Origin of the sequence: Clostridium sp. USBA 49, assembly GCF_900167505.1 — a bacterium.
GTDB lineage: Bacteria > Bacillota > Clostridia > Clostridiales > Clostridiaceae > Clostridium_AT > Clostridium_AT prolinivorans.
Genome location: NZ_FUYD01000005.1, coordinates 57,672 through 115,342, shown reverse-complemented (window position 1 = coordinate 115,342; position 57,671 = coordinate 57,672). Strand labels below are relative to the sequence as shown.

Below are 57,671 nucleotides of genomic sequence, written 5' to 3'. Positions count from 1 at the left end.
TCATATCTATATCTTTACTAAATACGCCGTTTGGAATGTCTTCAGGTTCTAAAACTTTCCCTTTTCCAAGAGTAAATTTATACCTCATTGTATAAATACATTGCTCATATAAATTTTTAATTTCTTTAAGTTTTTCACATATACTGCTTTTAGAAACAGTAACACTTATATCAGATAAATTAAATTCTTCTATAATTTTTGCTGAGAGCATTTCTAAAATTTTACATAAATCATCCTTTTTTTCTTCACTTATTAGATATAAAAAATGAGAGTCATCAAGTCTTATAACAGGAAATTCTCCAAAATCTTTAGAAATTTCTTTGAGTTTTTCATAAACTTTTATTGTGAAAATTTGTTTTTGTTCTATAGTTTTGTTTCCTATAATATTTTCATAATCATCTATTTCTACAAAATTAACACAATAAAAACCTTTTTTTATATTTAATCCTAAGTACTGTACTTTATCCCACAAGTCTTTATAGTCTAATATACTTCCACTAATAATTTCTCTTATTAAGTTATCAGCAAGCTGAGGTTTACTGCTTTCAATTATTTTCTTTAATTCTTCATATTCTTTTTTAAAGTCAGTTTCGTTAGTTATATCATTAATTGCATTTTTTAAAGCTTTTTCAATTTCACTTTTATCAAGAGGTTTTAATATATATCCATAGGTATTTAAAAACAAAGCTTTCCTTGCATACTCAAATTCATCATATAATGAGCAAAATATAATTTTTATATTAGGATATTTTATATTAATATTTTTAGCAAGTTCAAGTCCGTTCATAAAAGGCATTTCAATATCACTTAATATAATATCAACTTTATTTTCTTTTAAAAATTCTAAGGCATTTACTCCATTATCACATTCACCAACAATATTTATATTAAGTCCTTCAATGCTCTGAAGCATTTCTTTAATATTTAATCTATCTATTTCAAAATCATCTACTATTAATAAATTAAACATATATATATTCACCTCTTATTCTTTTGAAACCACTTTTTCATATCTTCTTTTGCCTCATTATATTTGCCTTCTTTAATAAATAAATCATATTGTTCTTTCCAATTTTTCTCAAATTCTAATTCGTTTTTGGAACTCAATATTTTAGCTATACCATTATTTTGAAAATTCCCCCAAAAATATATGGAATTATTAGAAACGTTTATCCCTCCATCACCATAAGCTGCTATACCTTTTGTATCATATCCTCCAATTGCAACTTGTCTATTTGCCATATATTTATCTAATTTAATAGGATAATTTTTTCTGCTGTCAAGAGGATTAAAATCTGAAAACACAGGTGCACATACTGCAGCTTTTGATGTAAAAAAAGTTAATTCTGAAGAATTTCCAGAGGGAGCCCAAAGGCCATAATATTCAGGTCCTTTCTCTCCATCTTTTGTACCATTTATAAGAGAATTTGCAATTTCTTTATTTTTAAATGTTTTTTTACCATCTTTATTTTCCCAAAGTCCTGAACTTTCAGGGCCCCAAGTTAAAATATCTAAACCTTCATCAGAATAAAACCAATCGAAATACTGTGTAAGCCTTTTAATATCTTTAAAATCTTTACTTATAAGAAATCTATAAAATCCAGGCTGTATTATATCATAAAACCCCAAATCAGTATGTTTTTTAGGAAGAGGTATAAATCGTATTTTATACTCAGGATTTATCTTTTCTAATAAATTAGCCGCACTATTTATGTCAGGAATAGTTATACCTGCACAAACTTTACCTGAGGAAATCTTTTGCTGCATTTGCTCTTCACTTTGCAATAAAAAAGATTTATCTAAAAGTCCTTCTCTGTACATATTCCAAAGCATTTTCATATATTCTTTTGCTTCTTTAGTCCCAAGAAAACCAGATACATCACCTTTTGAATCTACTCTCCAATGCCCATAATCAAACATTGCACCCAAATGAAAACTACTCCATCCCATACTTGAAAATGGAATTACATCTTCTTTACCTTCTTTAATATTAAGCTCTTTTACTTTTCTTAAAAAATTCATAAATTTTTCAGGAGTATCTATGGGAGGTTCAATATTATAAGCACTAAGCGGTGGTTTTTTACCTTTATCCATATATTCCTTTGCAATTTCATCAAGAGGAGTAAATTTATAACCTAGCTTTTTGAGTATATCCTCTCTTACCCAAAGAGAATGCATATATGGTAAATTTAAAGGATCATCTTTAAAATTTTTATCAAAAGGAGTAATTTTTATCATAGGTATTTGATACTTTCTATCATTATTCATATATCTATACCACATATCTTGCGGGAAATATTTATTATAATTTTTCATATCTTTTATATATTCTGTAAGATCTTTATATCTTCCGGTTGACACAGCATAATCAGCTGTATCTTGAGCTGCTACAAGAACATCTGGCATATCGTTAGCAGCAATAAACATATTAAGCTTTTCTTTTGCAGATATTTGATTACTAGGCTGAAGCACTTCTTTTACTCTGATTTTAAACTTTTCTTCAATATATTTTGTAACAACATCATTAGGGTTATCTATAGCATTAGTTACTTGCATTGATATACCAAAAAATATTGAATATTCCAAAAATTCTTCTTCTGAATTTGATTTTTTTAAATTTGAAGTATTATTTTTACATGCTGTAAGAGTTATGCATAAAATAGAAAATATTAAAATCATATTTTTATAACTTTTTTTCAACATTTTAAAGCCTCTCTTTTCATATATAATCAAATATTGCTTTTAAATTTATATAAATATTAAAGTATCTTATAATATTTTATCATATCTTTTATATTGTTCTAATATAAACCTTAAAAGCTGTGTTTTAGAAAGTAATTTTATCTAAAGCACAGCTAAGTATTGTTTTATTAATTTTTTGATCCAGTTGTTGCAATACCTTCAATAAATTGTTTCTGAAATATTATAAATATTAAAAGCATAGGCCATATAGCTATCATAGAACCTGCCATAAGCTGAGGGAAATTAGTTGAATATTGACCTTGAAGTGATGCAAGTCCAGAAGATAATGGCATTTTATCTATTGACATATTTACTATTAAAGGCCACATTAAATCTTTCCACGCAAATAATGAAGTAAATATTCCAAGAGCTACTAATCCAGACTTTGTAAGAGGAAGCATTATTTTATAAAATATCTGCCATCTATTACAACCATCTAATATTGCAGCTTCTTCTAATTCATTTGGTATGCCAAGGAAAAATTGTCTAAGCAAAAATGTACCAAATGCACTTACTACTCCAGGGACTATTAATGCTTTAACTGTATTTAACCATCCTAATTTTGAAACTAAAAGATACTGAGGAATTATAAATATTTGTCCGGGAACCATCATTTGAATAAGTACTATCATAAAAAATAAATTTTTACCTGGGAAGTTAATTCTAGCAAAAGCATAGGCAGCCATAGCGCTAAAAAATAATGAACCTGCTATTCTTCCTATAAGCATTAATATAGTATTTATATAAAATTTATGGAAAGGTAATAAATTCCATACATCTTTATAATTACTCCACTTCATACTTTTAGGAAAAATAGTTGGTGGTATTGTAGTTGATTCTGTAAGAGTTTTTAAAGAAGTTAAAATCATCCACAAAAAAGGAAGAAGCATTGCTACAGAACCAATTATAAGTATTATGTGTATAATAAAATTGTTTTTCTTAGACTTTACACTCATTAATTACACCTCCAATTTTTATTGATAATGAACCCATTTCTTTTGGAAATAAAGCTGAATTACTGTAATAACCATAATTATTGCAAGTAAAAATATTACTATAGTTGATCCATATCCTTTATCATTCATAACAAATGAATATTTGTAAAATAGATATACTAAAGATTGAGTTTTTTCTAAAGCTATATTCCCTTTATCAATCATCATAAATATATGATCAAAAACCTGTAGTGAACTTATAACAGTAGTAATCACAACAAAAAACATAGTTGGTGATACTAAAGGAAGTGTAATTGAAAAAAACTGGCGAATTGGGCTTGCACCATCAATTTCTGCTGCTTCATAAAAAGTTCCTGGTATTTCTTGAAGGCCTGCAAGAAGTATAACCATGTTGTAGCCTAAATTACTCCAAATACCAACAATTATAATTGAAATAAGCGCTAATTTAGGATCTGTAAGCCAATTAGGCCCTTTTATTTTAAATATAGAAAGTATATAATTAAAAAGTCCAAATTCACTATTATACATCCATCTCCAAACCATAGCTATGGCTGCTGGAGCTGATACCATAGGTAAAAAATAAATTGTACGGTATATTGATTTCCCTTTAATATGAGAATTTAAAAGTACGGCTATTATTAAAGATAAAATTATTCCTACAGGAACTGCTATTATTGCATATTTAAAAGTATTCATAGTTGCTTGTATCACAACTTTATCATGAAATAATTGTTTATAATTATCTAATCCAACAAATTGATTACTCCCAAAATCTCCAGTTTTATTTAAGCTTAACCAAAAGGTTTGAATTATGGGCCATATATTTAATATTATAAGTCCTATTATTGTAGGGGCAATCATAAGATAAGCCCATCCATAATCTTTTAAATTTTTTTTGCTTAATTTAGGTGTTTTATATATAGGTACTGAAGTATTATTATTAACCTGTGCTTTCATCTTCCCATCCCCTTACATTTTTAGTAAAAAAACTTACTAATATCTTATTTTTTATAATACGATAGCAACCAGCAGATAACTCTACTAATTGCTATCAATTAATCAAACTATTTTTCAGTTGCTAAAAGTTCATCAATCTGCTTTGCAAGTTGATTACATCCATCTTCAACTGTAAGTTCTTTCATCCATACTTTCTTTAATATATCTGTTTCATATTCTTGCCATTTATTTCTTGTTTTTGAATTAGCCATAATTACAGCATAATCTAACATTTCTGGATAAACCTTTAAATTAAATTCTTTTGAAAAATCTATCCAAGGTTGTTCTGTTCCTTTAAATGCTGGTATTGCTGCACCCTTTTCAGCCTGAATTGTATTAGCTTCTTTAGTTCCTAAAAATTCTAAGAACTTCCATACTTGTTCTGGATATTTAGTTTTAGCATAAGCAGCATTTCCAAGTCCATTGTATATAGTAGCCTTTTGTTTTCCATGTGGGATTACAGCTACATCACAATTTTGTCTAACATAATCATTTGCTTTAAATTCACTTACCATCCATGAACCAAATAATCCCATAGCAGCTTTTCCTGACTCAAAGTATTGAGTAAAACTAGTATCTGCAAACTTATCTTGAGTTGGAGATACTTTATACTTTTGGCTTAAATCAACAAGCCATTGTATTGCTTCTTTAGATTCTGGTAAAGAATATCCTGATTTTTTCTTATCTTCTGAAATTATATATCCGCCATTTTGATGAATAAAGTTATAGTATCCTTGTTGTGCATCTGCTGGAGCTAAAAATCCATAAACTCCTTTAGATGAGTCAGTTAATTTTTGAGCTGCTTCTAAAAGCTTATTCCAATCCCAAGTTTCATCTGGATAAGGAATTTTCTTTTCATCAAACATAGTTTTGTTATACCAAAGAGCTATTGTATCGTAGTCCTTTGGAATAGCATAATTTTTTCCATCTAATGTATATAAATCTACAAGTCCTTTGGGGAAATTATCCATATTAATATCTTTACTATTTTTGATTTTGTCGCTTAAATCTAATAATTGATTTCCTGAGGCATATTTTACAAAATTATTTGAATGCATCCAAAATACATCTGGCATAGCTCCGCCTGATGCAGCAGCATCTAGTTTTGTCCAATACTGATCCCAAGGTGTTACTTCTACTTTAACTTTTATATTTGGATTTTTAGCTTCAAAAGCATCAGCTATAGCTCTCATTCCTGGTTCCTGATTCTTGTCCCAAATTGCATAAGTAATAGTTACAGTGCCTGATGAAGAACTATTATTGGATTTATTGCTGTCTGCATTTTTAGAACTGCATCCTGTGAATGTAGTAATTCCTGCTGTTAAAGTTAATGCAATAGCAACTAATTTCTTCAAATTTTTTTTCATCCTTAAATCCCCCTTGTTTATTATATTTTGTTTACGATTACATTTTATCAACAAATTATGTATAGGTATACAATGAAATCCTATGAAAAATTATAATATTCTATAAAGATTATAATTTTTTATGGTATAATTTTCTAATGAGATGTTTATAATTTAATAAAGTTAGGAGTGATAAAAATGGAACATAAAATAAGAACAACAAAATCTCAAGAATTCGTAGATATCACAAATATTGTAAAAAACGAAGTAATAAAAAGCAATGTAAAAGATGGAATTGCTGTAATATTCATTCCTCATACAACAGCTGCCGTAACAATAAATGAAAATACAGATCCTAATGTAGTATTTGATATATTATCAGATTTAAGTGAAGTATTCCCTAAAAAAAGTAGTCATAAACATTTTGAAGGGAATTCTCATGCACATATAAAAGCTTCTTTATTAGGAGCTTCAGAAAGCATAATAATTGAAAACGGAAGTTTAAAACTTGGAACTTGGCAGGGAATTTACTTCTGTGAATTTGATGGTCCCCGCAATAGAAAAATTTATATAAAAATTATAGAAAATAATAAAAATTAATATAATATAAATTTACAAATTAATATTTTGGATATTTTATGGAAATTAAAGAATGATTAAGGATATTAAAGAAAATTAAAGATTATCTGATAAGTATTTAATATTACTATTCTTTTGATATTTTAAATTATATTAAAAATAGTATATAATTAAATAAAAGAATAAAAATTAAGGTTGAGATTTTGAGAACCTTAGGTACGCTGTGAAGTGGTCCTAGGGTTCTTTTTGTCTTTTTACACTAATTAAGTTGGGGTGAATAATATGTATGATGTTGTCATTATAGGTGCAGGTGTAATAGGCTGCTCAATAGCAAGAGAACTTTCAAAGTTTAATCTAAAAACATTAGTTATTGAAAAAGAAGAAGATGTGTGTTCTGGCACAAGTAAAGCAAATAGTGCTATCATTCATGCTGGATTTGATGCAATTCCAGAAACACTTAAAGGTAAGCTTAATGCCAAAGCCAATCTTATGTTTGATAAACTAGCTGAAGAATTAGATTTTCCTTTTAAAAGAAACGGATCCCTTGTACTTTGTTTTGATGAAAAAGATATGTATAAACTTTATGAACTTAAAGAACGAGGAGAAAAAAACGGTGTACCAAATCTAAAAATCATTACTGGAAACGAAGCTAGAAAAATGGAGCCTAATATAACAGATAAAGTTGTTGCAGCACTTTATGCCCCTACAGGAGGAATAGTTTGTCCTTTTAATTTAACTATTGCTATGGCAGAAAATGCTAATATGAATGGAGTAGAATTTAAATTTAATTCAGAGGTATTAACTATAAATAAGATAAATGATGAATTTGAAATTAAAACTAAACATGAAGTTATAAAAAGCAAAATTATTATAAATGCTGCAGGAGTTTATGCTGATAAAATAAATAATATGATAAGCAAAAATAAATTTACTATAATTCCAAGAAAAGGAGAATATAATTTATTTGATAAATATGTTGGAAATTTAACCAATAGAACATTATTTCAGCTTCCAACAAATCTTGGGAAAGGAGTTTTAGTAACCCCTACCGTTGATGGTAATCTGCTTATAGGCCCTAATGCTGTAGATATAGATGATAAAGAAGATTTAAGCACTACTAAAGAAGGCTTAGATGAAATAGTAAAAAAGGCTTCTTTAAGTATAAAACAAATTCCTTTAGGAAGTATAATAACTTCCTTTAGCGGATTAAGAGCAAGAAGCGATAATGATGATTTTATAATTGGCGAATCTTTAGATGTACCAAATTTTATAAATGCTGCAGGTATTGAATCTCCTGGGTTAACATGTTCTCCGTTAATTGGACAAATAGTAGCTCAATTAGCAGCTGATAAACTTAAAGCAACTGTAAATAAAAATTTTAATCCAAAACGAAAAGGAATAATTAGATTTAATGAATTATCTCTTGAAGATAAAAAGAAAATTATAAAGGAAAGGCCTGAATATGGAAGAATAGTTTGCAGATGTGAATATGTTACTGAAGGTGAAATACTAGACTCCATAAAAAGACCTTTAGGAGCTAAAAGCCTTGATGGAGTTAAAAGAAGAACTAGAGCTGGTGCTGGAAGATGTCAATCAGGTTTTTGTATATCAAGAATTGTAGAACTTTTGCAAACAGAGCTTAATATTCCTATCACTGATATTACTAAATTTGGCAGAAATTCTAATATATTAATAGGAATAAATAAAGAAAATATTTAGCTGACTATAAAAGATATTATACGAGGAGGAACGGCTATGAATTATGACTTAGTAATTGTAGGTGGAGGGCCTGCAGGCCTTGGAGCAGCAATAGCTGCAAAAGAAAACGGTATTGAAAGTATTCTTATTATAGATAGAGAAGCCGAACTTGGAGGAATACTTAATCAATGTATTCATAATGGTTTTGGACTTCATACATTTAAAGAAGAGCTTACAGGTCCTGAGTATGCTCAAAGGTTTATTGATAAAGTTAAAAATTTATCTATAGATTATAAATTAGATACAATGGTGTTTGATATATCACAAGATAAAACAGTATATGCAATTAATCCCTTTGAAGGTCTATTAGAAATAAAAGCAAAATCAATAATTCTTGCTATGGGATGTAGAGAAAGACCTCGTGGGGCTTTGACTATACCTGGTACAAGATGTTCTGGAATTATGACAGCAGGTTCAGCGCAAAAATTTGTAAATATAAAAGGTTATATGCCAGGAAAAGAAGTAGTAATATTAGGTTCTGGAGATATAGGACTTATTATGGCAAGAAGAATGAGTCTTGAAGGAGCCCATGTTAAAGCTGTACTTGAACTTCTGCCATATTCTAGCGGACTAAAGAGAAATATAGTTCAATGTCTTGACGATTATAATATACCTTTAAAACTTAGCCATACAATAGTTAAAATACATGGAAAAGATAGACTTTCTGGAGTAACAATAGCAAAGGTAGATGATAAAAGAAAACCTATAAAAGAAACTGAAGAATATATTCCTTGTGATACTTTACTTCTTTCTGTTGGACTTCTTCCAGAAAATGAGCTTTCAAGAAAAGTTAAAGTAGATTTATCTCCAGTTACAGGTGGAGCTATAGTAGATAATTTTCTTCAAACAAATATTGAAGGTATATTTGCCTGTGGAAATGTATTACATGTACATGATTTGGTTGATAATGTTACTTTAGAAAGTTATAATGCAGGAACAAATGCCAGTTTGTATATAAAAGGATTGCTTAAAAATGATAAAAAAATACCTTTAAATGCAATAGATGGAGTTAGATATACTGTTCCTCAATTTATATCTCCAAATGCAATAGAAAATAATATTACTGTAAGATTTAGAGTCAGTGATGTATTTAAGAACTCTTCTGTAGCTGTTTATTTTGATGAAATTAAAGTAATTAATAAAAAGAAAAAAATATTTACTCCTGGAGAAATGGAAGAAATAAAACTTACAAAAGATATGTTCTTAAAATATCCTAATGTTAAAACTATCACTTTTAAAATAGAAAATACTATTAAAAACTGATTTTATATGCACTTTATTTAGAACTGAAAGGAGTAGTTTGTATGGAAAAAAGAGATTTAATATGCATTGGGTGTCCTATGGGCTGCAATTTACTTGTTGAAATTTACGACAATAATAATATAAAAGTAACAGGAAATTCATGTAAAATAGGAGAAAATTATGCTATAAAGGAATGTACAAATCCAAGAAGAATTGTTACTACTACAGTCAAAGTAAATGGAGGAGTTTATCCTACAGTTTCTGTAAAAACAGAAACTGATATTCCAAAAGATAAAATTTTTGAATGTATAAAATTGCTTAAAGATATTACTGTAAATGCCCCTATCCGTATTGGAGATATTATATTTAAAAATATTTTAAATACAAACGTTAATGTTATAGCCACAAAGAATGTTGATAAATTAAATTGTTAAAATTTATTTTTAATAAAAATAGTTGTAAGTAAAAATTTGTTATCATAAAATATATAAAGAGGATTAAGGAGGTGATGCTAATTTTGCAAAATTTTAGAGAAATGCTAGAAGATAATCCTGTAATAGGTGCTATAAGATGCGATAAAGATTTAAATTTAATATGCAAAAGTAATGCAAAAATAGTTTTTGTACTTTACGGAAACATTTTAGATATAAAAAATATATGCAATACTTTAAATGAAAATAATAAAATTATATTTATTCATCTTGATATGCTTGAAGGACTTAAATCTGATCAAAAAGCTGTAGAGTTTATAAAAGAAAGTATTAATCCTTATGGAATTATATCTACTAAAGGTATAATATTAAAACACGCTTCACAGTTAGGAATGGCAACTATTCAAAGGATATTTATGCTCGACTCACTTTCCTTTGAAACAAGCATCAAAAATATTCATATGTTTTCCCCAGATGCTGTAGAAGTACTTCCTGGTGTAGCTAACAAGGCTATATCTTCTTTACAAAAGAAAATTACTCAGCCTATAATAGCAGGAGGTCTTATAAAAAATAAAAAAGATGCTATAGAAGCACTTAGTTCAGGTGCCGTAGCTGTATCAACATCTTCTTTAGAACTTTGGGAAATTAAATAGCATGGAGGTTTTTTAATTATGTGCAAATATGTAATGGCATTAGATCAAGGAACAACTAGTTCAAGATGTATTATTTTTAATGAAAAAGGATTAATTGAAAGTGTAGCTCAAAAAGAATTTACCCAAATTTATCCAAAAGCTGGATGGGTTGAACATGATCCAATGGAAATTTGGTCAACCCAAGTCAGCGTTGCCGTTGAAGCTATGCAAAAGCTTAAAGTTTCATCTTCTGATATAGCTGCCATAGGTATAACAAATCAAAGAGAAACCACAGTTGTTTGGAATAAACATACTGGAATACCTATTTATAATGCCATAGTTTGGCAGTGCAGAAGAACTTCTGACTTTTGTGATGAACTTAAATCTGAAGGATTTGATAAAATTATTAAAGAAAAAACCGGCCTTATAGTTGATGCATATTTTTCTGCAACAAAAATTAAATGGATACTTGATAACGTACCTGGAGCAAGAGAAGAAGCAGAAAAGGGCAACTTATTATTTGGGAATATAGATACATGGCTTATATGGAACTTCACTAAAGGCAAAGTTCATGTAACCGATTACTCAAATGCATCTAGAACTATGATGTTTAATATTCATACATTGCAATGGGATAAAGAAATACTTGACAGATTAAATATACCTTATTCAATGCTTCCAGAAGCTAAACCATCAAGCTGTATATATGGATATACAGATCAATCTCTTTTAGGTGGAAAAATCCCTATAGCTGGAGCTGCAGGAGATCAGCAAGCTGCTTTATTTGGACAAACATGCTATAAAGCAGGAACAGCTAAAAATACTTATGGGACAGGATGTTTCTTACTTATGAATACTGGAGAGAAAGCCGTTAATTCAAAAAACGGACTTTTAACTACTATAGCTTGGGGTGCTGATGGAAAAGTCGAATACGCTCTTGAAGGAAGTATATTTATAGCTGGTGCTGCTGTTCAATGGTTAAGAGACGAACTAAAAATGATAGATAAGGCTTCTGATTCAGAAGAATTTGCATCTTCTGTTGAAGATACTAATGGAGTCTATGTTGTTCCCGCTTTTGTAGGACTTGGTGCCCCATATTGGGATCAATATGCTCGAGGTACTATAGTAGGCCTTACAAGAGGTGCTAAAAAAGAACATTTAATAAGAGCAACTCTTGAATCATTAGCTTATCAAACATATGATGTATTAAAAGCTATGGAAGAAGATTCTGGAATTAAACTTGAAGCTTTAAAAGTTGATGGCGGAGCCTGTGCTAATAATTTCTTAATGCAGTTTCAATCAGATATATTAGGTGTTCAAGTTGATAGACCTGAAGTTATAGAAACCACTGCATTAGGTGCAGCATACTTAGCAGGGCTTGCTGTAGGGTATTGGAAAGATAAAAATGAAATATCTAAAAATTGGGCAATTTCAAGAAGCTTTAATCCTAATATTGATATTGATAAAAAGAATGAATTGTTAAAAGGCTGGCATGAAGCTGTTAATAGATCATTGGGCTGGGCTAAATAAATTTTTAGTAAAATTTTAAAAATTAATCTGGGGGTAATTTTAAATGTCTCATTTTATTGCTGAATTATTAGGTACTATGATTCTTATAATCCTTGGTAACGGTGTTGTTGCTGCAGTATGTTTAAACAAAACTAAAGCACAAGGAGGAGGATGGCTTTTAATTACTATTGCCTGGGGCATTGCAGTAGCCATTCCAGCCTGGATATTTGGAGGAATAAGCGGAGCTCACTTTAATCCTGCCCTTACTATAGCACTTGCATCTATAGGAAAATTTCCTTGGGAAGAAGTCCCATTATATATAATTGCACAACTTTTAGGGGCATTTTTAGGAGCAGTAATTGTTTGGATTCAATATTTGCCCCACTGGGCTGAAACAGAAGATAAATCTATAAAACTTGGAGTATTCTGTACAGCACCAGCTATAAAAAATACAGGTGCAAATTTTATATCAGAATTTATAGCTACTTTTATACTTGTATTTGGAATATTAGGTCTTGGAACAGTTAATATGGCTCCTGGACTTGGAACTTTAGGAGTTGGACTTTTAATATTGGTTATTGGTACATCTCTTGGAGCAACTACAGGTTATGCTATTAATCCTGCAAGAGATTTAGGTCCACGTATAGCTCATGCAATACTTCCTATAGCTGGTAAAGGAGACTCTGATTGGGGTTATTCATGGATTCCGGTTGTAGCTCCAATATTAGGGGGAATAAGTGCTGCTTTACTATTTAATGTAGTATTTTAATTAGTATTTTATTTGAAATGTTAATTAAATAATAATTAAATATACCCTTTGCCAAATACATTAATAAAAATATTATATTAAATTTAAAAGATGATTTCTGTATTAAACAGAGCTCATCTTTTTTTAATTTAATCGCTGTTCTTCTATATTAATTTATATGATTATCCCATAAAATCATTTTTTCTCAAAATTGATCACTGTATGTGGAAGTAAATCAATAATAAACATACTGCTCATTATATAGTGGAATTTATTTTCAGATTATTAAATTTTAATAATTTATATAATTTAAACAAGTAAAAAAATATATTTAATATTTTAATCAGCTAATTAGTAATTTATATTTTTTATAAATTTAAAAATTATTTGATTTTATGTTTTTATTTTACTGAATAATATAATTTAATTGTTCAAAGAATATAATCATAAAATAAAAAAACAGGAGTTGATAATATGAGTACTGGAAAAAGCTCAAAAGGAATTGTAGGTAAAATTCCTATGGCACATAAACGTAAAGGACCTGTTGGTGAAGGAATAGATTTTACTAAATATAATTTAACTAATGGCCATGACATAGATAAAACTATAAAAAACAGGAAGGAAGATTAGTTAATGCACGCTGTTGTTATAGATATATATACTTCAGAAGCTTATATAGCTTTAGAAGATGGTACTAATGCCTGTATAGGTTTATCTCATGTGCCTTATAATATTAAACCTGGAAGTAAAATAAATGTATCAATAAATACTATTAATATGTCAAATCATAAAATGCCAAATATATTATTTTAATTTTAGGTTGTAATTTTTTTTAAATTTTAATATAATAATTATAAATTAAATATTTGTGCTAGGGGTGCCTATTGGCTGAGAAATGAATTATTTCATTAACCCTTATACCTGATCTGGATAATACCAGCGTAGGAAAGCGATTTTGAGAAGATTAAAACCGTATTCCAATGCTAGGAATGCGGTTTTTTTACCTCTTAGCACAATTAAGATGGAGGGATTTTATGTTAAACAATATTTTATTATCAGTTTTTTTTAAAGGCTTTACCTTAAATTTTAAAGGTATAGATCTAAAAAGTATTAAAGAAGGCTTTGCAGATGCTCCAAAACATCCATTAGCTATTTTTTCTTTGATTGCTATTGTACTTTTAGGTTTCCTTTTTATTAAATTAAGAAAAGTTAAACTTAATACAAAAATTATTACTCATATAGGTGTGGCCCTTGCTTTAGGTACAGTTTTAAAAATGATTAAATTTTATCAAATGCCAAATGGAGGAAGCGTTTCTCTAGGAAGTATGGTGCCTATTTTTTTAATTGCATTATTTTATGGTCCTGAAATTGGTATTTTAACAGGTTTACTTTTTGGCATATTAGACTTTTTACTTGGTCCATATATAATGCACCCTATTCAGGTACTTTTTGATTATCCTTTAGCTTTTTCTGCTCTTGGAATTGCAGGATATTTTAAAGATAAAAATAAAATTCAAACTATTTTAGGGGTTATTTTAGCATTATTTATTAGATTTTTGTTTCACTTTATATCTGGTATTATCTTTTATGGAAGCTATGCTGAACCTGGACAATCTGCTGCAGCTTACTCTTTTTGGTACAACCTAAGTTATATAGGTCCTGAAGGTATTCTATGTATAATAGTATTAGCATTTTTACCTATTAAGCAAATATATAAAATATTAGAAAAAACAAGTTTATCTAATTAAACATATTAAATTAAACATATTTATTGAAGCAAACTGGCCGCAATAGCATGAGGCTTTCTTATCAATAACATAATAAAATTTATAAAAAAACTAGTCATTATGCTTTAAAATTAAGTTAATGGCTAGTTTTTTATTTTATTAAGTTATATAACTTTTTAAATAAATAATAATTAAGAAATTGAAATTGCATTTACAGGACAGGATTGTTCAGCTTCTTGTGCAGCCTCAACTGCATCTTCTGGTATTTCACCTGTAATAGCTCCAGCTTTACCATCATCCTCCATTTTAAATACATCTGGGCATAATGATGGACAAAGTTCACAAGATATACAACTTTCTTTATCTACATAAGCTCTCATAGTAAACCTCCTTAAACTTCCTTTGCATTATGAGTTATATATTTCAGTTTTATTTTTCCCTAAACAAAACTAATTATTACAAAACTTTATGACGCTAATTTAGCATATTTTCATTTTAATTTTTAAATAATACTGAAAATTTGTTTTTAACTAAGTTTCATAAAATTTGTAAGTATATCATCATATTCTAAAGTTCTATTTATAAAATCCTCTACTTCTCCAGACTCCATTTTTTCTGCTAAATCTAAATTTATAGGAAGTTCTGCAATTAAAGGTATACCAAGTTCTTTAGCTTGTTCTGAAGCAGATTTTTTACTAAATACTTGAAGTTTTTCACCACAATTATTACATTTTATATAAGACATATTTTCAACTACCCCATAAACTTTAATATTAAGTTTTTCTGCCATAATTACTACTTTCTTAACTATCATAGTTACCATGTCCTGAGGAGTAGCTGTTATAATTACGCCATTTAAAGGAATATTTTGCATTACAGTTAAAGCTAAATCTCCTGTGCCTGGAGGCATATCTATTAAAAGATAATCAAGATCTCCCCACTGTGTATCTCTATACATTTGAGTTAATGCTCCAGTTAAAACAGGTCCTCTCCAAATAACAGGCTGTTCTTCATCTTCTGTAAGTAAGTTTAATGATATTACTTTAATACCTGTATTAGTTTCTACTGGTACAAATATAGGTTCTTCTTCAGTTCTGCCTGAAAGAATTCTTGCTCTTTTTTTGTTTATTCCAAAAAATCTTGGCATAGAAGGACCTGTAATATCTCCATCTAAAACTCCAACCTTATATCCAAGATTTCTAAGTTTTGCAGCTAATATACCAGTTACAGTAGATTTTCCTACTCCACCTTTACCGCTCATAACTCCTATTATATTTTTTATATTTCCATAATTAGGTACAATCATTGAACAAGATTTTTCATTATTTTCGCACTTTCCTTTGCTTGCACAGCTATCACATTTGCTCATAACTTTCCTCCTTGTTTTTTAATCAAATTAATATTTTATTAATTATCATATTTTATTTTCCTAAAGTATTATAACACAACATATTAAATAATTTTGTGATTTAAAACAAATTTTATTCATATCTTAGTGCATCTATAGGATCTAAATTAGCAGCTTTTCTTGCCGGATATATTCCAAAGAAAATACCAACTGCTGAAGAAAATACAATTGCTCCTATTATAACACCTATGGAAAGTGATGGAGTTATATTAGCAAATTTACCAATTATATAGGCTCCTGTTATGCCAGATATCATCCCAATTATTCCACCTATTACTGATATTATTACTGATTCAGTTAAAAACTGTAAAAGTATTGCATTCGTTGTAGCTCCTATAGCCTTTCTTATTCCTATTTCTCTTGTTCTTTCTGTTACAGATACAAGCATTATATTCATAACTCCTATACCTCCTACTAAAAGAGATATAGCTGCAACAGCTCCTATAAAAGCTGTAAAAATTCCTAAAACTTTATTTACCTGGTCTAATTGTTTAAGAGCATTTTCAACTTTATATTTATCCTGTCCTCTATTATTATGTCTGCTTTCTAATACATTTTTTACTCCATTTCCTGCTGCATCACCGCTATCTTTGTTTATTGCCATAAATGTAAGTTTATCAATTAAAAATTCATCAGGATATATATTTCCTACAAAAGTTATTGGAGCATATATAAGAGAAGGCATTTGACTTGTATCAAAAGAAAATCCTCCCATATCCAGTTTATATACACCTATAATAGTAGCTTTTGAAGGAGATATTTTATTACCTATTTTTATGCTTTTTCCAACAACATCAGTATAACCAAAAAGTTCTCTTGCTGAATATTCATCTATAACTATAACTGCTCTTCCTTCTTCATATTCTCTTTCATTAAAAGGTCTGCCATATATTATTTCAACATTTTGTATTGGAAAAAAATCTGTATTTGCCCCTGTTATATTCGCCCTTTTAGTCTTTTTTTCTGATATTGATACACCCATTTTTGATACTACTGGACTTATATATTTAATTGTGTCTACTTTTTCTTTAATCTGTTCTACATCTTTATATGTAATATAGTCGCTTCTTTCAGCTTTAGTAGTATCAACAGAAACATTTATTGTAGAAGATCCTATTTTTTCAAATTCTCCTGTTATTGTATTTTGACCGCCCTGTCCTAAAGATACTATAGTTATAACAGAACTTATTCCTATTATTATACCAAGCATAGTAAGGAAGGAGCGCATTTTATTAGATATTATACTTTCTATTGCCATTTTAAAATTTTCTAATAAGTTTGATAAAGTATTCAAATGCAAAACCTCCTTACAAAATTATCCTATCTTTAACTTCATAATCATCAACAATTTCACCATCTCTAAATCTTACAATTCTCTTTGTATGTTGAGCTATATCTGGTTCATGTGTAACCATTATAATAGTTGCTCCTTCATTGTTTAAATCTTGAAATATCTTCATTATTTCAACTGAAGATTTTGTATCTAAATTACCAGTAGGTTCATCTGCCATTATTACAGCAGGGCTATTTACAATAGCTCTTGCAATAGCTACCCTTTGCTTTTGTCCTCCAGATATTTCATTAGGTTTATGTTTTATTCTATCGCTAAGTCCAACTTTATCAAGAGCTAAAAGAGCTTTTTCTCTTCTTTCTTTTTTGGGTACTCCTGCATAAACCATAGGAAGTTCTACATTTTCAAGTATAGTCATTCTAGGTAGTAAATTAAATGCTTGAAACACAAATCCTATTTCTTTATTTCTTATATAAGCTAATTCTTTATCTGTTAAATTAGATACATTTTGCCCATTTAAAATATAAGTACCGCTATCCATTCTATCAAGGCATCCTAAAATATTCATCATTGTAGATTTACCTGAGCCTGAAGGCCCCATTATAGATGTAAATTCTCCTTTTTCAATTTTAAGATTAATACCTTTTAAGGCAGTAAAATTTATTTCACCTGTTACATATCGTTTAACTACATCTTTTATTTCTAACATTATTTATCATCTCCTGAAGATTCCTTAACAAGAGTTCCATTTTTTATTGTTTCAGAAGGATTTAATATTACCTTTTCGCCTTTATTTAGTCCTTCTAAAACTTGAACTTCCATATCAGATTGAAGTCCTAATTTAACTTCCTTTTCTACAGCTTTATCTCCTTCTATAACATATACAAAAGTTTTATCTTCTTTAGTTGTTTTAATGCTTTCTGCAGGAATTTTAAGAGCATTATCTACTTGACCTAAGAGTATATCTACATCTACATCAAAATCTATTTTTAATTCCTGAGCTTTATCTAAAATATCTATATCTACCCCAAGAGAAGTATCTGTACCTGTTGCAGAAACTGTTTTCTTAGCAGTTGGATCTATAAAAGAAACTTTGCCTTTATATTCTTTATCTCCACTTTTTATTATAGCTTCCTGTCCCTCTTTAATTTTTCCAGCATCATATTTACCAACATACATTACGGCTTTTAAATTTTCTACATCTTGGATAGTTATTGCAGGCTGAGCACTTGCAATAGAAGAAGTTCCTTCTGTAATATTTAAAGAAGTTACTACTCCATCTATATCTGATATTATCTTATCTTGAACTTTTGAAAGATTTTGCTTTGCACTATCTAATGCAACTTTAGCAAGTTCTATAGAATTATCTGCCTGTTTAAATTGTTCATCTGATATAGGTTTTAATGAATCTTTAGTTGCTTTTAACTGTGCCTTTGAAGATTCAACATTTTGTTTTATAACAATAGGATTTTGTGGATTTTTACTATCCAAAAGCAATGCCTTATCTTGAGGACTTCCACTTTCTTGTATGTTTTTTATCTGCTTATCTAATTCAGCTATCTTATTATCTAAATCAGCTATTTGTTTATTTAAATCAGCTATCTTATTTTTAATATCATTATTATTATTTGTTAATATTTTTTTAGACAATACAGCATTGTCGTATTGAATTTGTGCTTGTTTAACAGCAGAATTTAAGTCTTGAGTTTCATATTCTACGAGGACTTGTCCTTTAGTAACTTTATCCCCTAATTTAACGTTTACTTTTTTTACTTTTCCTTGAAGTGGGTAATAATCTTTACTATTTTTTGATTTTATAGTAGCAGTAGTTGAAAGATAGGATTTTATTTCTCCCTGTTCTACAACACTCGTTTTAACACTTACAAAATTTTGTTCGTTCTTTTTAGATAAATTTAAATATAATATCCCTCCTACAATAAATATTATCACAATCGAAATTGTAATCTTTTTCTTCATAAAAATATTCCTCCATATTGTTTATTTAAAAAGTTAATTTGTTTTAATTATTTTATTTTACAAATTAAATATTTATTTTTCTATAAAAATTTTTAAATTTAATATTTATTTAATAAATTATACATAATTAAAAAAGGCGTTTTCAGTAAATTTAACTTGAAATACGCCTTTTTAATATTAGAAAGTATTGGGCTTATTTTCAGAAGTATATACTTTTGTATTCCATCTTCCATCATTATGTTCATCTGCTACTTGGATATAATATTTTTCTTCCTTCTGCTCTTTTTTATCCCAAAATGTAATTTCACACTTATATAGATTTGTTTTATATCCTACTGTTTTTACACTCATTATAATATCGTATTCTTTAGAAGTTTCTCCCGATTTAGGAGAGCTCATAAGTTCAACATTATCTGTTTTAGCTTCTAAATCATTTTTAAATTTTTCTAAATCCATTGAAAGTATAAATTTTGCAGCTTCTACATCACTATATATATTTATACCAATTGACTTACCTTGTGCTTTTTCATTAGAAAATTTAATAACCTGATCTAGAATAGTTCCATAATAAATTTTATTAAATTCTCTAGGCTTTCTAATATTCCAAAAATTTTTAATTATATCATTATCAATTCTTTTAGATACACTATAAATTTTATCCTCACTATAAAGATTCCCTGTATCTTTTTTATCTATACCTGCTATATAATTAAATTTATATACTTTATTTCTTCCTTCTTCCATTTGAAATACATAATCAGGCTCTAAAGCAGATTTGTTTTCTACTGGTTTAGCTTGTGATAGTATATCATAAAGCTCTAAAATAGCCTTTGGGTCTGTAACAACAAACCTAAATCCAGGATCTCTTGTATTTTGAATTATTATTTTTTTAATTTTACCTTGTTTTATATATTCAAAATCATTATTTTTCATACCTAATTTAACTTTAATATTATCAACCTTATCACATCCATAAAACATTGTAGTTAAAAAAATTACTAAAATTAAACTAAGTATTTTTTTTATCTTAATCAAGTTTATTTCTCTCCTTGTTTTTATATATCGTTTTTATTAAAAAACTTTATTTTTATGCTGTCAAAATTATAAATTAAGATACCTAATAAAATTATAAATAAACTAATAAATTGAGAGGTTGAAAATATCCATATACTTCCTCTTGGATCATCTCTTATAAATTCTATAAGAAATCTTCCTATACCATATATTATTAAATATAAAGAAAATACTCTTCCATCTTTTCTTTGTTTTTTACTATACCAAAGTAAAAAAAATGCAAGTAAAAAATCAAAAACAGATGAAAAAATTTGTGTAGGAAGTACATATACATCAGTAGGACCTAATGATCCTTCTTTAAATTTAACTCCTAAAAAACAAGTAGTCTGCTTTCCATAACAACATCCAGCCAAAAAACATCCTATTCTCCCAAAGCCTTGAGCTAGTGAAACACTTGGAATTGCAAGATCAAATATCTTTATAAAGTCCCAGTTCTTTCTTTTACAATAAATGTATACACCAATAGCTCCTCCAATTATAGATCCATATACCACAAATCCGTTACCAAAATCCTTTAATAATGAAGGATTATTTATAATATTTTTTAAATCTGTAATTATATATAAAAGTTTCCCTCCAATTATTCCTAAAATAACCGCTAATATCGCCATATTAAGTATACTGTCTTCATCATAACCTATTTTTTTAGCTCTTTTGTTAAGCAGCAGTACAGCTGATATTATACCTATTGCTATCATAGTTCCATATCCATATATAGGTATACCTAAAATTTCAAATAAGATTGGTCTCAATATTTACTCCCCCTTTAATGTTTTTTATAAAAATAACGAAAAAAGAGAAGCATCAGCTTCTCCTATATGCCTTAAATAAATTATAATACTTTACAAATACTAAATCAATGTATTTAATAATTTTCAAAAGTTTCAACTATGACTTCAAACATTTTTGCCATGTTTTCTTTAAAATTTTTATCTCTTACATAAAAAGCAAATCTAACAAACTTATCTTTATCTTTTAAAAAATATTCATATGCTTTAAAGTTTGCATTCTCAGAAGTTTTCATAGTATATATAACTAAATATCCTTCATGTCCTTTAATATTTATAGGTTCTATACTATATTCAGTATATTGTGCAAATCCAGCACTGGAGTTTTTGCTTTTATCTAAAAAGTTTTTTAAATCTCCCTTCATATTCCATACTTGTACAAATCCATGAATTACTGCATCCTCAGAATTAAAATCATTATGATACAATATTTCGTTCCCATAAAAACTTTGTTTCTGTGTTTTCCATTCTGAAGGAAGTTTATAATTAAATTTTAATTCAGGAACTTCATATTTTAAAAGAGAATTAACACTATTTTGTATTAATACTACATTTTTGAGCCTATTATCAAAATTTTTTTCAAATCCAAATAATATAAGCATAAGACCAATTATTATTATTGTAACCCCAATTCTTTTTCTATTTAATATAATAAATTTCATTATCTTCCTCCAAATAGTTTTACATTTTATAATTTAAAACTTAATTTTATTACTATAAAATAATATTTCTATAATTAAATAGTTTTAAAATTTATAATCTAAAAAATTATTAATATAAAAATTTGATATAAATTTTTTATTTTTGATATGTACCAATTTAAGTAATAATAAAGAATGAAGAATGAAAATTTTAGAAAATTTATATTAATTACTTTACATTCACCCTTCATTCTTATATAGAATAAAGTAAATTCATTAAAAAACTGCCATATAATTTTTGTTTTTTTAACATTTTATTTAAAGGTGATGCAAATGTTATTACTTAATAGGTACTACTATCGTTGAATTTCTAAAATCATAGAACATAAGCCAATAACCATAACTATCTTCTGATTCCTCACCTTCTTTTAAAGGAACCCAAGTTACAAAACCTGATCTTCCTCTAAAAGGTTGATCTTTTCTAGATTTAGTGCCTAAAATTCCATATACTATATATTTCATATTATTATTTTTATCAAGCTTATAACCAAGTATAAAATGTTTAAATTTTTTAATATATTCAAAATAATTTATCATTGGATAATAAGCTATAGTATATTTATTATAATCTTTACAATTTATCATATCTTCCAAAGAATTTACAGGTACTTTATACCATATACATCTTTTTATTTCACTGCATACACCTTCTAATTCTTCAAATCCTTTTGCTGCTTCTATAAAGAAAATACCAGCTTTATCCTTTGGATAATCTTTTTTACTTCCAGCTTTTTCTTTACATTCATTCTTTTTTATTTTTTCTTTTTTCTTGTGTCTGCTTTGCTCAATTTCTTCCTCTTTTTCTTCTTCTATTTCATTAGAAGTTGTTTCAGTTGTTGAAATATTTTTTAAATTTTCTATAGAAATATCTCTTTCTTCTTTTATTTCTTTTTCTCTCTGTCCTTTTGTTTCATCATCTTCTACTGGTTTTTCTTTTATTATTTCTTCATTTATTACATATTCTTCTCTTAATTTTTCTTTATTCTTTTCTTCTTCTATCCTTTCTTCTACTTCCTCTTTTACTGGTTCCTCTTTTATTATATCTTCTTTTCTTAATTCTTCTTTTGCAGCTTTTTCTTCCTTATTCTTTTCTTCCTCTATTTCTTTTTCATATTCTTCAAAAATATTATTTTGCTCTTTATTAATATTTTCTTCTGTTTCTAATTCTAAAGTCTTATTTAAATTAATAACTTCTTTATTTTCTTCATTTTTCCTAAGTTTTTCTTCAATGACTTGGAAATTCTTCCATTCTGGAATTTCAGTACTTGCAAAGCCACTCATAATGGATACTATGTTAGTATTCATAAATTTAACTATGCCTGCTCCAACAATTTTATCTACATTTATGCCGCAATTAGCTACATTATCTGCTTGATATTCGTAAGCTATTTCTGCCCTGCCGTAGTCATCTATGTTCAATTCTCCAAGTTTTATTATTTTCTTTACTTCTTTCTTATCGCATATAAGTATCATGTAGTAAGGGGTACTTTCTTTTTTTAAATTTTGAACATAGTAAGATATCTTGCATTTATCATTCTTAATTTCTAATTTAGCATAACCAGAAGGTGATTTATCAGAGGCCAAGGCATAACCTTTTTCATCTTCTTGTAGTATTATAAAATATCTACTATAACTTCTTTTTTGTGCCAAATTCCGTCCCTCCAAAAAATTTATTCATTACATTATATGAAACCTTTATCAAAAAGTGACCTATTATAAATAAAAATAACCTATACAAAAGTTTTTTACTTTTGTATAGGTTATTAATTTTAAAATTTAATATTATGTTCAGTATAAAAACTAAATATAATGTACTAAAATAATAATCCTATAATTAAATATATTTTATTTAACTAAATAATATTAATATTTTACTAAAATTTTTAATTAAATTTTAAAAGTTTTGTATATATAGTTATCTCACAAAAAATCTTTTTATTAAATATTAAATACTATATACAGGTGTAATAAAAATTTAGAAACGTTATAAAGATTTATGGTACTGGCAATATACATTTAAATATACAGATATAATAAAAATTTAGAAACACTATAAATATATACTGAAAATTAATTTACAGCTTATTGTGAGGTAATCATATCCATACATTAAAAATTTATTAATTCATATATGCTGTTTGATAAATTAGCAAACTCCTGCAAATTTAAAGTTTCACCTCTTCTTTTAGAATCAATGCCTGAATGTTCAAAAGCTTTTTCTAAAATTTTATTATCTAATTTTAAACTTTTCATAGCATTCCAAAGAGTTTTTCTTCTCATATTAAAAGCTTCTCTAACAATTTTAAAAAATAACTTTTCATCTTTAACACAAACTCTATTTTGGGGAAGCTTATCTAATTTAATAACTATAGATTCTACTTTAGGTTGAGGAAAAAAAGAACTAGGCGAAACTTTTCTTATAGTCTTTATATCACAATAATATTGAACCAATATTGAAAGAGCACCATATTCTTTTGTAGAAGGTTTGGCAGCAATCCTTTCTCCTACTTCTTTTTGAATCATAATTGTAATAGATTTAAAATTATAATTTCCATTTAAAAGCTTAGCTATTATAGGTGTAGTAACATAATAAGGAAGATTAGCTACAACTTTAACAGATTTTTCTTCACCTATTATTTCGTTAAAGTCCACTTTTAATGCATCTTTATGAATAATATTAAAATTATCAAACTGCTCTAATTCTTTATTTAAAATTGGTATAAGAGCATCATCTAATTCAATAGCATAAACTTTTTTTGCTCTTTTTAAAAGCTCTTTTGTTAAAGTACCTACTCCAGGTCCAATTTCAATTATAAAATCCTCTTTGTTAACTTCTGCACCTTCAATAATATCGTAAAGTACAGTTTCATCTATTAAAAAATTTTGGCCTAAACTTTTTGTAAATCTAAAACCATATTTTTTTACAATATCTTTAGTATCTAAATTACTCATTATCTCTCTCCTTGTATTCCTATATCTTTACAAGCTTTAATAAATTCTTCACGGGTTATTCCATAGTTATTAAGCCTTGTTATAAATTGATTTGAATTACAATAACCTATGCCTAACCTTTTCCCAAGTGATTCCCTTTTTTCTTTTGATTTATTATCTCCTGTAAGTCCAAAAAATATTAAATCTTCAATACTAAATTCACATCTTTTCCCCTTTATTTCACATTTAGCATCTTCTAGTGCTTTTAAAATAACTTCTGGTGAGGCATTTTCAACTCCTATATCTCCATTTTTAGTACCATCCTTTTGAGTTATATAAGCATGTTTTATGCCTTTAACTCTTTTAGATATTATTCTTCTTATTTTTTCTCCCGCAAAGTCTGGATCAGTAAGGACTATAACTCCTTGTCTTTTTTGTGCCTCTTTAATTCTTTCAATAATTTTAGCATTTATTCCAAAGCCGCCAACAGCTATAATTTCTGCATCTACAGCTCTTTTAACAGCAGTTACATCATCTCTTCCTTCAACAACTATTACTTCTTTAATCATATATTTTCACTATTTACCTCCATTTTGTTTTATCTATTATATTCTGTGGCAAACTTTTTAAAAAGTCAATACATAAAAATATAAGCTTACTAGCCTTATGACTGATTTATGATAATGTTTTAACATATCACAATTTCTGTTAATAGAATGGCTTAATATATAGAATAATCCAAGATACTTATTTTAAATAGATAAAAATATTAAAAAAGCACCAATAAAAGTACTATTAATATTATAAAAATTTTTAAGCTATTTTTAAAAATAGCTGGCAGACGTAAAAATAGGAGTTTAATAACTCCTATTTTTAGATAATAAGTTCAAATCAACTTATTTATTATGTTAATTTTATTCTAGAATATAAACTTTTACATTTCTTCTTCCCCACTGCATACATTCTCTGTTTGTATTGAAAAAAACATCTATCTTTCTTCCCTTAATCGCACCACCAGTATCCTCTGCTATAGCGTATCCATAGCCTTCAATATATAACTTTGTACCATATGGAATTATTCTTGGATCTACAGCTATAGTGCTATAACCATTTGGATCTCTTTTAGCCCTAGTACCTGTTGAAGTTATTCCAAATCCAGAATCTCCAGGATTTTTACCTGTACTTTTAAAATCTGCTGTATATGCAGTACTTTGAACTGTAAATGCAGTTTTTACTCCTTCATTTTCTAGTTTATTAGATGTTTTTTTATTAAGTCCACTTCCACCACGGGAAAAAGCTAAAGATATATTAGGTTCTTTAGTACCTGTAGCGATTATTTTTGGTACTGGTTCTTTTTTTACTTTTTCACTTATTACCTTTCTTTCTACTTCCTTTCCATCTTCATATATAACATTAGTCGTAGTAACCAGTTCTCCTTTTTCTCCTTCTTGAACTATTTTTGTTTTTCCTTTTTCAAAACTTTTATCATTCTTTACTACTGTTGAAAAATCTATTGGTTTAGTTTCTTCTATAACCTTAGATTCAACTCTGGTAACTACTAATTTTAACCCATTGACTATGGGTACATCCTTTGATGGACTAATTTTATCGCTATCTTTTATTATTATTCCTTCTGTTTTTAAAACTTCTTCTACTGTATCTTCTGCAGTTTTAATATTTAAGTTTTGTCCATCTACTGCTATATTAATATTAACAGCTTTTTTAATGTTTATTTTATTATTTTTCTTAAGTACGTTGTCTAAACTTGGCGTTGTCTTATCTTTAGGCCCTAAAACTATATTATTAGATTCTAATGCATCTTTAAAAGTCTTTTTGAAAGTAACTATTTTAGTTTCTTTACCATCTATAGATACAATTACAGTTTTTTTGGCTGTATCTAAACTTATTATACTTCCCATAAGCATTAATAATAAAATAAATATTGTTTTAAAGCCATTTGAAAAACAATTGTTGAAAGTATTTTTCAAATTATTCATTTTTACTACCTCCTTAAAATGAAAGCAAAATTAAGACTTACTTTCATTTATTAGACTGATAAAATGCATAACTATGCATAAGAAAAATATTATATAATTGCGGTTTGATTTATTTATACAGTCTAAAAAGAGGATTTTAAAGTTCAACGCCGTAGTATATCCAAATAATATATAAATATACATTTTTAAGTTGTACATTTAATTATATGCCAATTTATTCATTTTTAATCACCTAAAAAAAAATAAACAGGGCAAACCCTGTTTATTTAAGCTTAATATATTTATTTTTTATCTAATTTCAACATATTTTTAACATTATTAATAGTAATTTGAGATATTTCTTCTTGAGAAATTCCTTTAATTTCTGAAATTTTTTCTATTATATATTTTATATAATCTGATTTATTTCTTTTACCTCTAAAAGGTACAGGAGTCATATAAGGGCAATCTGTTTCAACCAATATTTTATCCATGGGCACTTCTTTTGCTACTTCAACTATTTTTTTAGCATTTTTAAATGTAACTACTCCAGTAAAGCCAATATAATATCCAAGCTTTAAACATTCTTTTGCAAATTCTACACTTCCTGAAAAGCAGTGTATAACTCCAGTAACATCTGGAAACTCTTTTAATATATTTAGTGTATCTTCATGAGCTTCTCTATCGTGTATAACAACAGGAAGTTTCAATTCTTTAGCTAAATTCATTTGAGCTTTAAAAACATATTTTTGTATTTCTCTTTTAGGATTTTCTTCATAATAATAATCAAGTCCAATTTCCCCGATTGCTTTTACCTTTTTACTTAAAGCAAGATTTTTTATTTTTTGTAAAACTTCTTCATTAAATTCATTAGCATGTTCTGGATGAATTCCAACTGCTGCATAGAAAAAATCGTATTTATTTGCTAAATTTATAGAATCCTGTGAACTTTTTAATGATGCGCCACAATTTAAAACCCCTATAACTCCATTTTCTTTTATTTCTTTTATAACATTATCTCTATCTTTATCAAAACTTTCATCATCATAATGGGCATGAGAATCAAAAATTTTTATCATAAGCAATTTAATCTCCTTTTCTATTGTATATTTGATTTTATTTATATATTTTATTTAATATCTTATAAAGTATTATACTCTAATTATTTTATTAATTAAAATATCAAAAATTTAATATTTTGTTCCAAATATTGAATATATTTTAAACAATTAGGCAAAATATATATTAATAGGTATAAAATATATCTATTATAGTTTTATACATTTTTAGGAGGTTTAATTAATGCAAGGAACAGTAAAATGGTTTAACTCACAAAAAGGATTTGGATTTATTACAACAGATGAAGGAAAAGATGTATTCGTTCATTATTCCGGAATTGAATCCAATGGCTTTAAAACTCTTAACGAAGGAGATAAAGTTTCCTTTAACTTAACTCATGGTGCTAAGGGCGATCAAGCAGTAAATGTAAAACAAATCTAATACTTTAAGAAGCAATTAAAAATTTATTTATTAATATATTCATTTTGTAATGCTTATTATATTAATAATGCTTCTATAAAAAAGAAAAGGAACCATCTTTTTTATAAAATTAATTTTATAAAAGACAGTTCCTTTTTGTTATTAAAATTTTATATATTGGCTTTTTCTTCTATTAACTTTGCAAGAGAATGTGCCATTTTATCTATTTCTTCTTGATTTTCTCCTTCAAGCATAACTCTAACTAATGGTTCAGTTCCAGAAGGTCTTATTAAAACTCTTCCAACACCATGAAGTGTTTCTTCTATTTTTTTAATTTCTTTTATTATTTCTTCATCTACTTCATGTATATCTTTTTTATCATTTGGAACTTTTGCATTAACAAGTACCTGTGGAAGTTCTTTCATAATAGATGCAAGTTCTGAAAGATTTTTGCAGCTTTTTTTAACTATAGAAGTTAATTGAAGCCCTGTTAAAATTCCATCTCCTGTTGTATTATGTTCTAAAAATATAACATGTCCAGATTGTTCTCCTCCGAGCACATAGCCTTCATTTACCATCTCTTCTAAAACATATCTATCTCCAACTTTAGTCTTAACTGTATTAATACCTTCTTTATTTAATGCAATATCAAGGCCTAAATTACTCATAACAGTTACAACAACTACATTTTTATTGAGTTTTCCTTGCTCTTTTAAATACTTTCCACAGATAGCCATAATAAAATCTCCATTAATTAAATTGCCTTTTTCATCAACAGCAAGGCATCTATCTGCATCTCCATCAAAAGCAAGACCTAAATTACATCCTTTTTTAACTACATATTCCATAAGTTCTTCTGGATGCGTAGAACCACAATTTTTATTTATATTTACACCATCTGGATCATTATTTATAACAACAACTTCTGCACCTAAACTTCTAAAAGTTTCAACAGCTGCTTCATAAGAAGCTCCATTAGCACAATCTAATGCTATTTTCATTCCTTTAAAATCTACATCAATTGTAGATTTTAAAAAGTCTATGTAATCTTCAAGTGCTGAGTCTTCTATAATCTTTCTTCCTAAATCTCCACCTATAGGCGAAGGTACTCCTTCAAAGTTATTTTCTATTACGCTTTGAATTTTATCTTCTAATTCATCTGAAAGCTTATATCCTTTATTATTAAAAAATTTAATACCATTATATTCTACTGGATTATGTGAAGCTGATATTACAACTCCTGCATCTAACCCATATTTTCTTGTAAGGTATGCTACAGCTGGTGTTGGTATAACTCCAACGCATACAGCCTCTGCTCCAACAGAAAGTATTCCTGCAACTAATGCAGATTCTAACATATGACCTGAAATTCTAGTATCCATTCCAACTAATATTTTAGGTTTATGAGCTCCTTCTGTAAGAACGTAAGCACCAGCTCTTCCAAGATTATATGCAAGCTGTGCAGTAAGCTCGCTGTTTGCAATTCCTCTAACTCCATCAGTTCCAAACATTCTACCCATATCTTCTTACCTCTCTTTATATTTCTTACGCATACACACAGAACAATTATATATTATATAGCAATTTATTACAATGGAAAAAAGAGGTAAGACTTCCTGTGTATTATTTAATAACAGTATTAATTTTTTCTTTAGTGTGCTTTATAATTTTAGATGCATACTCTGCACCTTTTTCTAATGCTTTTTTATTGGCTTCATAAAATTTTTCTTTGCCATGCTCTTTAAGTGATTTTAAAATAGTTTCCATAGATACTATTTTTGTTTTACTAATTAATGCTCCTAAAAGCACCATATTTGCTATAGTTTTACTCCCAATTTCTTCTGCTATAGTTTGAGCTGGTATACTTATTATTTCTATGTCCTCTCTATTTGAGGTTCTATTTATTAAATCGCTATCTATAATTAACAAACCATTAGGTTTTACAGAATTTTCAAATTTATCTAAAGAAGGTATATTCATAACAACAAGAGTTGAAGCTTCGTTTACAATTGGAGAATCTATTGCTTTATCTGTAAGTATTACAGAACAATTAGCAGTTCCTCCTCTCATTTCTGGTCCATATGAAGGAAGCCATGAAACATTAAGTCCCGACTCCATACCTGCATAAGCTAAAAATTTTCCCATAGATAAAATTCCTTGTCCTCCAAAGCCTGCAAATAATATTTCTTGTGATGACATTATTTCATCCCCTTTTTTATTTATTCCTTACTTTACTAATTATTTAGAAACAGTATCTTTTTTAACACCAAGCGGATAATATGGTATCATGTTTTCTCTAAGCCAATTAAAAGATTCTTGTGTAGACATACCCCAATTTGTAGGACAAATTGATAGTACTTCTATTAATGAAAACCCTAGTCCTTTTATTTGATTTTCAAAAGCTTTTTTTATAGCTTTTTTAGCTTTTGTAATATTAGGAATACTATCTACTGATACTCTTTCAATATAGCAAACCCCATCTAACGTAGAAAGCATTTCCGAAACCCTTATAGGATATCCTGCTGTTTTAACATCTCTCCCATAAGGTGATGTTTCTGTTACCTGTCCTGGAAGAGTAGTTGGAGCCATTTGTCCGCCTGTCATTCCATATATGCAGTTATTTACAAATATAGTTGTTATATTTTCTCCTCGTGCTGCTGCATGAACAATTTCTGCTGTTCCTATAGCTGCTAAATCTCCATCTCCCTGATAAGTAAATACAACGCTATCTTTATTAGCTCTTTTTATACCTGTAGCTACTGCAGGTGCCCTTCCATGAGCTGCTTCAAACATATCACAAGCAAAATAATTATAAGCTAAAACAGAACATCCTACTGGAGCTACACCTATTGTTTTATCTAGAATATCAAGTTCATCTATAACTTCTGCTATAAGTCTATGAATTATTCCATGGGTGCATCCAGGACAGTAATGAGTTGGTACATCTAAAAGAGCTTTTGGAGCTTCAAATACAACTGCCATTATTTTCTCCTCCTTTAGTTAAATTATGAATTTTGTTATTATCTTTTTTATTTAACTCTATTATTTCTTTAATTTTATTTAAAATTTCTACGGGACTAGGAACCATACCTCCAGTTCTACCATAAAAATAAACTTTATTTCTCCCATTTACAGAAAGCTTTACATCTTCTACCATTTGTCCTAAACTCATTTCTACTGAAATATATCCAAATTTTGTTTTATTTATTGTCTTGTCAAAAGCTTCTTCTGGGAAAGGCCATAATGTTATAGGTCTTATAAGACCTAGATTAATTCCATTTTTCTTAGCCATTTCAATAACGTTTTTGCATATTCTTGAAACAGTACCGTATGCAACCATAATTAAATCACATTCTTTTTCACAATTATATAGTTCATACTTAGTTTCTTTTTCCCTTATTTCATTAAATTTAGCTTCAAGCTTTAAGTTATGTCTTTCTAATTCTTCTGGATCTAAATATAAAGAATTTATAACATTATGTTTTTTTCTTCCTTTAAGGCCATTAGCTGCCCAATCTTTATTTTTAATTTCTCTTTTATTTCTTTCTTTAAATTCTACTGGTTCCATCATTTGTCCAAGCATTCCATCTCCCATAATCATACAAGGAGTCCTATATATATCAGCTACATCAAAAGCTTCTTGAACTAAATCTACCATTTCTTGAACAGAAGCAGGTGCGTAAACTGGCATATGGAAGTCTCCATGAGCTCCTCCTTTAGTAGCTTGAAAATAATCTGACTGTGCTGGTTGTATACCTCCAAGGCCTGGACCTCCTCTTACTATATTTACAATAACACAAGGAAGCTCAGCTCCAGCTATATAAGATATTCCTTCTGATTTTAAGCTGATTCCAGGACTTGAAGAAGAAGTTAAAACTCTAACCCCACTTCCTGCTGCTCCATATACCATATTTATAGCTGAAATCTCACTTTCAGCTTGAAGGAAAGTTCTTCCAAGTTTAGGCATCATTTTGGACATATACGCTGCAAGCTCCGTTTGAGGAGTTATTGGATATCCAAAAAAACATTGACAATTAGCTCTAATAGCAGCTTCTCCTATGGCTTCATTGCCTTTTATTAATACTTTTTCTCCCATATAAAATCCTCCTAACGCTTATTTTATAACAGTTATTACACAATCAGGACACATTTTTGCACAAGAAGCACAGCCTATGCATTTATCCATATTTTCTTCGCTTACTCCAGCAGGATGATATCCACCAAGATTTAACTTATCTCTAAAACTTATAATAGTTTTAGGGCATACATTTATGCAATTCCCACAACCTTTGCATCTTTCTTCTCTAAAAATAACTCTCGCCATAAAATTCCCTCCTGTTTTTATCTCCAAGGTGGTTTCATATAAATATCTATTGGAAAAATTTTACCACTAACTTTATTTTCGATTTTTTCTTTTAAATCCCTCCTGCAAACTGTATATTTATAAGGAATTTTTAGTTTTTTAGATAAATTTAAAACTTCTTTATCTCCTTTTAATATATCTTCTGCCGTAGTTTCATAAGATAAATTAGTATTTGATATTAAATGTGTAACTTTTAACCTTGAAGAATTTTCTATGCTTTTTAAATATTCTTCTGTTTCTTCTAAATTTGAAGTTTGAGGTCTATTATTATTAACCACAAAATACATTTCATAAGGCTCTTCTTTAAAAAATCTATTGTATTGCCCAAGTACTATAGCTCCTGCATCGTCTCCACCTATATCCATAACAACTTCAAAAGATTTATCATTAAATATAGAAATAAGGTCTGGAGGCACTACAGCAAGCTCTGCATTAGAATAATGCGGATTTGATGATATCACCTTAATTCCATATTTTTCTTTTAGATATCCACTTATATCTCTTACACAAAAATATGGATTAACTATATCAATATCTGCTAGAACAGTTTTTTTGTTCTTTTTTGCAAGATTTATTGCATAATTTATAGCTATCTCTGTTTTCCCACTTCCAAAATGTCCTGTAAAAATTCTTATTCTTGCCATTTAATCCTTCCCTTCTTTTTCATTATACTACTATTTGTTTTTAAATGCTAAAAATTATTAGTTAAATGGTGCCCATTCTTTCATAATTATCTCTGCTACTCTTAATCCATCAGCAGCAGCTGACATTATACCTCCTGCATATCCTGCTCCCTCTCCTGTTGGATATAAACCTTTTAAAGATATACTTTGAAAATTTTCTCCTCTTTGAATTCTTATAGGTGCAGAAGTTCTAGTTTCTATACCTGTAAGAACGGCATCATTGTGAGCAAAACCTTTTATTTTTTTATCAAAATTTATTAAACCATCTTTTAAAGATTCTATAACAAAACTTGGAAGACACTCTCTTAAATCTTTAAACTCATATCCTGGTTTGTAAGTTGGAACTACGCTTTTTATACATTTACTTACTCTGTCATTAAAAAAATCCCCTACAAGCTGAATTGGAGCTTTATATCCCCCTCCTCCTGCATTATATGCTAAAGATTCATAATATCTTTGAAATTCCATACCTTTTAAAGGATTAGTACCTTTAAAGTCATCAGGACTAACTGCAACTACTAATGCAGAGTTTGCATTAATTTTATCTCTTTTGTAATAACTCATTCCATTAGTTACAAGCCTTCCTTCTTCAGAAGCTGCAGCTACAACTTCCCCTCCCGGACACATACAAAAACTATATACTGCTCTTTTAGTCTTTTCACTTATATGTGTGAGTTTATAATCTGCAGCCTTAAGTCTTTTATGTCCAGCAAATTTTCCATATTGGCTTTCATCTATTAAACTTTGCAAATGTTCTATTCTAACTCCAATAGCAAAAGGCTTTGGAGTTAAATCTATTCCTCTTTTATAGAGCATTTCATAAGTATCTCTTGAACTATGTCCTATAGCTAAAATTAAATTTGTACAAGGTAATGTTTCTCCATTTACTACTATTTTTACTAGTTTACCATCTTTAATAATCAAATCCTCTAAAGTACTATTAAATCTTATTTCTCCTCCAAAACTAATTATTTCTTTTCTTATATTTTTAACTACATCTTTTAAAATATCTGTTCCTACATGAGGTTTACCGCTATACATTATTTCTTTTGGAGCTCCATATTTTACGAAAGTTTCTAAAATATAGCTGCATCTAGGATCCTTTATTCTTGTTGTAAGTTTCCCATCAGAAAAAGTTCCTGCTCCTCCTTCTCCAAACTGAACATTAGAATTAATATCTAATTTACCAGTATTCCAAAAATTTTCTACACTTTTAGTTCTTTCATCTACATTTTGGCCTCTTTCAATAATTATGGGTCTATAACCATTTCTAGCCATTAAAAGACCGGCAAACATTCCTGCCGGTCCCATTCCAACAATTATTGGTCTTTCCTTAAGTTTTTTAGTACCAAGTGGAAATGTGCTTATGTGTTCGTTATTTTCAAATTTAACATCTTTATCATTAAGTTTTTTAACTAATTTTTCTTCATTATCTGTTTCTACCTCTAAAGTATAATTAAATTTAATGTTATCTTTCCTTCTTGCATCTATAGACTCCCTTAATATTTTATAATTTTTAATAGAATCTTTAGATATTTTAAGTTTTTTGGCTGCTTTATCTTTTAATAAATCTATTTCTTCATCTATATTTAATATTATATTGTTAAGTCTTATAGACATATCCTATTGTCCTCCCTGAATTGGTGTTGTATTTACATTTTGTGATGGATCATTAACTGTCTGAGTTTCTTTTTTCTTTAAAACAACCTTTATAGTTTCTGGATTTACAGTTATATTAGAAAGATCATATGGTATTGAAGTATTTACTTTTATACTATATTCTCCTTCAGAATTTAACGAACTTAAATCTATAAAACAATTAATATTTTCATTATTGATTTTATCTATTACGCTCTCTAATCCTAATACAGTAATATTAGCTTTTACACTGCTTAAAGATGCTGTAAAATTATCATTCAAATTTTTTATAGATATATCCTTTGTAAGTGTTTTGCTTTCTACTTTTTCAACTATAGCTTTCACTTTAATAATATTATCGTTATTTAATAAAATTACTCCTTCTTTAGGTATTATTTTAACTGGTATTTCTTCGCTTGAAGTTATAGAACTTAAGTCTATAGGTTCTGTTTCAATATATGTTATATTATTTGTATCATTTTTTAAAACTACTTCTATTTTATCAGGTACAGCAGTTAAAGATTTTAAATGTATATCTTTCTTTAGAGTTCCTTTAGTATTAATTTTTACAGGAAGAGTTTTAGTCTCTTTTATAGGTATTTTAACTTCTACAACATTTATATTTAAATTTACATTTTCTACTTCTTTACCTGAATCATCCACAGCTTTAAGAGGCAATCTTAAATTTAAATCTTTATCTAAGTTTTCAATATTTTTACTAGCTTCAGCTCTTACAACTTTATTAACATATCTTGCTGCTCCACTTACAGATACTTCTGTTGGACTAATACTCTCTTCTAAAGCATAAAACCCCTCTTTTAATTTTCCCTCTATATTAAACTTTACAGGTACAGTTTTTTCAACATAATCATCAAATTCAACTTTTATATAATAAGAGCCACTATTTAACACAGTTACATTTACCGGCTGTCTTTCTATTATTACTGGAATTCTAATTTCGCCTTTTGAAAGAGCATACATGCTCATATCTGCTACTACCTTAAATTGATCTTTATTAAGTTCTATATCTGAAGGAGTACCTTTAACATTTAAAGTTACCATAAATTTTTGCCCTGGTAAAATAGCAAGTTTTCTTTCTGTTACCGATTGAACATTTACTAGATCTACTGGTACTGTAACAGTTCTTGTAACAGCATAATCTCCAACATTAACTATGTAAAGCCACAAAGAAAAGGCTGCTATTACACAGCATATTTTTATTAGCCACGTATTTTTTTGCTCCATAATACCATCCTTTCCTTAACAGTCAGCTTTTTGTTTTGTTTAGCTTTAAGTATTCTTATAAGTATATCTTTAAGTCTTTCTTTAGTGTAATTTCTTGTAAGTTTCCCATTAACAGCCAAAGAAATTGTCCCTGTTTCCTCTGAAACAATTATAGTTAAAGCATCTGAAACTTCAGATACTCCTATTCCTGCTCTATGTCTAGTACCTAACAATTTGCTTATATTTTCATTATTTGTAAGGGGAAGAAAACAACCTGCAGCTACTATTCTATCATTTCTAATAATTGTTGCACCATCATGAAGAGGTGTATTAACTACAAATATATTTTCAAGAAGTGCAGCAGAAACTAATGCATCTAATTTTGTTCCAGTATTAATAACTTCTGCAAGACCTGTTCTATTTTCAATAACAATAAGTGCTCCCGTTTTAGATTTAGATAAATTTTCAACGGCTTCACCAACTTCATTAATTACTCTTTCCATTACTTCATCATCATCTAAAAGATGTTTTTCAGTAAAAGTACTTCTTCCTATATGTTCTAATGCTCTTCTTATTTCTGGCTGAAATATTATTATAATTGTAAGAATACCTATTGTTATTGTTTTATTTAAAATCCAGCCTAACATTGTAAGTTTAAGAATTGAACTTATAGGTATAAGCAAAAGAATTAAAAGTATTCCCTTTAAAAGCTGTTCAGCTCTTGTTTCTCTTATAAGCATATATGCTTTATAAAAAATATATGATACCACAATAATATCCAGTATAGAAAACACGCTTATAGTTTTTATACTGTTTAATAACATTTTAAAGAATTCTTCCAAAATTCCCCCTCCTTTGTTGTATATTTTTGCTACTTCTATTTATATACAATTATACACCAACACATCCTTTTATAGTATAAAATTATTGCTAATTTTTTTAACTTTAATCAACTTATGTTCATAATATTTAAATTCTGTATAAATTTTAAAGTTTGGTGTTTAGTCTATGTTTAGTCTAGTAAAATAATAATCCTCTCTGGTCAGGCAAAAGATATTCCCTGCTCGGATTATTATTTACTAGACTAATATTTAAAGTTTAGTGTTAATATCTAGTAAAATAATAATCTTCTCTGGTCAAGCAAAAGATATTCCCTGCTCGGATTATTATTTTACTAGACTAATATTTAAAGTTTAGTGTTAATATCTAGTAAAATAATAATTCTCTCTGGTCAGGCAAAAGATATTCCCTGCTCGGATTATTATTTTACTAGACTAATATTTAAAGTTTAGTGTTAATATCTAGTAAAATAATAATTCTCTCTGGTCAGGCAAAAGATATTCCCTGCTCGGATTATTATTTTACTAGACTAATATTTAAAGTTTAGTGTTAATATCTAGTAAAATAATAATCTTCTCTAGTCAGGCAAAAGACATTCCCTGCTGGGATTATTATTTTACTAGATTGTATCTAATTTTTATGTTTTATATATAATAAAAGTAATTTTTAAGATTATAATGGAATATTTATATATAAGTACAAATGATAGTAAAATAAGTTTACATTTAAAGGGTTGGTGATAATTTTGGAAAATAAAAAAATCAAGAAAAATAAATTATTTATTTTTGAAATTTTAGTTTTTATAATTTTAATTGGAGTAATTTTTTATGAAACATATTTTATATTTATAAATAATTCTTCAAGTTCTTATGAAAAAAACATTAAAAACAATATAAAAGAATTAAACATTATAAATGATGAAATGGGGAAATACAATTTAGGGCAAGCACTTAATGCAAAAAAACTTGAAAATTTAAGGGAGAGTATGCCTCAATATGTTGAAAAACTTAATAATATTAAAAATAATTTTGATAAGATGGTTCCAGAAGAAAAGTATAAATCAGACCATACTAATTTAATGAATGGTTTAGAAAAAAATATACTTATATTTAGACAAGCTGAAGCTATATTGAAAGATCCTGAAGGAAAAGATGTAAATGTAGCTGCAGATAATTTGAAAAAGTATCGTGATGATTGTTTAAATTATTATTCAAAAATAAATTCAAAAAAAATGAAAGTTTCTTTATCCTCAAATTGTATAAATTTTATTAATAACACTTTAAATTATGCAAACACTATGGCTAGAATTACAAAAGATAAAGAAATATCTTTAAATCAAAATATTGAATTTATAAACAATATGGATCTAATTATATCTAAATTTTCCTCTATAAAAATAGATTTTTCTCCCCAGTTATTAGATGAAAATAAAGATTTAAATAACATTATTTCTATTGCATCTAATAAAAGTGATGAACTTTATATTTTAAAACAAGATTTTTCAAATATAAGTATTCCGCCTAAAGCATTAGAAACATATAAACTTTTAAATGAAGTTATTGAAAATTATGAAACTTATCTTCAAAAATTTATAGATTTAAAGCAAAATCAGGATGAATCAATATCTAATCCTTCTTCTCAATTTATTAATAATCTTTATAAAGACAGTAATTCTTTATTTAATACAGTAGAAACAAATTATAATAAATTTTTAAAATCTTACAATGAATTTAAAAATTCGAATCTCTAGTAAAATAATAATCTAAGCAGAAAATATCTTTTATCTAACCAGTGAGGATTATTATTTTACTAGATACTACCACTAAAAATTATATTTTAAATAATCTTTAACATATAATTTCTCTATTAATTTGCATACTAAAAATATTACTTGGCATACTATAAAAATAGTATGCTGATTTTTTTAAACAATTTTGTATTATTTTTTAAAACTGTGGAATAATAATCCTAGCCTAAGTTTTAAAAACGCGGGGAAACCACTTTTTTGGGGTGAATCGTTTTTCGTAGGTTATGCCTTTACCGAACCCGTCAGCTAACCCCGTAGGTAAAAGGAGGAAAATAATGAAAAAAACTATTTTTATATTATTTCTTATTTGTGTTATTTTAACTATTCCTTGGTCTAAAGTTAGTGCAAAAGATGAAATGGAATGCGATCTATACAAAGAAGAAATAAATACTGTTCAAGTTTTTAATCTATCTGAAAATAAAACTATAAATATAACTGAAGATGATTTATATCTTATGGCTCAAGTAGTATATGCAGAAAGCTGCTCAGAACCTTATGAAGGAAAAGTTGCTGTGGCTTCAGTTATATTAAACAGGGTTAAAAGCACAGGTTTTCCTAAATCTATAGAAGGCGTCATAAAACAAAAAAATGCTTTTTCTTGTATTAGAAATGGCAAAATAAATGTTATACCTGATGAGGCAAGTTATAAGGCAGTTTTAGACGCACTAAAAGGCATCGATCCAACTAATAATGCACATTTTTTTTATAATCCTAAAATATCAACTTCAAAATGGATGGATCAAGTAAGTAAAGTTAATATTAAACCTATAGGCAATCATGTTTTTTTTGCCGTAAATAAATAGTAACATTAAAAACTTTCGCAAAATAAATTATTCATATCTATGTATTAAAAAAACATATCTATATATTAAATTAAAGTAAATGACATATGTGTAATGAACATTTAGTAAAGTCATTTAATAAAATATAGAATTTCTTTACTAAAGAATAGCCGCAAATTAAGTGCTTTCTCTTTGTTTAAACATTAAAGTTTAATTAAAGCACTTAACTTGCGGCTATTTTTATTTTAAAGTTTCTTTAAAGAGTCAATATAAGCTACTGCATTTAAAGCTGCTACTTGACCTTCTCCAGCAGCCTTCATGTATTGGTATGGTCTGCCAACACAATCTCCAGCAGCATAACACCCTTTTATATTTGTTTCCATATTTCTATTTACTTTTATATGAGAGTTTTCTATAAGAAGTCCAGGTACTAACTGCCCTGGAGGTACACTATCTTTTAAAATAAATATTCCATCTGTTTCTATTTCTCTATTGTTTAAAATTAACTTTGATACAAAATTATTACCTTTAATTTCTATAGGTTTACCATTTAATAATTCAATTTTTTCTTTAAGCTTATATTCTCCTTTATACATTGGAAGATAATAAGTTTTAGACGCAAGTTCACTTACATAATTTGCATCTTCTTCACCTTCATTGTTATATCCTATAATTGTGACTATTTTACCTTTATAAAGCGGTGCATCACAAGTAGCACAATACCCTACACCTTTTCCTAAAAATTCTTCTTCACCTTTAATAGATTTTGTATACTCTACACCTGTGGCTAAAATTAAGGCAGTAGACTCATATACTTTTTCATTTACCATCAAGGTAAAATAGTCTCCCATAGAATAAACAGCATTTATTCTTTCATAAGTTATATTAATATTCATTTTATCAAGATGTTTTTCAAATTCTTTTTTTAAAATTTCACCTGATATTTCTGGAAAGCCTAAATAATTATTTATTTTAGGTGCTTTATAAAGCTTTGCACTTAAATTTTTGCTTCCAAATATTATTATATTTTTATTTCTTATTTTAGCATTAATTGCAGCTGATATACCAGCTGGTCCACTGCCTACTATAGCTATATCATATCTATCAGCCACGTGATCCACCTCATTTGTATTAAAATATGCTTTTAAATATGTTTTTCAATAAATTCTTTCATAGCATCCTTTGGTCTAAATCCAATTATTTGGTCTTTAACTTCGCCATTTTTAAATACCATAACTGTTGGTATACTTGCAATTCTAAATTTTTGTGAAACTATAGGATTATTATCTACATTCACCTTTATGAATTTTACCCTTCCTTCATATTCTCTCTCAAGTTCCTCTAAAACTGGTCCTAACATCTTACATGGTCCACACCATGGAGCCCAAAAATCAACTACTACAGGCATATTACCTGCGTTTATTTCTTCATTAAAATTATTATCCATTACTTCTTTAATCATTTTTATCCCTCCTATATTTGTTATACCCAATAGGGGTATAATCATATTATAATTTTAACTTATATTTTTATAAAAATCAATACTTGTAACAATTATTTAATAATAATTGTTATATCTAATATTATTTTTACAAAGATTTTTCGTTATGTAAAATAGCTTCCATAGCCATAACATATCCAAAAATCCCAAAACCACATATCTGTCCAATGCAAGCTGGTGCTATTACAGATTTTCTCCTAAATTCTTCTCTTTTATGTATATTACTTATATGTACCTCAATAGTTTTTATATTTACACTTAAAATTGCGTCATATATAGCTATACTATAATGTGTATATGCTCCAGGATTAATTATTATTCCATCATATTTTCCATATGCATCTTGAATAAAATTTATTATTTCTCCTTCTATATTGCTTTGAACCATATCTAATTCTATATTTAATTCCTTTGCTTTTTCATTAAGATATTTACACATATTATCAAAGCTTTCACTACCATAAATATTTTTTTCTCTTATACCAAGCATATTAATATTAGGACCATTAATAATAAGTATTTTCATTATAAATCACCTTCTAATATTTTTATTATTTTATTTATAGATTCTTCAATTGTTCCAGAATTTTCTACTTCAAAATCACAATATTTTTTGTATAGATTATATCTTTCTTCGTAAAGTTTGTATAATTTGTTCTTTTCTTCCTTAAGAAGTGGTCTTTTAGAAACATCTATATCAAGAGCTATTTTATCTACTGGTCTATTTATAAAAATTATAATTCCATTTTCTTTTAAAAAATCAATATTTGTTTTTCTTAATACAATACCCCCCCCAGCAGAAATAACATAGCCTTTTAATTTGCTGATTTCTTTTACAGACTTTTCTTCTATGTCTCTAAAATAAGTTTCACCATATTTAAAAATTTCATCTATTGTCATATTTTCTCTTTCTTCAATATAACTGTCTAAATCACAAAATTTCATATTAATTTTTTGTGACACTATTTTGCCAATTGTTGATTTCCCACATCCTGGCATACCTATAAATACAATATTTTTATTTAAATTTTTCATAAACTTCATCTACAACTTTCTTTTCAATTTTTTTATTCATCCATAACTCTTGCGATTTTACAGCTTGAGCAATAAGCATATATAATCCGTTTATAGTTTTAAGTTTTTTTTCATAAGCATATTTTAAAAATTTAGTTTCTTTAGGATTATAAATTAAATCTATTGCTGTAGTATAATTTTCAAAAATTTCTTTGTTTACAGGAGATTCTTCAATGTTAGGAAACATTCCACATGGCGTACAGTTTATAATTATATCTTGATTTTTTATATTATTTAGTTCATTATAGTCTATAATTTTATTTTTATTTCCACAAAATTTATTTTTATCTCTTGTAACATATGTTATTTCTTTTGCATTATTATCATAAAGATATTGAACTATTGCTTTTGAAACCCCACCAGTGCCTAATAATACTATTTTTTTATCTTTTACATTAACATTAAACTTATCAAGTGTCATTCCAAATCCATAATAATCAGTATTATATCCATAAGTCTTATTATCTTTAAATACTATTGTATTTATAGCACCTATCTTTTTGGCTTCGATTGATATTTCATCTAAAAATTCCATAATTTCTACTTTATAAGGAATAGTAACATTTACACCTGCTACCCCTAAAACTTGAAGAGCTTTTACAGCGTGTTTAATGTCTTCTTTTTTTATTTCAAATAAATGATAATAAGCATCAGTATTAGTTTTTTCAAATATAATTGAATGAATTTCAGGCGAAAAACTATGAGAAAGTTTTCCGCCCAGTAAACCATATAACTTTTTCAAATGTTTTCACCTTCTTAAACGATATATTTTATACACTAAATGTATAATTTAAGATAAATTTTCCATACATATTTATTGTCGTTTATTATAACATCACACCTAAAATTTGTAAAGGATAATAAAAGCTTATATTCTCATCCTATTGAGAATATTTTAATAATTTATAATTATTAAAATTTAATTATTTTTTAGTATTTCTTTAACTATAGAATTATTATAAATAGATTTAGGATATAATTTAATCAATTTTCTTGCATAATTTTTAGAAACTTCATAATCTATATCTTTATATATTAAAATAAGCTCATAAAGCACTGTTTCTTCATAATCTCCATTTGGATATTTGCTATCATATTCTTTATAATATTTTATCGCATTTTCTATATTCCCCATTTCTTTATATGTTAAACCAATCATATAATTTATATGAGGATATAGATAGCTTCCACTTCCATATATATAAGCTTTATTTAAATTTTCTATAGCTTTAGTGTAATCTTTTAAAGATAAATATTCTCTCCCTTTATTATAAAAATATAAAACTCCATTATTTTTTAAAATTTCTTCAGCTTTTGCAATTAATCTTGCATTTTCATATGATGTATTATCATTTTTTAAATTTGATACTATATTGTAAAGTTTTTCGTAATCTTTATTTTCTAAAGCTTTATTTATATCTTCTTTAGGAAAAATTTTATAAGAATTCTCTTTTATTTCTTCATTTTTATTTTCACTTTCATCTTTTAAATCATTTTTTATGCTCATATTATTTTGAATTTTATTACTTGAATTATTATTTATGCTTTCTATGTTTTTACTATAATCTTTAGTTTTTTTTGAAATTTTTATAAATGCACTAGAAATTATAAATATTAAACTTAAAATTATTATAGGTACAAAGTATCTATTGTATGATTTATTTTTAATAATTCCAAAATCTATAAGTTCTTTTTTTAAAGAAAGAGCTGTTTTATTATTTTTATCTATATTTAACACTTTTTCTATAAAAATTTCAGCCTTATTATACTCGCCAAGTTTAATATAACAAAAGGCAATAGAATTATTTACATTTATAAAATTAAAATCACTTTCAAGGCAACTTTCAAGTTTATACAAAGCCTCTTTTATCTTTATTTCTTTAATATAATTAATAGCTTCTTTATAAAGCTTATTCTTTTCTTTATCATTTTTACTATCTTCTAAATATTTTTTAGATACCATATCTTCATTAATTTGATAGTTCATATTCCATAAAGCCTGTGCATTATCAAGTTCTCCCTTTAAATAATATAAAAGTCCTTTAAGGTTAATGGCTGATGAATTTTTTAAATTTTCAGATATACTTTTTTCGCAAAACTCTAAAGACTTATCTATATAACCATCATTATAAAACTTAATTGCCTTTGCATATAATTTAGTAGATTTATCCATATAACTATTACCTCTTTATATATTAAAATAAAGTTTTTATCATTATTAATTATAATATCATGATTATTTTGCAAAAAGTATGTAAAAGGTATTTTTATTAAAAATTTACTGAAATATTTATTACTAATATCTATATAATAAAATTTATCTCTAAATCAAAACAGGCACAAATCCTATCTCTTTTGGTTAAACTTTAGTGAGTTAAACCAAAACACTTGATTTGTGCCTGCTTTATTATTTTATGATAGTGCAGTTTATTACATATTCATAATAATCTGTTTAGCTTTAAGTATAGATGAAGCACTCATAGAAAATTCATCTAAACCATATTCAACTAAAGTAGGTATTGCTCTTTCATCTCCTGCCATTTCTCCGCACATACCACACCATTTTCCTGCTTTATGAGCTGCATCTATAGTCATTTTTATAAGTTTTAAAACTGCTGGATGCATTGGATCATATATATAAGAAACTTTTTCATTCATTCTATCTGCTGCTAAAGTATATTGAATTAAATCATTTGTTCCTATGCTAAAGAAATCAACATATTTTGCAAATTCATCCGCAATAACAGCAGTAGCAGGTATTTCTACCATTATTCCTGTTTCTATATTATCATTGAAAGCTTTTCCTTCTTTTCTTAATTCTTCTTTACATTCTTCTAAAAGTTTTTTAGCTTCAAGAAATTCATTAACTGAAGAAATCATAGGAAACATTATTTTGATATTTCCAAAAGCTGAAGCTCTTAAAAGTGCTCTAAGCTGAACTTTAAATATATCCTTTCTATCAAGACATAATCTTATAGCTCTATATCCAAGGAAAGGATTCATTTCTTCTGGCATTTCAAGATAAGGAAGTTTTTTATCTCCACCTATATCAAGAGTTCTTATAACTAATGGTTTACCTTCTAATTTTTCTGCTACATATTTATAAGATTCAAATTGTTCTTCCTCTGTAGGCATGCTATCTCTATCCATATATAAAAATTCAGTTCTAAATAAACCTACACCTTCTCCACCATTTTCTAATACTTTATGTATATCTTCGCTTTTACCTATATTCCCAACTACTTCAATTCTTTTGCCTGATTTTGTTTTTGTTTTTACTTCTACTAATTTTTTTAGTTCTTGTTTTTCTTTTTCAAATTGTTCCATTTTAACTTTATATTCTTCAATTTGAGCAGCAGATGGATTTGCTATAACTATTCCTTCTATTCCATCTACTATGACAGTATCTCCATTTTTAACACAGTTAGTTATATCTCCTAAGCCAACTATAGCAGGTATTTCTAAAGTTCTAGCCATTATAGCACTATGAGATGTTCTTCCTCCTATATCTGTTAAAAAAGCCACTACCTTACTTTTATCAAGTGAAGCAGTATCAGAAGGAGTTAAATCATGAGCAACTATAACTGCATTATTAAAAGAAATATTCATTCCTTCTGCACCTTTTCCTAAAAGATTATTGGTAATTCTATCACCAACATCTTTTATATCTGCTGCTCTTTCTTTCATGTATTCATCTTCCATAGCTGCAAAAATGTCCATATACATATCTACTACATCTTTTAAAGCTTTTTCAGCATTAATCTTATTTGTTTCTATTTTAGATTCAATACTTCCTATAAATTCAGGATCATCTAAAAGCATTATATGACTGCTAAATACAGCTGCTTTATCTGCTCCCATTTCTTTTTCTGCTTTTTCCCTTATTTTCTCCAATTGCTCTCTAGAGGCATTTACAGCGTCTTGAAGTCTATTTTTTTCTTCTTGTACATTTTGTATATTTTTTTCTACTATTACCTCTTCATTTTTTTCTTTTAAAACAACTTTTCCAATGGCATATCCTCTTGAAGCTGCAATTCCTTTTTTCATGTCTTTTACCTCCATACTAAAATATATCATACTAATTTAATAGCAAAATTCGTGCCAATTCTACACTTATTTATTATCAATATTTTTTAAAATATTGTTGATATTTTTTATCATCATTCTTATAGTTTATTATTTGTAAACTATATTTTTTTATTATAAAATTATTATAAATTAATGTGGACATGCTGTTTTGTTTAATGTATTATATAGTTGATACTTTTTATCATATTTATAATTGTTATTGATATTTTTTATCAAGAGGAGGGTTTTATGTATAAAAATAGTGTTGTAGTAAATTCACGTTATGGAATACATACTAGAATTGCAGCTATAATAGTTAATAAAGCTGCTGAACTTAAAGGAAAATATAATATAAATTTATATATAAGAACTATGGAAAGTAAAGAACCTATAGCATTAAGCATGCTTGCTCTTTTGTCTTTAAAAATTAAACAAAATGAAATAATTGAAATTTCATGTAAAGAAGATAATTTAAATGGAAGAAAAGCTGTGCTTGAGCTTTCAAATTTTATAAATACTCAAATCGAAAACGAAACTTCTTCTAATATGTCAAATATAGATAAATTAATTGAAGAAAGTACTATAGCAAATGAACAGATAATTCAAAGTCTTCCTCTTGGAATAATTATTATAGATATAAATAGTAACATAACTTCTGCTAATTCTTATATTTTAAATATTTTAAAAAAGAATCCTAAAGAAGTTTTAGGAAGAAATATAAAAGATATAATTCCTTCTTCCAAGCTTTCTGATACTATAAAAAATAAAGAAAAAAGTATAGGAGAAACTATAGAAATTAAAGATACAATAGTTATATCTAACCGTTCTCCAATTTTTTTAAATGATAAAGTAATTGGTGCTATTGGCGTTTTTCAAGATATTTCAGATCTTGCAAGAAAACTTGAAAATTATAAAGAAGAATTAAATTATTATAAAGAAGAATTAAAAAAACATACTAAATTAAATAGTTCTTTCTATAATATAATAGGTTCTAGCAGCAATTTAAGAGAAGCTCTTATTATTGCAGAAAAGGCATCTCTTTCTACATCAACAGTTTTAATAAGGGGAGAAAGCGGAACTGGTAAAGAACTTATTGCTAAAGCTATACATAATCATAGCAATAGAGCAGATAAACCTTTTGTAAAAGTTAATTGTGCATCTATTCCTGAAAATCTTCTTGAAAGTGAACTCTTCGGTCATGAAAAGGGAGCTTTTACTGGTGCTATTAAAAGTAAACCTGGTAAATTTAAAATTGCAGATGGCGGTACCATATTTTTAGATGAAATAGGGGATATGCCAAAATCTATGCAAGTTAAACTTTTAAGAGTACTTCAAGAAAAAGAATTTGAAAGTGTAGGCGGAGTTGAAACACATAAAGTAGATGTAAGAGTTATTGCTGCAACAAATAGAAATCTTGAAGAAATGATAGAAAAAGGTGAATTTAGAGAAGATTTATATTATAGGTTAAATGTATTATCAATAACTCTTCCTCCTCTTAGAGATAGAAAGTCAGATATAAATTCGCTTACAGAGTATTTTATAAAAAATTTAAGCAAAAATTTAAATAAAAAAATAACAGGAATTTCTTCAGAATGTTTAGATAAATTTTATAAATATCATTGGCCAGGTAATATCCGTGAACTTCAAAATATAATTGAACGTGCTATAAATATGTGTGATGGTTCTATTATAACTTGTAAAGATCTTCCTTTTTATATAAACAACTCATCATCAAACAGTGAATCTTTAATAAATTTAGTTAATGAAGAACTTCTTCCACTTGAAGAATACGAAAAGGAAATTATAACTATAGCTATGAAAAAATACAAAAGCTATAATAAGGCTGGAAAAGCTTTGGGCATTACCCATAGAACTGTGGCATTGAAATGTAAAAAATATGGCATTGAAATAGAAAAAGATTAACAGAGGTTTAATTTTCTGTTAATCTTTTTAAATTTTAAAAAATAATATTATTATCTCATAAAAGTCTTTTTATTAAATATTTACCACTATATAAATATATATATTTGTAATGTAAATTTAGAAACACTATAAATTGTATAGTGGAAATTAATTTACAGCCTATTGTAAATTAATTATAATATTAAATAACTTATAAACAAATCCTTGAAATTATTCTATCAATAAAGTAAAATCATTTTTCAAAATATTTAGCAACTCGTTTAAGATCATCAATAATATGTAAATGTTGAGGACATACTCCTTCACATTGTCCACATTCTATACAATCACTTGCTTTACCAAATGTTTTTGTTAGGTTTGCATAATATTCACCTTGTGGTGTCCAGCCTTTTTCTTTAACTTCTTGTAAATCTGCATTATATAAAGAAAAATATTTAGGTATTGGTATATTCATAGGACATCCATCTGTACAATATGAACAGCCAGTACAAGGTATTGCAATGGTTGAATTAATAATATCAACAGCTTTATGAATAAGTTCATACTCTTTATCATTTAGCGGTTTAAAATCTCTCATGTAATTAGTATTATCTAATAATTGCTCTATATTGGACATACCACTTAATACCATCATCACATTATCCAAACTTGCAGCAAAACGAATTGCCCACGAAGGAATAGACATATAAGGAGCATAATCTTTAAACATCTTTTCAACTTCAATAGGTACATTTGCTAAAGTTCCACCTTTTACAGGTTCCATAACAATAACTGGTTTATTATGCTTTGTAGCCACTTCATAACATTTACGTGATTGGACACCAGCACTATCCCAATCTAAATAATTAATTTGCAGCTGAACAACTTCAAACTCTGGATGTTCAGTTAAAACTTTGTCTAATAATTCAGGGCCATCATGGAAAGAAAAACCAATAGTTTTAACCAAACCTTGTTTTTTCTTTTCAAGTATCCAATTGAAACAATCTAACCTATTATAAACTTCAATACTATGAGTGTTAATATCATGTAATAAATAATAATCAAAATACTCAACACCTGTTTTCTTTAATTGCTCATTAAATATACGATCTCTATCTTCCTTTGTCTTTATAAATCCAGAATGAAGCTTTGTCGTTAATGTAAAACTATCACGGGGATGACGAGCTACTAATGCTTCTTTTGCAGCATTTTCACTATTAAAACCACAATACATCCAAGCCGTATCAAAATAAGTAAATCCTCTCTCTAAAAAAGTATCTACCATTTGTTTTGTCTGTTCAATATCAATCTTTGATGGATCATTTTCATCCAATGAAGGTAATCTCATTAATCCAAAACCTAATTTTTTACTATTCATATTTTCTCCTCCATTACTATTATTAGTTTATTATATTATTAAAGTTAGTTTTAAAACAAACTTTTTAAGCTATTAAGTTATTACAAAAAATGGTTATATATATTTTATCTTAAAGTGTTTAATATATCTAATGCCTATTCTTTATTATTATCTATGACTTTAAAGCATTTATAATTATTTCAATGAATTTTGCTGCTACTTTAGAAATATCTGATGTTTCTTCCATTAAACAATTGAACTCCTAATTCCTTTTCTAAATTAGCTAATTTAAGAGATAAAGTTGGCTGAGTAATATGAAGTATCTCTGCAGCTTTTGTGATATTTTCTTCTCGTGCAACTGTTAAGAAATATCTTAAAACTCTTATTTCCATCTTTATTCCTCACTTTCTTTCTATTAATACTTTACTCCTTTAAGTTAACTCCAAGTCAATGATATTTTTATAATATTTGTTTATTATCTTCATAGAAACATACATAATTGTTTTAACTTTATTTTATATATTTAATATTCATACTTAGGTATATAATCTTCTGCCTTGATTATAAAATTCTTTGGAAAATTTTTAAAAATATTTGTGCAAACGGTTGTATATTTTCTTATTTATTATTATAATTTAATTATAATAATATAATAATAATGCTTTATATAAGTATTATTAAATACAGGGAGGGTTAAAATGAATAATAATTTACCTAAAGTTGCCTATTTTTGTATGGAATATGGGCTTGATTCTGATTTTAAAATGTATGCAGGGGGGCTTGGAATACTTGCTGGAGATTATTTAAAAGGAGCAAAAGATTTAAATCTACCTTTAGTTGGCATCGGTATAAAATGGAAGCAAGGTTATGGAGATCAAGTTATTGATAAAGATGGGAAACCTTATGATGCTTATAAAAATTATGTATACGATTTTTTAGAAGATACTGGAGTTAAAGTTACAGTTAAAATAAGAAATATAGATGTAGTATGTAAAGTATGGAAAACTGAAAAATTTGGAAATAATCCTCTGTATCTTTTAGATACAGATATCCCAGAGAACAGCGAAACTTGGATTACTGGACAATTATATGGATGGTTTGGCGAAGAAAGAATTGCTCAAGAAATGGTGCTTGGAATAGGTGGAGTAAGGGCTCTTAGAGCATTAGAAATTCCTGTAGATGTTTATCATTTCAACGAAGGTCATGCAGATTTTGCAGCTCTTGAACTTATAAGAGAAAAAATGTGTTTTGGATTAACATTTGAAGAAGCTTGGAAATCTACAAGAGAAGAAGTTGTATTTACAACTCATACTCCAATAATTCAAGGAAATGAATCTCACCCAATTGAAAAATTAGAATATATGGGTGCTTTTAATGGTTTAACAAAAGATCAAATGATAAGAATTGGTGGAGATCCTTTTAATATGACAATAGCAGGGCTTAGGCTTTCAAGAAAATCAAATGCAGTTTCTGATCTTCATGCACAAACTGCAAACAAAATGTGGAAAGAAGTAGCTGGACGTTCTGAAATAATAGGAATTACAAATGCTATTCATATTCCAACTTGGGTTGATGATAGAATAACTAAAGCTTATGAAGAAAATGGAGATATTTGGTCTGCTCATATGGAAATCAAAAAAGAACTTATTTCTTTTGTTAAAGAAAGAACAGGCATAACTCTTAATTTGGATAATCTTTTAATAGGTTTTTCAAGAAGAGCTGCTCCATATAAAAGAAGTGATCTTATATTTAGTAGACCTGAAGTCATTGAACCTTATTTAAATGAAGGAAAAATTCAAATAGTATTTTCAGGTAAAGCACATCCTCTTGATGACACTGGAAAAGCAATAGTTGCTAATTTGGTTTCTATGATGAAAAAATATCCAAAAGCTGTAGTATTTCTTGAAAACTATGATATGAATATAGGTAGAATGCTTACTCGTGGAAGTGATATATGGCTTAATAATCCAATTAGACCATTGGAAGCTTCAGGTACTTCTGGAATGAAAGCTGCAATGAACGGTGTTCTTAATTGTTCAATTTTAGATGGCTGGTGGCCAGAAGCTTGTATAGATGGTATTAACGGCTGGCAGTTTGGAGATGGAGTTTCCGAAGGAGAAGTAGACGATATCAACGCTCATGATATAGACGCTCTTTATGATACACTGCTTAATAGAGTTGTTCCTACTTATTATGAAAATAGACCTAAATGGATAGAAATGATGAAAGAAAGTATTAAAACAACTAAGGAAAATTTTGGTACAAAGAGAATGCTTGAAGATTATTATAATAAATTATATATAAAATAATTAATAAAAATAAAAGATAAAAAAGAAGTTTATAGTTTGGTATAAAATTCTTTATATTTCTTTCTAACCTTAAAAATATTTATGTTATTTTTTACAAATATCAGCTAATTCTAAAAAAGAAGCGTAATTAGATTTGATTTTATATAAAACTAATTACGCTTCTTTTTTATTTATATACATTTAAAACAAATTTTTCATTAATAATTATTATGCACTTTTATTATTTTATTTTTATCTATCTATGTGTTTACTTTGTCCTATAAACTGCATAAGCTGCTCAAATGTTGGAAAACCTTCCATATCTCCTTTTACTAAAGTTGCCATTGCACCTACTCCATTTGCATATTCTGCTGCTTGTTTAATATTTAAGTTTCTAAGCAAACCTGATAAAAATCCAGCAGCAAATCCATCTCCAGCTCCAACAGTATCTTCAATATTGTCTACATTATATCCCTTAACAAAATGTCTTTCTTTTTTATTAGCAACATAACAGCCATCTTTACCAAGTTTAAGTGCTATGGTATCACAACCTAATTCTATAAATTTATCTATAATTTTATCTTTATCTTTAGTTGAGAGAAGTAATTCCCCCTCTTCAATTCCAGGAAAAACTATATCAGACATTTCAGCTATTTTAAGAAGTACTGGTTTTGCTTCTTCTATACTCCAAAGCTTAAGTCTTATATTAGGGTCAAAAGATACTATAACTTGATTTTCCTTTGCTATTTCTATAGCTTTAAATACTGCTTCTTTACAGCTTTTAGAAAGTGCAGGAGTTATACCAGTTATATGAAATATTTTACATGATTTTATATATTCATAATCTATATCCTCTATAGAAAATTTACTTGCAGCTGAATCATTTCTATAATAATATACAGTTGGGTTTGCATTAATAAATCTTTCTTTAAAAAGTATACCTGTATTTCTTTTTTTATCTATTTTTACTTTAGATATATCAATACCTTCTCCTCTTATAATAAGCTGAATATATCTTCCAAACTCATCATCTCCAAGCTTTGAAAACCATCCTGCTTTATGCCCTAGTCTGCTTAATGCTATGGCTGTATTTGATTCAGCCCCTCCTATAGATTTAGTAAAGTTATTAACATATCTTAAAGGACCTTTAGTATCTGGAGAGAAGATAACCATACTTTCTCCAAAAGTTATCATATCAAATTCTCTTTTATCAGTTTTTATAACACTATTTACTAAAGCATTCATAAATTCCATAACCTCATCTTTAATAAAATTTATTTTAATCTGGCTTTTTTAACTTCTTCAACAAATTTAGATGCTGTTTCTGTTATCAATTGATAATCTCCAGTTTTTGCTCCCTTTGTTAAATCACTTCCTGTTCCCACAGCAACAGCACCAGATTTTATCCAGTCTTTAACGTTATCTAAATTTACTCCTCCTGTTGGCATAAAATTACCTTGAGGTAGAGGCCCTTTAAATGCACTTATTATAGATGGTCCAAAAGCACTTCCTGGAAAAACTTTAATTATTTCCGCTCCTAATTCAAGAGCTTGAATAGCTTCTTTAACAGTCATTGCTCCTGGCATAATTGGAATTCTATATCTATTACAAAGCCTTATTGTTTCTTCATTTATACTTGGGCTTACTATATATTTTGCACCTGATAATATACATAATCTAGCTGTTTCTGGATCTAAAACTGTTCCTGCTCCAATTATTACATCTTCATTTTTATAGATTTCTGAAAGTTCTTTTATAATATCAACTGCTCCTGGAACTGTCATAGTTATTTCTAACGCTTTAATTCCGCCTTTTTTAACTGCATCAATTATTTTTATTCCTTCATCTTTAGACTCTGCTCTTATTACAGCAACTACTCCGCTTTCAATTATTTTTTCAATTGTCCTAATTCTTTCCACAAAAATTCCCCCAATCATCAACTCTTTTGACATAGTTTCATAATATGAAACTATGTTTCATATTTATATTACTATTATTATAATACTACTATGTAAAAAAAATTACTAGCTATTTTAATAAAATAACTAGTAATTTTTTAAATATCCAAGCTGTTTTGAAATTTCTTTTGCAGTATTAAGTAGTTCTTTTTTTATATAGGGTAATTTTTCTTCTGTAATATAAAAAACTGGACCAGATACACTTATAGAGGCAGTTATATCTCCTTTTCTATCATATATTGGTGCAGCTATACATCTTATTCCTTCCTCACATTCCATTTCATCTACAGCATATCCATTTTTTCTAACATCTATTATTTCTTTTATAAAATCATCTATATTTGTAATAGTATTATTTGTATGCTTTTTCATCTCTTTATTTTTTAATATATTAATAATTTCTTCGTTATTAAACTTTGAAATCAATATTTTTCCCATAGCAGTACAATATAAAGGTACTCTCTTACCAATTTGAGAATTCATTCTAACACTTCCGTGTCTTAATCCTTCAACCTTATCTATATATACTGCTTCATCTCCATCTAATATTGAAAGATGAATAACTTCGTTAACTTTTTCAGACAATTTTTCTATATAAGCTCTTGCAATATTTCTTACATCCATTCTATCTAAAACAGCACTTGCAAGAAATAGTACTTTAGTTCCTAATAAATATTTATCTGAATCTATTTCTTTTTCTATATAGCCTTTATTCATTAATGTTTTAAGAAGTCTATGAACAGTGCTTTTATGAAGATTAACTGCATTAGCTATTTCAGTGATTCTGCAAGATTTTTTTTCTTCTGCTAAATACTCAAGTATAGATAAAACTCTTTCTACAGATTGAACAGAATTTTCTTCTTTAAGTGGCAATTCCATCTCCCCTTCTTGTTTCATATTATAAAACTTAGTTTTATAATATTTATTTTATATATAAACTAGCAATAAAGCAATTAGTTTTTATTTTACTATTTCACGCAAGATATTGCTAGTTGAAAAAAATAATTTCATGTATTATAAAAATATATTCCTTCATAAATTTAAAAACAATATTATTTTTATCTCATTATAATATAAAAATTAATTTTTTATTAAAGTAAATTTTACATAGAAAGGAGTAAAAAATGGAAAATAGTTTAAAGGATTTTAAAAAAAATAAAAAATTTTTAGTATGCATTGACTCTGATGGCTCTGCTATGGATACCATGGAAATAAAGCACAAAAAATGCTTTGGTCCTAAAGCTATAGAGGAATGGGGCCTTCAAAGCATTGAAAATAAATTTATGGAAGTTTGGAATAATGTTAATTTATATTCAAAAACAAGAGGTATTAACCGCTTTAAAGGTCTTGTAAAAACGTTTGAATTATTATCAGATGAAGGTTTTTATATACCAGATTTTTCATCAATTTGTAAATGGACAAAAGATTCCAATGAGCTTTCCAATCCTGCACTTGAAAAAGCTATAAAACTTACAGGAGATAAACAACTTATTAAAGCATTATCATGGAGTAAAAAAGTTAATAAAGATATTAATAAATTATCAGAAAACAATAAGCCTTTCCCTAATGTAAAAGAAGGAATTAAAATTATTAGTACTGTTGCAGATATTGTTATAGTTTCTTCTGCAAACAGCAGTGCTTTAAATTCAGAATGGTCACATCATGGTCTATTACCTTATGTAAAGGTTATGCTTGGACAAGAAGCCGGTACTAAAGCAAAATGCATTGCCAGCTTAAAAAAAATTGGTTATCTTGAAGATGAAATACTTATGATTGGAGATGCACCTAGTGATTTAGATGCTGCATTAAAAAATGAAGTCTTATTTTATCCAATACTTGTTGGTAAAGAATCTTTTTCTTGGCAACGTTTAATTAGTGAAGCTTTAACAAAATTTATAAATAATAATTACAAAGGGGAATATCAAGAAAGTTTAATTAAAGAATTTAATTCAATATTGAAATAAAATTTTATAGGAGGAAAAACAAATGCCATTATTAGTAGATTTAAAAGCTAAACCATATTATTTAAATGATGAAGATATAGCATGGGTAGAAAATACCATTGCAAAAATGACTATTGAAGAAAAAATAGGTCAATTGTTTATTAATTTATTTTGCGACTTTGACCTTGAAAAATCTAAAGAATTGCTTGATAAATACCATATTGGAGGAGTAAGATACCAAAACGGTACTATAAATGAAGTATATGAATTATTATCAACTCTTCAAAAAAATAGCAAAATTCCTTTACTTATAGCCGCAAACTGTGATTCAGGTGGAGATGGAGCTGTTAAAGAAGGAACTTATATTGCTTCTGCAGCACAATGTGAAGCTTCAGGAAATGAAAAAACAGCTTACAATGCAGGGCTTGTAAGTGGTCGCGAAGCTAGTGCATTAGGTGTTAACTGGAACTTTGATCCTTGTGCTGATATTTTAATGAATTGGAGAAACACAATTGTTAATACTAGAGCCTATGGTACAAATGCAGAGTCAGTTATCAATTATACAAGTGCTTATATTAAAGGTTTAAGAAAAAGCAATATAGCTTCTTGTGCAAAACATTTCCCCGGTGACGGTACTGAAGAAAGAGATCAACATTTGGTTCTTGGTGTAAACGAACTCAGTGTTGAAGAATGGGATAATAGTTTTGGCAGAGTTTATAAACATTTAATTGACGAAGGCTTAATGACAATAATGGCTGGACATATTGCACTACCAAATTATCAGTATAAATTAAATCCTAATTTAAAATATGAAGATATTTTACCTGCAACCTTATCTCCAGAATTAATAAACGGATTATTAAAAGAACATTTAAACTTTAATGGATTAGTTGTAACTGATGCTTCTCATATGATAGGTATGGCAGCTGCTATGAAACGTAAAGATTATGTCCCAGCTGCAATAGCTGCTGGTTGTGATATGTTTTTATTTTTTAATGATTATGAAGAAGACTTTAATTTCATGCTAGATGGATATAAAAATGGAGTAATTACAGAAGAACGTCTACATGATGCTCTCCGTAGAATTTTAGGATTAAAAGCTGCTCTAAAATTACATGTTAAACAAAAGGAAGGAACATTAATCCCTCCTAAAGAAGGTCTTAAAATTATTGGCTGCAAAGAACATTTAGATATGGCTAAAGAATCTGCAGACTTAGGTATATCATTGATAAAAGATACTTGGAATCAACTTCCAATAAAGCCAAGCACTCATAAGAGAATAAGGCTTCATACTTTATTTGGTGAAATTGGAGGAATTACTAATGGATCAAAGGAAGCAGAAAAAATAATTATTGAAGAACTTGAAAGAGTTGGTTTTGAGGTTACTTTACACGATGGAACTACTAGAGATAAAGGTAAAACATCTGATTTATCAAAGAATTTTGACGCCGCATTTGTTTTTGCTGATATCGTAGGATATGCAGCTGAAAACAATTATCGCATAAGATGGAAATGTCCAATGTCTAGTGATATTCCATGGTATATACATGAGATACCAACTGTATTTGTTTCACTAAACTATACTACTCACTTAACGGATGTACCTATGATAAAAACATATATAAATGCTTATAAAGATACAAGAGAAATTATTCGTCAAACAATTCAAAAGATAATGGGTGAATCAGAATTTAAAGGCACTCATTTTAATGAACATGTATGGTGCAATATGTGGGAAACTAAAAGATAAAAAATAGGGGAGTGTAATTAGAGTTGATTTTTCACAAAACTAATTATACTCCCCTTTATTTTTATATACATTAGTCAATCTCCTAATGAAATATAAATTCTAATTCTTTGGTATAACATTTAATTCTCTATTAATGACACTTAATAGTTCTTTTGGTATATTAAATCTTGAGCGTTTAGACATACTATTTATAGTCATTAAT

At 27.5% G+C, this 57,671-nt stretch carries 56 protein-coding genes, 1 pseudogene and 2 riboswitches (2 of these 59 cut by a window edge); of the genes and pseudogenes, 17 read left to right on the top strand and 40 right to left on the bottom strand.

All coding sequences use genetic code 11. The features are described from left to right. The 5 genes from B5D11_RS06825 to B5D11_RS06805 all read right to left on the bottom strand — a co-directional run. Positions 1-970, bottom strand: the 5' portion of a protein-coding gene (locus B5D11_RS06825; RefSeq protein ID WP_078682301.1) for a response regulator transcription factor. It extends 641 nt beyond the left edge of the window; only the first 970 of its 1,611 coding nucleotides appear in the window; its start codon is at positions 968-970; its stop codon lies off the left edge, out of view. Positions 971-978: 8 nt separating this feature from the next. After that, a complete protein-coding gene (locus B5D11_RS06820; protein WP_078682300.1) occupies positions 979-2,703 on the bottom strand; it encodes a hypothetical protein in 1,725 nt (574 codons plus the stop codon). A gap of 167 nt (positions 2,704-2,870) precedes the next feature. Beyond that, positions 2,871-3,698 (bottom strand): carbohydrate ABC transporter permease, encoded by an 828-nt coding sequence (locus B5D11_RS06815; RefSeq protein WP_078682299.1) that lies wholly within the window; start codon positions 3,696-3,698, stop codon positions 2,871-2,873. Positions 3,699-3,716: 18 nt separating this feature from the next. Further along, the gene (locus B5D11_RS06810; protein ID WP_078682298.1) at positions 3,717-4,655 is read right to left on the bottom strand and encodes a carbohydrate ABC transporter permease; all 939 of its coding nucleotides are present in this window, start codon (positions 4,653-4,655) and stop codon (positions 3,717-3,719) included. 107 nt (positions 4,656-4,762) lie between these two features. After that, positions 4,763-6,061 carry an ABC transporter substrate-binding protein gene (locus B5D11_RS06805; RefSeq protein WP_078682297.1) on the bottom strand — a complete coding sequence of 433 codons (1,299 nt, stop codon included), beginning with the start codon at positions 6,059-6,061 and terminating at the stop codon, positions 4,763-4,765. Positions 6,062-6,238: 177 nt separating this feature from the next. Here B5D11_RS06805 and B5D11_RS06800 point away from each other — a divergent pair, with 177 nt between their 5' ends. The 10 genes from B5D11_RS06800 to thiT all read left to right on the top strand — a co-directional run bounded on the left by B5D11_RS06800 (position 6,239) and on the right by thiT (position 14,687). Next, positions 6,239-6,640, top strand: coding sequence for a secondary thiamine-phosphate synthase enzyme YjbQ (locus B5D11_RS06800; RefSeq protein ID WP_078682296.1), 402 nt, complete (start codon positions 6,239-6,241; stop codon positions 6,638-6,640). Between the two features lie 261 nt (positions 6,641-6,901). After that, positions 6,902-8,338, top strand: coding sequence for an NAD(P)/FAD-dependent oxidoreductase (locus tag B5D11_RS06795; protein ID WP_078682295.1), 1,437 nt, complete (start codon positions 6,902-6,904; stop codon positions 8,336-8,338). A 36-nt stretch (positions 8,339-8,374) separates the two neighbouring features. Continuing rightward, positions 8,375-9,640 (top strand): NAD(P)/FAD-dependent oxidoreductase, encoded by a 1,266-nt coding sequence (locus tag B5D11_RS06790; RefSeq protein ID WP_078682294.1) that lies wholly within the window; start codon positions 8,375-8,377, stop codon positions 9,638-9,640. 41 nt (positions 9,641-9,681) lie between these two features. Beyond that, positions 9,682-10,053, top strand: coding sequence for a DUF1667 domain-containing protein (locus B5D11_RS06785; RefSeq protein ID WP_078682293.1), 372 nt, complete (start codon positions 9,682-9,684; stop codon positions 10,051-10,053). A gap of 74 nt (positions 10,054-10,127) precedes the next feature. Continuing rightward, a complete protein-coding gene (locus tag B5D11_RS06780; RefSeq protein WP_078682353.1) occupies positions 10,128-10,703 on the top strand; it encodes a glycerol-3-phosphate responsive antiterminator in 576 nt (191 codons plus the stop codon). Positions 10,704-10,721: 18 nt separating this feature from the next. Next, a complete protein-coding gene (glpK, locus tag B5D11_RS06775; protein WP_078682292.1) occupies positions 10,722-12,212 on the top strand; it encodes a glycerol kinase GlpK in 1,491 nt (496 codons plus the stop codon). A 43-nt stretch (positions 12,213-12,255) separates the two neighbouring features. Beyond that, positions 12,256-12,960 carry an MIP/aquaporin family protein gene (locus B5D11_RS06770; RefSeq protein ID WP_078682291.1) on the top strand — a complete coding sequence of 235 codons (705 nt, stop codon included), beginning with the start codon at positions 12,256-12,258 and terminating at the stop codon, positions 12,958-12,960. 453 nt (positions 12,961-13,413) lie between these two features. Further along, complete coding sequence (locus B5D11_RS12640) at positions 13,414-13,569, top strand: hypothetical protein (protein ID WP_164850158.1); 156 nt, start codon at positions 13,414-13,416, stop codon at positions 13,567-13,569. 3 nt (positions 13,570-13,572) lie between these two features. Continuing rightward, positions 13,573-13,752 carry a hypothetical protein gene (locus B5D11_RS06765; protein WP_078682290.1) on the top strand — a complete coding sequence of 60 codons (180 nt, stop codon included), beginning with the start codon at positions 13,573-13,575 and terminating at the stop codon, positions 13,750-13,752. A gap of 50 nt (positions 13,753-13,802) precedes the next feature. Beyond that, a riboswitch (TPP riboswitch) is annotated at positions 13,803-13,904 on the top strand. Between the two features lie 69 nt (positions 13,905-13,973). Next, a complete protein-coding gene (gene thiT, locus B5D11_RS06760; protein WP_078682289.1) occupies positions 13,974-14,687 on the top strand; it encodes an energy-coupled thiamine transporter ThiT in 714 nt (237 codons plus the stop codon). A 170-nt stretch (positions 14,688-14,857) separates the two neighbouring features. Here thiT and B5D11_RS06755 read toward each other — a convergent pair whose 3' ends face one another. The 13 genes from B5D11_RS06755 to B5D11_RS06695 all read right to left on the bottom strand — a co-directional run bounded on the left by B5D11_RS06755 (position 14,858) and on the right by B5D11_RS06695 (position 27,891). Further along, positions 14,858-15,046 (bottom strand): ferredoxin, encoded by a 189-nt coding sequence (locus B5D11_RS06755; protein WP_078682288.1) that lies wholly within the window; start codon positions 15,044-15,046, stop codon positions 14,858-14,860. 146 nt (positions 15,047-15,192) lie between these two features. Then, positions 15,193-16,035 (bottom strand): Mrp/NBP35 family ATP-binding protein, encoded by an 843-nt coding sequence (locus tag B5D11_RS06750; RefSeq protein ID WP_078682287.1) that lies wholly within the window; start codon positions 16,033-16,035, stop codon positions 15,193-15,195. A gap of 112 nt (positions 16,036-16,147) precedes the next feature. Further along, positions 16,148-17,332 (bottom strand): ABC transporter permease, encoded by a 1,185-nt coding sequence (locus tag B5D11_RS06745; RefSeq protein ID WP_078682352.1) that lies wholly within the window; start codon positions 17,330-17,332, stop codon positions 16,148-16,150. A 49-nt stretch (positions 17,333-17,381) separates the two neighbouring features. Then, positions 17,382-18,074 (bottom strand): ABC transporter ATP-binding protein, encoded by a 693-nt coding sequence (locus B5D11_RS06740; RefSeq protein ID WP_078682286.1) that lies wholly within the window; start codon positions 18,072-18,074, stop codon positions 17,382-17,384. Continuing rightward, positions 18,074-19,342 carry an efflux RND transporter periplasmic adaptor subunit gene (locus B5D11_RS06735; protein ID WP_078682285.1) on the bottom strand — a complete coding sequence of 423 codons (1,269 nt, stop codon included), beginning with the start codon at positions 19,340-19,342 and terminating at the stop codon, positions 18,074-18,076. The genes B5D11_RS06740 and B5D11_RS06735 overlap by 1 nt, the downstream gene beginning before the upstream one ends. Positions 19,343-19,519: 177 nt before the next feature. Next, positions 19,520-20,377: a hypothetical protein gene (locus B5D11_RS06730; protein WP_078682284.1), complete on the bottom strand. Its 858-nt coding sequence runs from the start codon at positions 20,375-20,377 to the stop codon at positions 19,520-19,522. Positions 20,378-20,397: 20 nt separating this feature from the next. Then, positions 20,398-21,168, bottom strand: coding sequence for a prolipoprotein diacylglyceryl transferase (locus tag B5D11_RS06725; protein WP_078682283.1), 771 nt, complete (start codon positions 21,166-21,168; stop codon positions 20,398-20,400). A gap of 113 nt (positions 21,169-21,281) precedes the next feature. Then, complete coding sequence (locus B5D11_RS06720) at positions 21,282-21,866, bottom strand: PsbP-related protein (RefSeq protein WP_078682282.1); 585 nt, start codon at positions 21,864-21,866, stop codon at positions 21,282-21,284. 318 nt (positions 21,867-22,184) lie between these two features. Further along, the gene (locus B5D11_RS06715) at positions 22,185-23,555 is read right to left on the bottom strand and encodes a DUF7922 domain-containing protein (RefSeq protein WP_078682281.1); all 1,371 of its coding nucleotides are present in this window, start codon (positions 23,553-23,555) and stop codon (positions 22,185-22,187) included. Between the two features lie 459 nt (positions 23,556-24,014). After that, entirely contained in the window at positions 24,015-24,857 is an 843-nt protein-coding gene (gene rsmA, locus B5D11_RS06710) for a 16S rRNA (adenine(1518)-N(6)/adenine(1519)-N(6))-dimethyltransferase RsmA (protein WP_078682280.1), read from the bottom strand. Then, complete coding sequence (rnmV, locus tag B5D11_RS06705; protein WP_078682279.1) at positions 24,857-25,405, bottom strand: ribonuclease M5; 549 nt, start codon at positions 25,403-25,405, stop codon at positions 24,857-24,859. Before rnmV ends, rsmA begins: the two co-directional genes overlap by 1 nt. Before the next feature lie 345 nt (positions 25,406-25,750). Next, on the bottom strand, positions 25,751-26,833 hold the full coding sequence (locus B5D11_RS06700) for a 3D domain-containing protein (protein WP_078682278.1): 1,083 nt from the start codon (positions 26,831-26,833) through the stop codon (positions 25,751-25,753). 281 nt (positions 26,834-27,114) lie between these two features. Further along, on the bottom strand, positions 27,115-27,891 hold the full coding sequence (locus B5D11_RS06695) for a TatD family hydrolase (RefSeq protein ID WP_078682277.1): 777 nt from the start codon (positions 27,889-27,891) through the stop codon (positions 27,115-27,117). Positions 27,892-28,114: 223 nt separating this feature from the next. Here B5D11_RS06695 and B5D11_RS06690 point away from each other — a divergent pair, with 223 nt between their 5' ends. Further along, positions 28,115-28,312 (top strand): cold-shock protein, encoded by a 198-nt coding sequence (locus B5D11_RS06690; RefSeq protein WP_078682276.1) that lies wholly within the window; start codon positions 28,115-28,117, stop codon positions 28,310-28,312. Between the two features lie 149 nt (positions 28,313-28,461). On the opposite strand, the gene glmM is transcribed toward B5D11_RS06690, so the two are convergent. The 9 genes from glmM to cdaA all read right to left on the bottom strand — a co-directional run bounded on the left by glmM (position 28,462) and on the right by cdaA (position 37,023). Continuing rightward, positions 28,462-29,811, bottom strand: coding sequence for a phosphoglucosamine mutase (glmM, locus tag B5D11_RS06685; protein ID WP_078682275.1), 1,350 nt, complete (start codon positions 29,809-29,811; stop codon positions 28,462-28,464). A 103-nt stretch (positions 29,812-29,914) separates the two neighbouring features. Then, positions 29,915-30,490, bottom strand: a complete 576-nt coding sequence (locus tag B5D11_RS06680) for a 2-oxoacid:acceptor oxidoreductase family protein (protein WP_078682274.1) — start codon at positions 30,488-30,490, stop codon at positions 29,915-29,917. A 39-nt stretch (positions 30,491-30,529) separates the two neighbouring features. Then, positions 30,530-31,273 carry a thiamine pyrophosphate-dependent enzyme gene (locus tag B5D11_RS06675; protein WP_078682273.1) on the bottom strand — a complete coding sequence of 248 codons (744 nt, stop codon included), beginning with the start codon at positions 31,271-31,273 and terminating at the stop codon, positions 30,530-30,532. Further along, entirely contained in the window at positions 31,257-32,387 is a 1,131-nt protein-coding gene (locus B5D11_RS06670; protein WP_078682272.1) for a 3-methyl-2-oxobutanoate dehydrogenase subunit VorB, read from the bottom strand. The genes B5D11_RS06675 and B5D11_RS06670 overlap by 17 nt, the downstream gene beginning before the upstream one ends. Positions 32,388-32,405: 18 nt before the next feature. After that, the gene (locus B5D11_RS06665; protein ID WP_078682271.1) at positions 32,406-32,615 is read right to left on the bottom strand and encodes a 4Fe-4S binding protein; all 210 of its coding nucleotides are present in this window, start codon (positions 32,613-32,615) and stop codon (positions 32,406-32,408) included. A gap of 17 nt (positions 32,616-32,632) precedes the next feature. Further along, positions 32,633-33,298, bottom strand: a complete 666-nt coding sequence (locus tag B5D11_RS06660) for an ATP-binding protein (RefSeq protein WP_078682270.1) — start codon at positions 33,296-33,298, stop codon at positions 32,633-32,635. A 57-nt stretch (positions 33,299-33,355) separates the two neighbouring features. Then, the gene (locus B5D11_RS06655; protein ID WP_078682269.1) at positions 33,356-34,957 is read right to left on the bottom strand and encodes an NAD(P)/FAD-dependent oxidoreductase; all 1,602 of its coding nucleotides are present in this window, start codon (positions 34,955-34,957) and stop codon (positions 33,356-33,358) included. A 3-nt stretch (positions 34,958-34,960) separates the two neighbouring features. Then, complete coding sequence (locus B5D11_RS06650) at positions 34,961-36,220, bottom strand: CdaR family protein (RefSeq protein ID WP_078682268.1); 1,260 nt, start codon at positions 36,218-36,220, stop codon at positions 34,961-34,963. Beyond that, complete coding sequence (gene cdaA / locus B5D11_RS06645; RefSeq protein WP_078682351.1) at positions 36,196-37,023, bottom strand: diadenylate cyclase CdaA; 828 nt, start codon at positions 37,021-37,023, stop codon at positions 36,196-36,198. The genes B5D11_RS06650 and cdaA overlap by 25 nt, the downstream gene beginning before the upstream one ends. 761 nt (positions 37,024-37,784) lie before the next feature. On the opposite strand from cdaA, the gene B5D11_RS06640 reads away from it, so the two are divergent. Next, positions 37,785-38,789 (top strand): hypothetical protein, encoded by a 1,005-nt coding sequence (locus tag B5D11_RS06640; protein WP_078682267.1) that lies wholly within the window; start codon positions 37,785-37,787, stop codon positions 38,787-38,789. 210 nt (positions 38,790-38,999) lie between these two features. Continuing rightward, a riboswitch (cyclic di-AMP (ydaO/yuaA leader) is annotated at positions 39,000-39,122 on the top strand. Beyond that, positions 39,122-39,649, top strand: coding sequence for a cell wall hydrolase (locus tag B5D11_RS06635; RefSeq protein ID WP_078682266.1), 528 nt, complete (start codon positions 39,122-39,124; stop codon positions 39,647-39,649). (Overlaps the previous riboswitch by 1 nt.) Positions 39,650-39,873: 224 nt before the next feature. On the opposite strand, the gene B5D11_RS06630 is transcribed toward B5D11_RS06635, so the two are convergent. From B5D11_RS06630 to ptsP, 7 genes are all read right to left on the bottom strand, one after another. Continuing rightward, entirely contained in the window at positions 39,874-40,740 is an 867-nt protein-coding gene (locus B5D11_RS06630; RefSeq protein ID WP_078682265.1) for an NAD(P)/FAD-dependent oxidoreductase, read from the bottom strand. A gap of 32 nt (positions 40,741-40,772) precedes the next feature. Further along, positions 40,773-41,090: a thioredoxin gene (gene trxA, locus B5D11_RS06625; RefSeq protein ID WP_078682264.1), complete on the bottom strand. Its 318-nt coding sequence runs from the start codon at positions 41,088-41,090 to the stop codon at positions 40,773-40,775. Between the two features lie 127 nt (positions 41,091-41,217). Next, complete coding sequence (aroQ, locus tag B5D11_RS06620; RefSeq protein ID WP_078682263.1) at positions 41,218-41,655, bottom strand: type II 3-dehydroquinate dehydratase; 438 nt, start codon at positions 41,653-41,655, stop codon at positions 41,218-41,220. Further along, entirely contained in the window at positions 41,655-42,164 is a 510-nt protein-coding gene (locus tag B5D11_RS06615; protein WP_078682350.1) for a shikimate kinase, read from the bottom strand. The genes aroQ and B5D11_RS06615 overlap by 1 nt, the downstream gene beginning before the upstream one ends. Further along, positions 42,148-42,945, bottom strand: a complete 798-nt coding sequence (gene aroE, locus B5D11_RS06610; protein WP_078682262.1) for a shikimate dehydrogenase — start codon at positions 42,943-42,945, stop codon at positions 42,148-42,150. The genes B5D11_RS06615 and aroE overlap by 17 nt, the downstream gene beginning before the upstream one ends. A 177-nt stretch (positions 42,946-43,122) precedes the next feature. Then, on the bottom strand, positions 43,123-44,376 hold the full coding sequence (locus tag B5D11_RS06605) for a tetratricopeptide repeat protein (protein WP_078682261.1): 1,254 nt from the start codon (positions 44,374-44,376) through the stop codon (positions 43,123-43,125). Positions 44,377-44,633: 257 nt separating this feature from the next. Continuing rightward, positions 44,634-46,250 carry a phosphoenolpyruvate--protein phosphotransferase gene (gene ptsP / locus B5D11_RS06600; RefSeq protein WP_078682260.1) on the bottom strand — a complete coding sequence of 539 codons (1,617 nt, stop codon included), beginning with the start codon at positions 46,248-46,250 and terminating at the stop codon, positions 44,634-44,636. A 270-nt stretch (positions 46,251-46,520) separates the two neighbouring features. Between ptsP and B5D11_RS06595 the strand changes: the two genes are divergently transcribed. Beyond that, positions 46,521-48,194, top strand: a complete 1,674-nt coding sequence (locus tag B5D11_RS06595; protein WP_078682259.1) for a sigma-54 interaction domain-containing protein — start codon at positions 46,521-46,523, stop codon at positions 48,192-48,194. A 232-nt stretch (positions 48,195-48,426) separates the two neighbouring features. On the opposite strand, the gene B5D11_RS06590 is transcribed toward B5D11_RS06595, so the two are convergent. Then, the gene (locus B5D11_RS06590) at positions 48,427-49,551 is read right to left on the bottom strand and encodes an aldo/keto reductase (protein WP_078682258.1); all 1,125 of its coding nucleotides are present in this window, start codon (positions 49,549-49,551) and stop codon (positions 48,427-48,429) included. 227 nt (positions 49,552-49,778) lie between these two features. Further along, positions 49,779-49,922, bottom strand: a pseudogene (locus B5D11_RS06585) (LysR family transcriptional regulator); the annotation flags it as partial. Positions 49,923-50,228: 306 nt separating this feature from the next. On the opposite strand from B5D11_RS06585, the gene glgP reads away from it, so the two are divergent. After that, the gene (gene glgP / locus B5D11_RS06580; RefSeq protein ID WP_078682257.1) at positions 50,229-51,839 is read left to right on the top strand and encodes an alpha-glucan family phosphorylase; all 1,611 of its coding nucleotides are present in this window, start codon (positions 50,229-50,231) and stop codon (positions 51,837-51,839) included. 231 nt (positions 51,840-52,070) lie between these two features. Here the strand turns inward: glgP and B5D11_RS06575 are convergent, their stop codons facing one another. The 3 genes from B5D11_RS06575 to B5D11_RS06565 form a co-directional block, all read right to left on the bottom strand. Further along, on the bottom strand, positions 52,071-53,063 hold the full coding sequence (locus tag B5D11_RS06575; RefSeq protein WP_078682256.1) for a sugar kinase: 993 nt from the start codon (positions 53,061-53,063) through the stop codon (positions 52,071-52,073). A 29-nt stretch (positions 53,064-53,092) separates the two neighbouring features. Beyond that, positions 53,093-53,737: a bifunctional 4-hydroxy-2-oxoglutarate aldolase/2-dehydro-3-deoxy-phosphogluconate aldolase gene (locus B5D11_RS06570; protein ID WP_078682255.1), complete on the bottom strand. Its 645-nt coding sequence runs from the start codon at positions 53,735-53,737 to the stop codon at positions 53,093-53,095. Positions 53,738-53,863: 126 nt separating this feature from the next. Then, positions 53,864-54,649: an IclR family transcriptional regulator gene (locus B5D11_RS06565; RefSeq protein WP_164850157.1), complete on the bottom strand. Its 786-nt coding sequence runs from the start codon at positions 54,647-54,649 to the stop codon at positions 53,864-53,866. Between the two features lie 251 nt (positions 54,650-54,900). Here B5D11_RS06565 and B5D11_RS06560 point away from each other — a divergent pair, with 251 nt between their 5' ends. Together B5D11_RS06560 and B5D11_RS06555 are read left to right on the top strand one after the other, a co-directional pair. Next, positions 54,901-55,740, top strand: coding sequence for an HAD hydrolase-like protein (locus B5D11_RS06560; protein WP_078682253.1), 840 nt, complete (start codon positions 54,901-54,903; stop codon positions 55,738-55,740). Positions 55,741-55,762: 22 nt separating this feature from the next. Then, complete coding sequence (locus B5D11_RS06555) at positions 55,763-57,469, top strand: glycoside hydrolase family 3 protein (protein WP_078682252.1); 1,707 nt, start codon at positions 55,763-55,765, stop codon at positions 57,467-57,469. 99 nt (positions 57,470-57,568) lie between these two features. Here the strand turns inward: B5D11_RS06555 and B5D11_RS06550 are convergent, their stop codons facing one another. Continuing rightward, positions 57,569-57,671 carry the final stretch of a glycoside hydrolase family 2 protein gene (locus B5D11_RS06550; RefSeq protein WP_078682251.1) on the bottom strand. 2,180 nt of this gene lie beyond the right edge of the window, so the window shows 103 of its 2,283 coding nt (coding positions 2,181-2,283); the start codon falls outside the window, past its right edge — the gene reads right to left on this strand; it ends in the stop codon at positions 57,569-57,571.

Excerpts from the sequence above, each read along its gene's own strand:
- B5D11_RS06820 (WP_078682300.1), bottom strand. The coding sequence starts at position 2,703 with ATGTTGAAAAAAAGTTATAAAAATATGATTTTAATATTTTCTATTTTA.
- B5D11_RS06815 (WP_078682299.1), bottom strand. The coding sequence starts at position 3,698 with ATGAGTGTAAAGTCTAAGAAAAACAATTTTATTATACACATAATACTT.
- B5D11_RS06810 (WP_078682298.1), bottom strand. The coding sequence starts at position 4,655 with ATGAAAGCACAGGTTAATAATAATACTTCAGTACCTATATATAAAACA.
- B5D11_RS06805 (WP_078682297.1), bottom strand. The coding sequence starts at position 6,061 with ATGAAAAAAAATTTGAAGAAATTAGTTGCTATTGCATTAACTTTAACA.
- B5D11_RS06800 (WP_078682296.1), top strand. The coding sequence starts at position 6,239 with ATGGAACATAAAATAAGAACAACAAAATCTCAAGAATTCGTAGATATC.
- B5D11_RS06795 (WP_078682295.1), top strand. The coding sequence starts at position 6,902 with ATGTATGATGTTGTCATTATAGGTGCAGGTGTAATAGGCTGCTCAATA.
- B5D11_RS06790 (WP_078682294.1), top strand. The coding sequence starts at position 8,375 with ATGAATTATGACTTAGTAATTGTAGGTGGAGGGCCTGCAGGCCTTGGA.
- B5D11_RS06785 (WP_078682293.1), top strand. The coding sequence starts at position 9,682 with ATGGAAAAAAGAGATTTAATATGCATTGGGTGTCCTATGGGCTGCAAT.
- B5D11_RS06780 (WP_078682353.1), top strand. The coding sequence starts at position 10,128 with ATGCTAATTTTGCAAAATTTTAGAGAAATGCTAGAAGATAATCCTGTA.
- glpK (WP_078682292.1), top strand. The coding sequence starts at position 10,722 with ATGTGCAAATATGTAATGGCATTAGATCAAGGAACAACTAGTTCAAGA.
- B5D11_RS06770 (WP_078682291.1), top strand. The coding sequence starts at position 12,256 with ATGTCTCATTTTATTGCTGAATTATTAGGTACTATGATTCTTATAATC.
- B5D11_RS12640 (WP_164850158.1), top strand. The coding sequence starts at position 13,414 with ATGAGTACTGGAAAAAGCTCAAAAGGAATTGTAGGTAAAATTCCTATG.
- B5D11_RS06765 (WP_078682290.1), top strand. The coding sequence starts at position 13,573 with ATGCACGCTGTTGTTATAGATATATATACTTCAGAAGCTTATATAGCT.
- thiT (WP_078682289.1), top strand. The coding sequence starts at position 13,974 with ATGTTAAACAATATTTTATTATCAGTTTTTTTTAAAGGCTTTACCTTA.
- B5D11_RS06755 (WP_078682288.1), bottom strand. The coding sequence starts at position 15,046 with ATGAGAGCTTATGTAGATAAAGAAAGTTGTATATCTTGTGAACTTTGT.
- B5D11_RS06750 (WP_078682287.1), bottom strand. The coding sequence starts at position 16,035 with ATGAGCAAATGTGATAGCTGTGCAAGCAAAGGAAAGTGCGAAAATAAT.
- B5D11_RS06745 (WP_078682352.1), bottom strand. The coding sequence starts at position 17,332 with ATGGCAATAGAAAGTATAATATCTAATAAAATGCGCTCCTTCCTTACT.
- B5D11_RS06740 (WP_078682286.1), bottom strand. The coding sequence starts at position 18,074 with ATGTTAGAAATAAAAGATGTAGTTAAACGATATGTAACAGGTGAAATA.
- B5D11_RS06735 (WP_078682285.1), bottom strand. The coding sequence starts at position 19,342 with ATGAAGAAAAAGATTACAATTTCGATTGTGATAATATTTATTGTAGGA.
- B5D11_RS06720 (WP_078682282.1), bottom strand. The coding sequence starts at position 21,866 with ATGAAATTTATTATATTAAATAGAAAAAGAATTGGGGTTACAATAATA.
- rsmA (WP_078682280.1), bottom strand. The coding sequence starts at position 24,857 with ATGAGTAATTTAGATACTAAAGATATTGTAAAAAAATATGGTTTTAGA.
- rnmV (WP_078682279.1), bottom strand. The coding sequence starts at position 25,405 with ATGATTAAAGAAGTAATAGTTGTTGAAGGAAGAGATGATGTAACTGCT.
- B5D11_RS06700 (WP_078682278.1), bottom strand. The coding sequence starts at position 26,833 with ATGAATAATTTGAAAAATACTTTCAACAATTGTTTTTCAAATGGCTTT.
- B5D11_RS06695 (WP_078682277.1), bottom strand. The coding sequence starts at position 27,891 with ATGATAAAAATTTTTGATTCTCATGCCCATTATGATGATGAAAGTTTT.
- B5D11_RS06690 (WP_078682276.1), top strand. The coding sequence starts at position 28,115 with ATGCAAGGAACAGTAAAATGGTTTAACTCACAAAAAGGATTTGGATTT.
- glmM (WP_078682275.1), bottom strand. The coding sequence starts at position 29,811 with ATGGGTAGAATGTTTGGAACTGATGGAGTTAGAGGAATTGCAAACAGC.
- B5D11_RS06680 (WP_078682274.1), bottom strand. The coding sequence starts at position 30,490 with ATGTCATCACAAGAAATATTATTTGCAGGCTTTGGAGGACAAGGAATT.
- B5D11_RS06675 (WP_078682273.1), bottom strand. The coding sequence starts at position 31,273 with ATGGCAGTTGTATTTGAAGCTCCAAAAGCTCTTTTAGATGTACCAACT.
- B5D11_RS06670 (WP_078682272.1), bottom strand. The coding sequence starts at position 32,387 with ATGGGAGAAAAAGTATTAATAAAAGGCAATGAAGCCATAGGAGAAGCT.
- B5D11_RS06665 (WP_078682271.1), bottom strand. The coding sequence starts at position 32,615 with ATGGCGAGAGTTATTTTTAGAGAAGAAAGATGCAAAGGTTGTGGGAAT.
- B5D11_RS06660 (WP_078682270.1), bottom strand. The coding sequence starts at position 33,298 with ATGGCAAGAATAAGAATTTTTACAGGACATTTTGGAAGTGGGAAAACA.
- B5D11_RS06655 (WP_078682269.1), bottom strand. The coding sequence starts at position 34,957 with ATGTCTATAAGACTTAACAATATAATATTAAATATAGATGAAGAAATA.
- B5D11_RS06650 (WP_078682268.1), bottom strand. The coding sequence starts at position 36,220 with ATGGAGCAAAAAAATACGTGGCTAATAAAAATATGCTGTGTAATAGCA.
- cdaA (WP_078682351.1), bottom strand. The coding sequence starts at position 37,023 with ATGTTATTAAACAGTATAAAAACTATAAGCGTGTTTTCTATACTGGAT.
- B5D11_RS06635 (WP_078682266.1), top strand. The coding sequence starts at position 39,122 with ATGAAAAAAACTATTTTTATATTATTTCTTATTTGTGTTATTTTAACT.
- trxA (WP_078682264.1), bottom strand. The coding sequence starts at position 41,090 with ATGATTAAAGAAGTAATGGATAATAATTTTAATGAAGAAATAAACGCA.
- aroQ (WP_078682263.1), bottom strand. The coding sequence starts at position 41,655 with ATGAAAATACTTATTATTAATGGTCCTAATATTAATATGCTTGGTATA.
- B5D11_RS06615 (WP_078682350.1), bottom strand. The coding sequence starts at position 42,164 with ATGAAAAATTTAAATAAAAATATTGTATTTATAGGTATGCCAGGATGT.
- B5D11_RS06605 (WP_078682261.1), bottom strand. The coding sequence starts at position 44,376 with ATGGATAAATCTACTAAATTATATGCAAAGGCAATTAAGTTTTATAAT.
- ptsP (WP_078682260.1), bottom strand. The coding sequence starts at position 46,250 with ATGAAAAAAGGAATTGCAGCTTCAAGAGGATATGCCATTGGAAAAGTT.
- B5D11_RS06595 (WP_078682259.1), top strand. The coding sequence starts at position 46,521 with ATGTATAAAAATAGTGTTGTAGTAAATTCACGTTATGGAATACATACT.
- B5D11_RS06590 (WP_078682258.1), bottom strand. The coding sequence starts at position 49,551 with ATGAATAGTAAAAAATTAGGTTTTGGATTAATGAGATTACCTTCATTG.
- glgP (WP_078682257.1), top strand. The coding sequence starts at position 50,229 with ATGAATAATAATTTACCTAAAGTTGCCTATTTTTGTATGGAATATGGG.
- B5D11_RS06575 (WP_078682256.1), bottom strand. The coding sequence starts at position 53,063 with ATGAATGCTTTAGTAAATAGTGTTATAAAAACTGATAAAAGAGAATTT.
- B5D11_RS06560 (WP_078682253.1), top strand. The coding sequence starts at position 54,901 with ATGGAAAATAGTTTAAAGGATTTTAAAAAAAATAAAAAATTTTTAGTA.
- B5D11_RS06555 (WP_078682252.1), top strand. The coding sequence starts at position 55,763 with ATGCCATTATTAGTAGATTTAAAAGCTAAACCATATTATTTAAATGAT.